This is a genomic window from Mesorhizobium sp. P2_E7 (genome assembly GCF_056403855.1).
The window spans coordinates 279,030-335,639 of record NZ_JBFUER010000002.1 but is presented as its reverse complement, the minus strand read 5'-3'; the positions used below and the strand labels follow the sequence as shown (position 1 = coordinate 335,639).

The window sequence follows — 56,610 nt, the reverse complement described above, 5'->3', positions numbered from 1 at the left end:
GACGATACGATGCCGAGGCCTGTGACGACGACCCTTCTCATTCGCAACTCCTTCCAGCGGATGATCCCGAAACCGTAGCCGGTTTTGGCCGGCGATCATACGCAAAATCAAAATGCTGCAGCGTCATTGCGCGTTCCGGGAAACGCCCTGCCGCAGTGGCGCCGGTCAGGCGGCCGATTGCTTGGACAGCCCCACCTTGAGGTCTGTCGCCGCGTATATGGGTTCGCCGTCGGCCTTAAGCCAGCCATCGGCGATGCCGAGCACCAGGCGCCCGCGCATGACGCGCTTGAAATCGATGCCGTATTCAACCTTCTTGACCGATGGCGTCACCATGCCCTTGAACTTCACTTCGCCGGTCGACAGCGCCATGCCCTTGCCCGGTTCGCCGAGCCAGCCGAGGTAGAACCCCGTCAATTGCCACATGGCGTCGAGGCCGAGGCACCCCGGCATGATCGGATTTCCGATGAAATGGCAGGCGAAGAACCACAGGTCCGGCTTGATGTCGAATTCGGCGCGGATGAAGCCCTTGTCGTGGGCGCCGCCGGTCTCGCTGATCTCGGTGATGCGGTCGAACATCAGCATCGGCGGGTAGGGCAGCTGGGCATTGCCGGGCCCGAACAACTCGCCGCGGGCACAGGCCAGCAATTCCTCATAATCGTAGCTGGATTTCGAACCCGCCATCAATCTCGTCCCCATGATAGTCCCGGGCGGTGGGCGCCCTTGTCGTTGGTTTCCTAACACAATCCATTTCGAGCCGGAAACCGGCGTTTGCGCTTAACCCGCCCGTCTGCCCGGGTCAATGCGCGCTATTGATCGCATTCGGCCAACAGAATATATGTCGAGGGGTGTCCAGTTTCGGTCGATGACGTTTTTTCGCCACTCTGGGGGTGTCTTGAGGCGGAACTGTGGGCTTGGACGAATAGATGGATCTGGGCTGCCGGAAGGAAAATGTCGCTGTGGACAAGCGGGTTCGCGAAGCCGGCCTAAGGCCGACGCGCCAGCGCATTGCGCTGGCCGATCTGCTTTTTGCCAAGGGCGACCGCCACCTTTCGGCCGAGGAATTGCATGAGGAGGCGATCGCCGCCGGCGTGCCGGTCTCGCTTGCCACCGTCTACAACGCCCTTCACCAGTTCACCCAGGCCGGCCTGCTGCGCATCCTCGCGGTCGAAGGGTCGAAGACCTATTTCGACACCAACACCTCCGATCACCACCATTTCTACATCGAAGGCGAAAACCGGATTTTCGACATCGAAAGCGGTCCGGTCACCGTCTCCAACCTGCCGGAGCCACCCGCGGGCATGGAGATCGCCAATGTCGACATCGTAGTGCGGCTGCGCCCCAAACGCAGCGTTTAAGCTGCACACCATGAGACCTGTCGATCTTGCAATCCGGCTCGAATGGGCCACTGTCGCCGTGGTGGGAATCGTCCTTTACGCGCTGTCGGGTACTTCCTGGTGGCTGTTTGCCCTGCTCATCCTGGCGCCGGACCTGTCGATGCTGGGCTATCTCGCCGGGCCGCGCGTCGGCGCCATCGCCTACAACACCTTGCACATCCTTGTCGTCCCGCTGCTGCTGGCACTCGCTGGATATGTGCTTGTCAATTCGATGGCGACTGCGATCGGCCTGATCTGGATCATCCACATCGCAGTCGACCGCGCGCTCGGCTACGGCCTCAAGCTGTCGACCGGCTTTCAGGACACCCATCTCGGCCGCATCGGCCGCTAGGCGACCTTTCCAGCAATCTCAGTTCTTGACGTGCTCGCCGGGATAGGCGCCCCAAACCTGCGACTGGGCGATCCAACCGGTGTGCCCGTCGAAGGTCATCTCGCACCACTGGCCATCGCAGGTTTTGATCGTGCCCGTCACGCCCGGCTCGATGATGGCGATGACGCTGGCGTCCTTGTCCGCATCGTCGAGGAGATTGATTCGGCCACCCTTGCTGCGCTGCCACGGCGCCACGATCGCGGTGCGGCGGCCCGACAGCAGCGACTGGTTGATCCAGCCTTCCGATCCATCGGCGTCGCGCACGCGCCGCCATGTGTCGAATTCCTGGATGATCTCCATCGGCAGGCCGGCCTTGGTGTACATCCAGTCGACGGAATAGTTGGCGCCGGGGCCGACGCGCGAGTTGACGCGGGCCGATTTCAGGCTGACGAAGCGCGGCAGCGGCAGGCCGCTCGGACCGAGCGTGACCGTCTGCACTGGTGCGGCAGCACCTTGCGCCGCGGCGTGCGGGGAATGCAGGAGAGCGCCGAGAAGCGCTGCGCTGAGGACCAGGCGAAGCGACGCGAAACCAGACACTTTCGTTCCTTTCGGCGCGTGCCCTTTGGCCATCGCGCCCCTTTTTCTTTGTCTTCGGCGGCACCGCTTGTTACAGGAGTGGCAGGCACCGCGACCGGTATTCAGTTTCGCCTGTCTTGGTTAAAGAGGTCTCAACGAGATCGGGTTCGAGGAAACAATGGCAGGCAAAAAACGGCCTCTCGTCGTCATCACGCGCAAGCTCCCGGATCCGGTCGAGACCCGCATGCGCGAACTCTTCGACGCCAGGCTGAATGTCGAGGACAGGCCGATGACTCAGCCGGAGCTGGTCGCGGCGGTCAAGGAAGCCGATGTGCTGGTGCCGACCATCACCGACCAGATCGACGCGGCGCTGATTGCCCAGGCCGGCGACAATCTCAAGCTGATCGCCAATTTCGGCAATGGCGTCGACAAGATCGACGTGGAGGCGGCAGCCAAGAAAGGCATCACCGTCACCAACACGCCCAACGTGCTGACCGAAGACACCGCCGACATGACCATGGCGCTGATGCTGGCGGTGCCGCGCCGGCTGGCGGAAGGCGCCAATGTGCTGACCGGCGACAAGAAATGGGCCGGCTGGTCGCCGACCTGGATGCTCGGGCGTCGCATCTGGGGCAAGCGGCTCGGCATTGTCGGCATGGGCCGCATCGGCACCGCGGTCGCCAGGCGCGCCAAGGCGTTCGGCCTGTCGATCCACTACCATAACCGCCATCGCGTGCTGCCGGCGGTCGAGGAAGGGCTGGAGGCGACCTATTGGGAAAGCCTCGACCAGATGCTTGCCCGCATGGACATCATCTCGGTCAATTGCCCGTCGACGCCGGCCACCTTCCATCTTCTGTCGGCGCGGCGCCTGGCGCTGATGCAACCCACCGCTTACATCGTAAACACCGCCCGCGGCGATATCATCGACGAGGAGTCTCTGGTCAAGCTGATCCAGGACGGCAAGATCGCCGGCGCTGGCCTCGACGTCTACGAGCACGAACCGGCGCTGAACAACAAGCTCTTGAAACTCGCCGCCAAGAACAAGGTGGTGCTGTTGCCGCATATGGGTTCGGCGACACTCGAAGGCCGCATCGACATGGGCGAGAAGGTGATCATCAACATCCGCGCCTTCTTCGACGGCCACCGTCCGCCGGACCGCGTACTGCCACTGCGGACCTGAACCGAGAGCAATTCCAGGAAAAGTGTGAAGCGGTTTTCTGTCCGGAATTGCGTGAAAGCAAAAACAGCGGCTCTCAGGCAGCGATGGCGCCGTCCGCTGTGACGCTCACATTCTTGCCGCGATAGGCCTCGAACGCATTGCGCCCGAGTTGCAGTGCCACCGGGGTCTCCCAGCCCATCTCTCGCGCGACGATCAAGCCGAGCAGCAGGATCGCGTCCGGCTCGTGCAGCACGAGGGCGGCCGGCGCATGGCCATTGTGGACGAGCTCCATCAGCACGGCTGAGGCCGAGGACGAGCCGATCGTGCCAGGCAGGAACAGCACACGTCCGGCTATGCTCTCGCCATGCTGTGGGTGACGGACGTCGGCGATGCGGCCGCTCTTCGGATCGACGCCGCCCCAGAAGCTGATGGGCGCGGTCAGCACCAGGGCTGCGCCTTCACCGCCGCTGCCGCTCACCAGGATTTCCGCGACGGTGCTCATGCGGCGATATCCGTAAAGCGCGGCTTACCGGTGACGGCGCTTTCGACGCAGTCGGCCAGCGAGCCGTAGAGAACGGCGTAGCCTGTATTGCCCGGCGCATATTGCGCGAATTTTCCCGAATTGGTCATCAGAACGCCGTTGCCGAGCTCCGGCAGGATCGGCGTCACCACAACACAGGTGTCGGCGACGATGACCACGCCGCTCGCCTCGAGTGTTTTGCGCTGGCCATTCCGTTCGAGCGTCGTGAGCACATGGCGCCCGGTGCAAGCGTAAATCGGCACGTGAAGCCGCCGGCCGCCGATCAACCGCTCCAGCACGTCGAATTCGGCCGAAGACAGATGCGGGCTGCCGATCGCCACCGCATCGATGGCGTCCAGCGTGGCTGCCGTGGATAGGCTGGAACGGGCCTTCGCGGCCATCTCCGGCGTGACGCGGATCACCGTTTCCGGCCTGCCGCCGGCCAGGATGGTTTCGGCGTCGGGCGCCTCCGGTGTCACGCCGGCAATGTGGAAGAGGCCGACAGCGCCTGACGATGCCGCCGCCGCGCCGAAGGCTTTCAACGCATCCTCGCCGGGATGGTGGGACACGCCGGCAACCACGCCGACCGCATTGCCCACCTCGCGGCCATAGAGGCTGCCCAGCACCGGCCAGGCGATCTCCGAACCAAGGAAGGAGGCGGAGAGGCCGGACACATCGAACACCAGCCGCGCCTGCCGGTTCTCGACGCGGTGCAGGCCGTAGTCCGGCGCCCGGCCCGATATGGCGCAGGCGATATCGAGGAAATCGCCATAGCGGTTGGTGCGGGCGCCCAGCACCGAATTGCAAAACACCACGGCATTGGATTCGCCCCAGGCGACGTCGCTGCCAAGCGCCGGCCTGTGTCCGGCCTGATAGGGCGCGCAGGTCCAGCTCTGCTCGCAGCCCAGCTTGCGGTAGGCCTCCATCATCCGCCGCGCCATGCCGCGCGCCGGCTCTTCGAGGCGCACACGCGAGCAGCCCATCAAATCGAGCGCGCCGACATTGAGCGTCGAGCGCACGGCGACGCGCGCGCCGCCTTCGACCAGCCTTTCGGCAAACAGCGTGCCGGAATCGCCGTGATAGAGCGCGCCGTCTATATGCGCCGAGGCGATCGGGATCAGCCGCGGCGCACCCAGCAACGCAGCACTTTCAGCAACGATGCGCATGGCCATAGCCGCGCCGTCACGGCCCGAGGCGATTGCCTGCTCCTGCGCGCTGAGGGCGAGGCTCACTTGAGCTCCTTGCGCATGGTGATCGAGGTTGGCCGATCATAGCCCTGATGCGCGGTGCGCGCTGTTTCGCGAAAGCCGAGACGGGCAAAGGTCGCGTGATTTGCCGTGAGTTCGATCCGTGTCTGCAGTTCGATGGCGGGCTTGTTGCGGCTGCGGGCAAAATCCTCGACAGCCTGCATCAATTGCCGGCCGATGCCTCGTCCCTGAAATTCAGGATCGACGGCGAGCTTGCCGACATAGAAATGGGCAGTTCTCTCAAGCGCGAAGATACAGCCGTCGATCCGGCCGTCCTGCAGCGCCAGGAACACCGTTTCCCGGCCGGCCTTGTCTCGCAGGCTTTCGACGCTCAGCAGATGCGCCGAGGATGGTGGGTCGATGACCCCGTCCATCGGCGCAAAGGCCCGCATGATCAGGCCAAGCAGCTCGTCCCAGCGATCGAATCCGGGAGCAAGCTGCGTGATGAAGACGCCGGTAGGTCGGTCCATGCGCTCAGCTTCTCTTGTAGCGGATCGTATCGAAGCGCGCCGACAGCGCATCGTAGAGCAGCAGCCTGCCGACCAGCGGTTCGCCGATGCCGGTGATCAGCTTGATCGCCTCCATCGCCTGCAGCGTGCCGATGACGCCGGTCAGCGCGCCGACGACGCCGGCCACCGCGCAGGACGGCACCAGCCCTTCCGGCGGCGCCTCGGGGAAGAGGTCGCGATAGCTAGGGTTCGGTTTGCCGTCGGCACCGGTCTCGAACGGTGTCAGCACCGTCACCGTGCCGTCGAAGCGGCCGACAGCGGCATGTACCAGCGGCCGCTTCTCCGCGGCGCAGGCATCGGCCACGACATAGCGCGTGTCGAAATTGTCGGAGCCGTCGACAACGATGTCATAGCGAGCAATGAGGGCAGCGGCGTTCTCGGCCGTCAGCCTGAACTCGTGCAGTTCCACCGCGACATGGGGATTGATCCGGGCGATCGCCGCTTTGGCGCTTTCGGTCTTTGCCGCGCCGACCGTGTCGGTGGCGTGGATCACTTGCCGTTGCAGATTGGACAGCGAGACGATGTCGTCGTCGACGATGCCGAGCGTGCCGACGCCAGCGGCAGCAAGATATTCCAGCACCGGCGCGCCGAGCCCGCCCGCGCCGATGACCAGCACCCGCGCCCGCTTCAGCCTCTGCTGGCCGGCGCCGCCGATTTCCGGCAGCACGATGTGGCGGGCGTAACGCTCAAGCTCTTCGTCGGTGAGGGCGGCATGGGTCATTGCGGGACCTTACAGCGGGCAAAAAACCTTGTCAGGTGTCTTCGGTTGGCCCAACCGTGCCGTGGTCGACGGTGAGGAACTGCGCGCGTCCCCTCAGGCTGGAAAACAGCGCGGCGTCGGTTCCGGTCATGAAGGCCTGGCAGTTCAGCTCTTCCAGGATCGAGAACAGCGCGGCGCGCCGGCCGGCGTCGAGATGCGCGGCGATCTCGTCGAGCAGCAGGATGGGCGTCATCCCCGACATTTCGCCGGTCAGCCTTGCATGCGACAAAACGATGCCGACCAGCAGCGCCTTCTGCTCGCCGGTCGAGCAGAGTTCGGCCGGCATCGCCTTGGGGCGGTGGCGCACGAGGAGATCCGAACGATGCGGGCCGTCCAGCGTGCGCCCAGCGGCGCGGTCGCGTTCGCGGCCATCGGCGAGGGCGGCGCGATAGCGTTCCTCGACATCGACTGCTGGCGAAGTGGCCACATCGCTTTCCAGGTCGCCGAACAGGCTGATGTCGGCCTGCGGAAACGGTCCGCTGGAAGGCAACCGATCGATCATCGCGGCTAGCAGGCGCACAAGTTCGGCGCGCGCGGCGGCGATCGCCACGCCGGTCTCGGCCATTTGCATCTCGATGGCGTCGAACCAGGCGCCGTCACGCGAACCTTCCGTAAGTAAACGGTTACGCCCGCGCATCGCCTTCTCATAATCGATCGCGCGCTGGCCATGGCCGGGATCGATCGCCAGCACAAGCCGGTCGAGAAAACGCCGGCGGTCGGCGGCCGGACCGGGGAACAGGCCGTCCATGGCCGGCGTCAGCCAGACGACGCGAAGCCACTCCAGCATGGCGTCGGCCGAGCGCGCCGGCGCACCGTTGATGCGCACCTTGCGGCCGCCCTCGCCGGCGGCCTCGCCACCGGTGATGCCGGTGCCGATCTCGACCTGACCCTCTGGCCCGTCTAGCCTTGCATGCAGCGCAAAGCCGCCATCGCCACCTTCGCGCGCCACGTCGGCGTAGGGCGCGCGGCGCAGGCCGCGGCCCGGCGTCAGCAGGGAGATGGCTTCCAGGAGATTGGTCTTGCCGGCGCCGTTGTCGCCGGAAAACACCACGGCGCCCGGAGAAAGGTCGATCGACAGCGCCGCATAGTTGCGGAAATTCGTAAGTGTAAGCTTACTTATATGGCTTTGCTGGGGCAACCGCTATCCGCCTGTAGAAGTCGCCGCAATCGTCACGCCGAAAGGTTTGCCGCAGCGCGGCTACACCCGCATCGGCATCAGCACGTAGAGCGCGGTCTCGTCGGCCATGTCGTGGATCAGCGTCGGCGAACCGGCATCGGCCAGCATGAATTTCGCTTCCGTGCCCGTCAGTTGCGCGGCGACGTCGAGCAGATATTTGGCGTTGAAGCCGATCTCGATCGGGTCGGACGAATAATCGGCCGCCAGTTCCTCGGTGGCGCTGCCCGAATCCGGATTGTTCACCGCAAGCGTCACCTGTCCTTCGGTGATCGAAAGCTTTACCGCGCGGCCGCGCTCCGAGGAGATGGTCGAGACGCGGTCGACGGCTGCGGCGAAACTTTGCCGGTCGATGATCAGCTTCTTGTCGTTGCCGGTCGGAATGACGCGCTGATAGTCCGGGAAAGTGCCGTCGATCAGCTTCGAGGTCAAAACCACGCTGCCGATGGTGAAGCGGATCTTGGTGTCGGACAATTCGGTGGTCACCGCGACATCCGGGTCGTCGACCAGCTTCTGCAATTCGCTGACGGTCTTGCGCGGAATGATGATGCCCGGCATGCCTTCGGAACCCGCCGGCGCGTCGATCTCGGCGCGCGCCAGGCGATGGCCGTCGGTCGCCACCGAACGCAGCTTCAGCTTGCCGCCGGTCTCATGCGTGTGCAGGTAGATGCCGTTCAGGTAATAGCGCGTCTCCTCGGTGGAGATGGCGAACTGGGTCTTCTCGATCAGGCCTCTCAAGGCGACGGAATCGAGCCGGAAGATATGCGAGAAGGATCCGGCCGAAAGCTCGGGGAAATCGGACTGCGGCAGGCACTGCAGGCGAAAGCTCGAGCGGCCCGACGTCACCGTCATGGCGTTGCCGTCCTCGTCGGTTTTCAGCATCACTTCGGCGCCGTCGGCGAGCTTGCGCACGATGTCGTAGAGCAGGTGCGCCGGAACCGTCGTCGCCCCGCCGCGCTCGACTTTGGCGGGTGTCGCTTCGGTCACTTCGAGGTCGAGATCGGTGGCTTTCATTTCAAGGCTGGCGCCCTCGGCGCTGAGCAGCACGTTCGACAGGATCGGTATGGTGTTGCGCCGTTCGACCACGCGATGAACGTGGTTGAGCGACTTCAGGAGATTTGACCGTTCCAGGATAACACGCATGACGAAACAGGCTCGCTTGAATGAATGAACGGGTCACCAGTGGGCGGCGCCCCCGCGAAAGGTCTGAACAGGCTCAGAATCTATGCAAACTGACAGGAAAAAGCCAATAAACGCAAGCCCGCGCCACGGGTTCGCGCCGGTTACGCGGGCTTTCTGGGGATAAAGCGGGCGAAGCCCGCAAACCGATGCATGTCGCCCAAAAGTGCACAACGGTTTTGGGACAACGACATGCATCAAAAAGGACTATGTCGCCCAAGTGCGCAGCGGTTTTGGGGCCACGACTTGCATCAAAACAACAATTTTGAGCGCGCCGACCGAATGCTCTAAAATCCGGCGCGCTCCGTTTCCCGAGCCGCTCAGGCCTGGTCGTTGATCAGCCGCCTGAGCAGTTCCAGCTCCTGCGCCAGCGTGTTGTCGACGCCGGAAAGGTCCTCGATCTTGCGCACAGCATGCAGCACCGTGGTGTGATCGCGGCCGCCGAAACGCCTGCCGATCTCCGGCAGCGAACGTGGCGTCATCACCTTCGACAGGTACATGGCGACCTGCCGGGGCTTGACGATGGTGCGCGTGCGCCGGTTGGACAGAAGCTCTGTCTTCGACACATTGTAGTGGCGCGCCACGATGCGCTGGATGTCCTCGATGCGCACTCGCTTCGGCTCGCCCGAGCGATAGATATGGCCGAGGATTTCGTCGATGCGGTCGATGGTGATCGCCGGCTCGAATGATTGACGGAACAGAAGCTGGTTGAACGCGCCCTCCAGTTCACGCCCACTGCCGGTCACCGTGCGGGCGACATGGTTGAGGATCTCCTCCGAAATGTTGAGTGACGCATCGTCGACCTTGGCTGTAGCAAGCCGCAGCTTGAGCATGCCGATGCGCATGGCGAAGTCCGGCGCCGACATTTCTAGCGCGACGCCGCCATTGAGGCGCGAGCGCACGCGCGGCTCCAGCGATTCCAGTTCCGACGGCGGCCGGTCGGCGGCAACCACCACCTGCTTGGCGCTGTCGAGCAACATGTTGATGAGATGGCAGAATTCATGCTGGATCGACTTGCCCTGCAGGAACTGCATGTCGTCGATGATCAACAGGTCGATGTCGCGCAGCTGCTCCTTCAGCGTCAGCGCATTGTTGTCGCGGATCGCGGTGGCGAAGCGCCACATGAAATATTCGGCCGTCAGGTAGACGACGCGCGATTTCGGGTTCTGTTTGAGCGACTCGGCCGCGATCGCCTGCAAAAGGTGCGTCTTGCCGAGCCCGACGGTGGCGTGGAGGAACAGCGGATTGAAGCGCACCGCGCTCGACTGCGATTCCGCCACCGCTTTTGCGGCGGCGAAAGCCACCCGGTTCGACGGGCCTTCGATGAAGGAGCCGAACGTGTAGCGCGGGTCGAGCGGCGACCCCAGCACATTGTGCCGGAACTCGGCCTCGATCGGCGTGCCGGGGCGAGGGGCGGGCGCCCGCTCCACCCGGCCTGGACCCGCCGTGCCGGCCGCCAGTGCGGTCTGCGTCTGCTTGGTCATCTTGCGCGCAGGCACGGCTTCGGGCTCGACGCCATTGCGGGCCGGACGGGTCGCGGTGCGCACGACGATCTCGATCTTCAGGACCTCCGGATCCTCGTGCTTCCACAGATCGGCGATGAGATCGAGGTAGTGACCATTGATCCACGAGCGCAGGAAGGCCGTGGGCACCGAGATGCGTACAATGCCCCGGGAAGCCTCCGCCACCTTCATCCGTCCGAACCAGCTCGAATAGACCTCGGTTCCCAGACGCGCCTTCAACTGGGCCTTGACCCGGTCGAACTTCTGTTCCGCGTCGCTGGAAGCCGCCACGTCGTGCGCTCCGACCAATGTTCCAGGAAATGGCAGGTCGCCCGTAAGCTCCCGCTCGATGCCGCTCTGCATGATTGTGCGTCCCTTGTTCTTCTGTACCTTTTTTCCGCCGGGAGTGCGCCTCCTGCACCCATGTTTCCGACGACCGTATCTTTGCTACAACACCGCCGCCGCCGCCGGCGGATGACGTTGCCTCGTCAGCAAGGGATCGGTCCCGGCTGCTTAAAGCCAGTCCGTCTGACATGTTTGGGCAAAGCAACGCCACCCGGCGAAAACGCCGGTGCGCCATCGACCTGCCATGTACAAATTACGCCAGTCCCCTACCGCATCGAAAAGACAAACCATACCCGTTCGCGGAATTGATCCGCGTCATGAATTCTGCCACTGTGAGCTGGCCGATTCAGGCTGGGTTATGGGCTAATGGCCCGTCCCTTTCGATAGATCGACATTAGCGAAATCGCTGTGGATAGGGCAAGGCCACCTCTAACGGATTTTTAAGGAATCTGGTTACTGATGAAGGGTTCGGGACCCGTCCTGGAACCGCAGATTTTGACAAAGCCATTGTGATTCAAACCCTTTTGCCGCGAATGTGAAAATGGCTGTGCGGTTTGAAATTTTCTGAAATAATTCGCTTGACACCAACTTGTCGCCTGTCGCCCACAGGCTATGTGAACAAGCTGTGGATCACTTCCAGCAAGTCATTGAAAAATATCAGTAATTTGTGCCAGCCAAATTTATTGGCATGGGCCATTTTGGCGGATTGGAATATCACGGGGAGCGTATGTGCCGGCAAACCATTCCGAACTCTGGAATGCAGGCTGAGTGTGCTTTGCGGGCGTTCTTTTTAAGTGCTTGCCGGCAAACGAAAAAACCCGGCGCGATTGGCCGGGTTTCAAAGAACGACAGTTTAGGAACAGTCGATCAGGCCGACAGTACCTTGAGGCGGTGAGCCAGACGCGACACCTTGCGCGATGCCGTATTCTTGTGGATCACGCCCTTGGTCGCGGCGCGCATCAATTCCGGCTCTGCCGCCTTGAAGGCTTCCAGCGCGGCTGCCTTGTCGCCGGCAGCCAGTGCCTCTTCGACCTGGCGGACATAGGTGCGCACGCGCGAGCGGCGGTTCTTGTTGATCGCTGCGCGGCGGGCGATCTTGCGCGTTGCCTTTTTGGCCGAGGAGGTATTGGCCATGGTGCCTCTCTTCTGATCTGGTGGGCGCATGCGGGATGCCGCAGGGCGCAAAAAACAAACGGGCAGCCAACGGCCGCCTCGGTTGGAGCGGCTTATAGTTCAGCTTTCCCGGCACGTCAACGCCGCTTTGGCTTCTTTTTGGCCCTCGTTGCCGCAGTCCTAGCGGTTGGTGAAATTCGGCTTCCGCTTCTCGGCAAAGGCCGCCATGCCTTCCTTCTGGTCGTCGAGCGCAAACAGCGAGTGAAACAGCCGGCGTTCGAAGCGCAAACCCTCAGCCAGCGTCGTCTCATAGGCGCGGTTGACGGCCTCCTTGGCCATCATCACCGAGGGCAGCGAAAACTCCGATATTTTGGCCGCGGCCTTAAGCGCTTCTTCGATGAGGTCGGCAGCGGGTACGACACGCGACGCCAGGCCGGAACGCTCAGCCTCCGCGGCATCCATCATCCGCCCGGTCAGGCACATGTCCATGGCCTTCGCCTTGCCGACAAAGCGGGTGAGCCGTTGCGAACCGCCCATGCCGGGAATGACGCCGAGCGTGATTTCGGGTTGGCCGAACTTGGCCGTATCGGCGGCAATGATGAAATCGCACATCATCGCCAGCTCGCAGCCGCCGCCCAGCGCATAGCCGGCGACCGCCGCGATCATGGGCTTGCGCGTGCGTGCAAATTCCTCCCAGCCGACGAAAAGATCCTGCACATAGGCGTCGGCGTAGGCGATGGCCTGCATTTCCTTGATGTCGGCGCCCGCCGCAAAGGCTTTCTCGGAACCGGTGATGACCATGGCGCCGATGTCCGGATCGGCGTCGAACCCCTTGGCCGCCGTCAATATGTCCGCCAGCACCTGGGCATTCAGCGCATTGAGCGCCTTGGGCCGGTTCAGCGTGATCAGGCCGACCTTGCCACGCGTCTCCACGATGATGGTTTCATAGCTCATGGGCTGGCCTCCTCGTTCCGGCATTGAAGAGACCGGTCTAGCTCACCGCTGACAGGTCCGGCAATAGAAGGTCGAACGGCCGCTTTGCACGATGCGCTCGATGTGGCCGCGGCAGCCAGGCGTCAGGCAGGGCTCGCCCTCGCGATCGTAGACCGCGAAGGAATGCTGGAAATAGCCCAGCGACCCGTCAGTGTGCACATAGTCGCGCAGCGACGAGCCGCCGGCGGCGATCGCATCGGCAATGACCGAACGGATCGCTTCCGCCAGACGCTCGCTCTGCTCCTTGGCCTTCTTGCCGGTCCCGGCAATGGTGCCTGCTTCGCGCAGTGGCGACAGGTGGGCGCGCCACAGCGCTTCCGACACATAGATATTGCCAAGCCCGGCAATCAGCTTCTGGTCGAGCAGTGCCGCCTTCAGGGGTGTTTTGCGATCCTTCAGCAGCGACGCCAGCAGGGCGCCGTCCAGCGCGTTGCCGGTCGGCTCGATGCCCAGGCCCGCCAGCATTGGATGTGCGTCGGCCAGCCCTTCGGCAAACAGCATGAAGCCGAAGCGGCGCGGGTCGTTGAAGATCACACGAGATCGGGCGCCGGCTTGCGAGGAGACGTGGAACACGACATGGTCGTGCTTGGCATCCTTCGAGCGCTCGTTATGGAACGCACCCGGCGTCTGGCTGTCGTCGGCCGTTTCGATGCGGAACGAGCCGGACATGCCGAGATGGCAGATCAGCACCGGACCGCCATCCATATGGATGGTGAGATATTTGGCGCGGCGGCCAAGCGCGGTGATGGTCTTGCCGGTCAGCCGCTGCGCAAATTTGGCTGGAAACGGAAATCTGAGATCGGGCCGGCGTGCCTCGACGCGCACCATGCGCGCGCCTTCCAGAACCGGCTGCAGGCCACGCCGGACCGTTTCGACCTCAGGCAGCTCAGGCATGGCCGCCTATCGTCGCATGGAAGGAGGTGCCGTGACGGCCGGGCGCCAGCGCGAGATGCTCGGCCACGGTCTCGCCTAGATCGGCAAAGGTGGTCCTGAGCCCGATGTCGCCGCCGGTGAGGCCCGGTGCGATGCCGATCACCGGGATGCGTTCGCGCGTGTGGTCGGTCCCGCGCCATGTAGGGTCGTTGCCATGGTCGGCGGTGAGGATCAGAAGATCGCCCGGCTTCAGTTTCGCCAGCGCCTCCGGCAGCCTCCGGTCGAAGGCCTCGAGGGCCGCCGCATAGCCGGCAACGTCGCGGCGGTGGCCGAACTCGGTGTCGAAGTCGACGAAATTGGCGAACACCAGGTCGCCGTCGCCGGCATCGTCCATCGCGCCCAGCGCCTTGTCGAACATCGCCATGTTGCCGGGCGCCTTGCGCACTTCCGAAATGCCGCGATGGGCGAAGATGTCGCCGATCTTGCCGATCGCGATGACCCGGTTGCCGCGCCCGGTCAGCCGGTCGAGCAGCGTCGGCTCGGGCGGTGGCACGGCGTAGTCATGACGGTTGTAGGTGCGCTCGAAAGTGGCCGGTGTTTCGCCAAGGAAAGGCCGTGCGATCACCCGTCCGATTTTCAGCGGGTCGACCAGCCGGCGCACCGTCTTGCAGAACTCGTAGAGCCGTTCGAGGCCGAAATGAACCTCGTGCGCCGCGATCTGCAGGACGGAATCGACCGAGGTGTAGCAGATCGGTTTGCCGGTGCGGATATGCTCCTCGCCGAAGCGCTCGATGATCTCCGTGCCCGGCGCATGGCAATTGCCGAGAATGCCCGGCACCTTGCCCTCGCGGATCATCGCTTCGGTCAGTTCGGCAGGGAATGCGGGCACCGTATCGGGGAAATAGCCCCAGTCGAAGCGCACCGGCAGGCCGGCTATTTCCCAGTGACCCGACGGCGTATCCTTGCCGCTCGAAATCTCCTGCGCGGCGCCGTGGAAAGCGGAGGCTGAAACAGCGTCGGCCTTGCTGGCGAACCGGAAGCCGGTTGCGGTTTCAGCAGCGCGACCGAGCCCCAGTGAAACCATGTTGGGCACCAGAAGCGGCCCCTTGCGCAGGCCTTCGCGATCGGCGCGGCCTTCCGCGCAGGCCTTTGCGATATGTCCGAATGTATTCGAGCCGGCGTCGCCATAGCGTTCGGCATCGGCGGCGCCGCCAATGCCGAAAGAATCGAGAACGAAGAGGAAAGCGCGCGCCATCGGTGCCGTCATTGCCAGTCTGGGTGACCAGACATAAGGTCCTGTCGCGGCATTGGCAAATCGGAAACCAGGCGGCAATGGCCAGGCGCCATGGTCGCGACTGCGGGCAGGCGCGCTGTACGCATCCTTGCGGGATGCGACGCGCTTCGAGGAACGGCGGTACGAGGCATGAAACGATGACACGGGCGGATCTCGCCATAGGGCCGGGTTGGAGGGCATTGGCGACCAGCGTGGCGTTGCTGGCCTTGCCGCACGCCGCGCACGCCGACTGGCGCGACCAGATCGGGACGTTTCGGATCGGTATCGTTGCCGAGCCGGGCGCCGGCAACGCGGTTCCGGGTCTCGCCCTGCTGACAGACGCCTACGGCAAGGCGCTCGGCATGAAGGTGGAATTCGTCGTCGCGCATGACTATGCAGCGCTGATCGAGGCACAGGCCACTGCCCGCATTCAGTACGCGATCTATTCGGCGACCGCCTACGCGACCGCCTCGGAGCGCTGCGGCTGTGTCGAACCTCTGGTGGCGCCGGTCGATGCCGACGGCGCCACCGGCATCCGCTCCGTGCTGTTGACGCGCGACGCCAAGCTTCCCGATCTCGCAGGGATGCAAACGCACCGCATCGCCATGGCGCCTTCCGATAATGTCGGCGGTTCTCTTCTGCCGCTCGCCGGGCTGGCCGCAGATGGCCTCAAGATCAGCCAGGATGCGCCATTCCTCACTCATGCCAGCTCGGCCGCCGCTGCCGAAGCGATGCTGGTCGATGGCCAGGCCGATGCGTTGTTCGGCTGGGAGCGGGCCGCTGCGGAAAACCGGACGGCGATTGCCGGCGATCAGCCGGCTGATCCGGACGGCACGGCGGCGCGGCTGGAGGCGGCGGGAATTCCAAAGGCCGCGCTCCAGATCATCTGGACCTCCGGTCTGCTGCGCTACGGTCCCCACGCCGTCCGCAGCGATCTCGACCCCGAAGCCAAACGCCGGCTGACCGTCTTCCTCACCAATCTCAAATCGCAGTCGCCGGAAGTCTACGATTTCGTGGAATCGAAACATTCCGGCGGCTTCATATCAGCCGCCGCTGGCGACTATGCGATGGCAACAGCCATCGTGCGCCTGCTGTCGGACAGCAGCGGTCAATAAACCTTGGCGCTTCAGCAGTCGCTGCAGGGGATCGTCGTGCTCCGGCGCGGCCTGAGGTAATAGGTCTCGCCCATCGTTATCGAGTCGAAGGCCGAGGTCAGACCAAGCCGCTTTTCGCTGTCGGCAGACCAGGTGATGATCGGCTTGTAGCCGAGCTTGCTTTCGACGCGGATAAGGAATGTGTCAGCGATCTTGAGCGTGGCGGGAACTGTCGTGATGGTGTCCTTGGCAGCGTCGACGGTATAGGTGCCCTCGATCAGCTTGCGTGACCACACGACCTTTACTTTCCGCGGCGTCTCGTTCGTGATCTGTATCGCCGTGATGATGATCGTCGGCGTTGAGCGGTTGTAGGGCTGCAGGGTCGAGGTGCCGATCTTCATGATCGCATCGATGTCGGCGGACATGATTGTCTGCTGCTGTGTGACCAGATCCGCAACCATGGAGCCGATGCGGCTGACCTTCTTGCTGGTCTCGATGGCTTGCGAGGCCTCCATGGTCACGAAATACATGATCAGCAGCACAGGCACGATGAAGGCGAACTCGATGGCCGCGACACCGCGGCGATCCGAGCAGAATCGCATCGCTCTTGCCCAGATACTCGAAAATCCCTGATGCGCCCCCGCACGATACATGCTTGCTTCCCTTTTAAGCCAAAGTAACGCTGAGTTCTCAGTCGTCGAACGGTTCGTTCTGCCAGGTCACCGATGCGAAATGCAGTGTGTTGCCGTCTTTCAGATTGGCCATCGATTTGGCCATGAAATCGGTCATGACCGGCCATTTGTAGAAGACCCGCAGCATGTTCTTCGATTCAGCCAGGCCCGGCGTCACGGCGAAGCTCATCGAATTCGTGCCTTGCGTCAGTACGATCTCGCCATTGACGATCTTGAAGCCAGCCGTGGCGGCATCGGCAAAGGTCGGATATTCGCGCAGATCCACCAGAAGTCCGGGGCAGGTCTTGGCGACCATGATTTCCAGCCTGTTGCAAATCATGTCCCTGAGCTTGGTTCCGGTCAGGTCGGCCGGCTTCAACTGGCCGGTGCGCACCTGGCGGGCGACGTCGTCGGTGATGTTGGCCATCACCTCCTGTCCGGCAAATGAAATGCAGCTCTCGAGGATGGCGAAGACCAGAAGCGCAAACGGGATCGCCAGCATGGCGAATTCGATCGCGGTGCTGCCGCGACGATCGCCAAGGAAGCGGCGGGCAAACGTCACGCGTCCAGCCTTGGCCTGCGTGATCTCGCGTCCTGAATCCTCGTCCAAACGCCCGTACAAAACGTCGCCCATGTCCCATCCCTGCCGGTCCTGATGCGGTACCGTCGGCAACATTAGCGAAAACCCATTGAGGTCCGGTTTGGATGACCGCTAAATTCGGCGGGAAGGCATTAACCCGCTGCTAACCGAAGCGACGTTTTTGGGGAAACGGAAACTGAGAGCCGCCTAGGCGCTTACTGGCCGGCGCTCATTTCGGCTTCGGAGGCCTTCTCCGACTCGCTCTTGAACGAGCTTTCGCAATAGGGCGTGCAGGACATGGTCTGTACCGAAGCGCGCCTGTAGATACGCACCGACGATGCGTCCTGGCGCACCACCGTCACCTGCTCGTCGACGATCGGGCTGCCCTCCTGGTCGAGAACAACCAGATTGGTGACGCCGAACCCTTTGCCCGTCAGAACGATTGTCGATGCATCCTGGACGGAGGCATCGGCAATCGCCGGATTGCCGATGACAATGGTGTCGGCTGGGCGTGTCAATTTGACGATCTTGGCCTGGTTCATCGTCACTTCGATGCCGGCTCCGGCCTTGGCCGGGAGCACAAAAGCCGGGACGGCGAGAAGCGCGGCAAGCAGGAATGACGATTTCATGGCGGTCATCGAGGCGCTCCACGGCGGCAGACTTGTTCAACGGAACATGAACGAGATTGGTGAACCAACGGTTAAGCCGGTGGCCGGGCCCAGGATATTCGCGCGCATTTCGCTGTCAGCTAATATAAAGAGTGTCCCTGTCGACAGCCGTGAAGTCTCAGCTTTCACGGCCTTTTCATGGGGCCGGCGAGCCGCTTTCCGGCGTTTAGTTTGCGGTTAACCACGCAAGCTGTTCGACGCGCGAAAGGAATCGGTAAGGCTGTTTATTAAGCCGATTGAAAGAGCTTCTCCCTAGATTGGCAGCATCCGATCAACCACCACAGAAGTTGACGGAAGTGCTGTAACACGTGGAGTAGGAGCTCTCGAATGTCTAATCTCATCGCACGCTTCGTGAAGGACGAGTCCGGCGCGACCGCTATCGAATACGGTCTGATCGCCGCTCTCATCGCGCTTGCCATCATGGTCGGTGCTGGTTCGCTCGGCAACGCCCTGGGCGTCAAGTTCAACGCCATCGCCAAAGCCGTCTCGACTGGCAACGCTCCGTAATACATTACGGATCAGCGACTGTTTTGGGAACAAGGGCCGCTCTTTGCGGCCCTTGTTTCATTTGTGCGATGCGCAGGATCTGAATCCGCAATTCGCAGGCGACACCAGTAAATTTGAGACCGCTGCCTCATCAATCGTTAATCGAACCTGTCTAGGCTGAAGCCCTGTACAAGTGACCAAGGCGCCGCGCCGATGCTTGAAGCCCTGATCTTCGTCGTCTTTCCCTTTTGCATGCTCTTTGCCGCGATCTCCGACATGCTGTCGATGACGATCGCCAACCGCGTGCCGGTGCTTTTGCTGGCGGTGTTTGCCGTGGTTGCGCCGCTGACGGGCATGGACTGGGCAACCTATGGCTGGCATTTCGCGGCCGGTGCCCTGGTGCTGGCAGTGACCTTCGGTCTGTTTGCGCTTGGCGGCATGGGCGGCGGCGACGCCAAGCTGCTCGCCGGCACCGCCGTCTGGATGGGATTCACCCCTCACCTTGTCGAATATCTCGTGATCTCGACGTTCATCGGTGGCCTGCTGACACTCGCCATCCTTCTCTATCGGAAATCGCCGCTGGCGATTTATACCAGCCACAATCCGTTTCTGCGCCATTTCGCCGACGATACGACTGGCATTCCCTACGGCATCGCACTCGGCATTGGCGGGCTGCTGACCTATCCGGATTCACCCTTGATGGTATGGGCGCTGGCAAGGCTGGCGACCTGAGACAGCGAACCTCTTTGCCGCTCCGGCATCGATCTGAAATGAAGGCGGCTTGGCCGCCTTTTTGTGTCGGGAGCAAGGGTCCGTCTAATTTATGTAAACCTTAAATTAATCACGATCGTAAGCATTACATTAACCTTGTTTTGACGATTGCCGCTGCAAAGTCCGGCCTGGCTAGGTGGTTTGCCTAAAGGCGAGGGTTCGGACAGATGCCAGCATCCCGACTAATCATTCTGGGCGTGGCGGTGGCTGCGGCGGGTGGTGCAGGTTACGTTGCCAAGAATATGGTGGCGGCACCGCCGCCTCAGCAGGTCGTCGTCGACGCCCCTCAGGCGCCGGCCATCGCCTTGCAGGACGTGCTCGTACTTTCCGGCGACGTCGCCATGGGCAGTCCGCTTGAGAACAACATCAGCTGGGAGTCCTGGCCGGCCGAAGGGATCAACGCGAACTTCATCACCCGTGCTGTCGAACCCGACGCGCTGGAGAAGTTGAAAGGTTCTGTCGCCCGCGTTGCGATGTACACCGGTGAGCCGTTGCGGCGCTCCAAGCTGATCGGCGAGGGGCAGAGCTTCATGTCGTCGATCCTGCCCACCGGCATGCGGGCCGTCGCCACCGCGATCTCGGCCGATACGTCGGCAGGCGGCTTTATCCTGCCCAACGATTTTGTCGACGTCATCATGACCCGCAGATCCGACACCGGCAACGCCGGCAGCGGATTCACCACCGAAACCATCCTCAAGAACATCCGCGTCCTGGCGATCGACCAGACCATTCAGGAGGACGAGGAAGGCAAGAAGACCAGGGTCGGACAGACGGCGACGCTGGAGCTGACGCCGCAGCAGGCCGAGATCATCACCGTCGCCCAGCAGATGGCCGATCGCCTGACGCTTGCACTCCGCTCGATCACCGACAATCAGGAAAAACACACGGATGAGGCCGACTATCTCGTTTCCGGCAATGGGCGCCGCGGAACGGTGCGGTTGATCAAATCGGGCGAAGTTTCCGAAGTAGGGGCAAGGAAATGAGGTTAATCGCTAAACTGCCGGTCACCATGGCTGCGGCAATCGGCCTGCTTTTCCTCGGAGCCCATGCAAGTGGCCTCCTCGAGGCCAAGGCCGCCGGCAAGACCGCCGGGGTTACGGCTTCGACGGCCACGCAACGCGTCAAGCTCGGCCTCAACAAATCAGTGGTCATCGACCTGCCGAGCGACGCCTACGACATCCTTGTCGCCAATCCGGCGGTCGCCGATGCGGTGACCCGCACGGCAAGGCGCATTTATCTGTTCGGCAAGGCAGTGGGTGAAACCAACATCTTCGTCTTCGGTCCCAATGGCGAGCAGATCGTCAGCCTGGATCTGGCCGTCGAACGCGACGTCGCCGGATTGGAGGACTACCTCAAGCGCTTCCTTCCGAACGCCGAGATCAAGGTCGAATTGCTGAACGATAACGTCGTTCTGACCGGCACGGTGGATACGCCGCTCGATGCCAAGCGCGCCGTCGATCTGGCAACCATCTTCGTGTCCGGCGGTGAGGCGACGACCGGCCAGTACTCGCAGACCGCGGCGGGTGGCAATGCCAATGGCGGCGTCGACATCAACAACCCTGACACCGAGCGCCGGGTCTCCAAGATCGTCAACCTGCTGCAGATCATCGGCGACGACCAGGTGACGCTGAAGGTAACCGTGGCCGAAGTCAGCCGCTCGGTAATGAAGCAGCTCGGCGTCAATATGGTCGGCAACGGCAGCATTGACGGCATTTCCTACGGTGCGCTGAGTTCGCCCAGCTACGGGCTGGGCAAACCGCTTTCGCAGAATTCGGGGCTGAATCTGCTGGGTGACGGGAAAGGCAATGGCCTTCAAGCCTACATCAACGCCATGGAGCAAAGCGGCGTTATGAAGACGCTTGCTGAGCCGACCCTCACGGCGGTTTCGGGCGAGAAGGCAACATTCAGGGCCGGCGGCGAATTCAATCTCATCACGGCACGTACGAACAACGTTTCGACCGACAACCAGACCGGCCAGGTAACCTACACCAACGAAAAGCTCGAATACGGCATTGGCCTCGAGTTCCAGCCCGTTGTGCTGTCGGCGGGCCGGATCAGCCTCAAGGTCAGGACGTCCGTGTCTGAGCCGACCATGGAGGGTGCGACCACCCTGGAAGGCGCCGCCAGTTTGCCCGGCACAACGCTCCTGTCGATCCGCAAGCGGCTTGCCGACACCACCGTCGAATTGCCGTCAGGCGGCTCGATGATGATCGCCGGCCTGGTTCGCGACGACGTCCGCCAGGCGGTATCGGGTCTGCCCGGCTTGGCCAAGATCCCGGTGCTCGGCACGCTCTTCCGCAGCCGCGATTTCGTCCGCAACGAAAGCGAGCTGGTGATCATCATCACGCCCTATCTGGCGCGGCCGGTGGCGCGCAACGACCTGGCCAAGCCGGACGACAATTTCAATGCCGCCGGCGATGGCCCGGCCATGTTCCTTGGCCGCGTCAACCGCGTCTACGGCACCATGCAGACCGACAAGCCCAACGGCCGGTATCACGGCGTTGTCGGCTTCATCTACAAGTAAGCGGGGAGCGGACATGTCTCAGTCAGCATCGAAGGCAATGGCGGTCGCCGCAACAGTGCGGTCCGGTGGTGCCCGGATCCGCCGCTCGGCAATACCGATCCTGGCGATCGCGATCGCGGCCTCGCTCGCCGGTTGCGCCAAGCGCGACAGCATCACGGTTGGGGCAATCCCCGATGATTATCGCACCACCCATCCGATCGTGATTGCCGAGAAGAACCAGAAGATCGACCTTCCGGTCGGCGCCGGCGACCGCGGCATGACCGGCTCGCAGCGCGACACGCTTCTGGGCTTCCTCGACGGCTACGACAGGAGCGCTGCCCCGGCGCTGACGATCGCAACCCCGATCGGCTCGGCGAACGAGGTGGCAGCGACTGCCGCGGCGCGCGATTTCGCCAGGCTGGCGATTGCCAGCGGCATCAAGCGGGACCGGATCGTCGTGACCTCCTATCAGTCGGTTTCCCCGGAAGCCTCGGCGCCTATCCGCGTCTCCTATATTTCGGTGAGAGCCCAGACCGACAAATGCGGTCGCTGGCCCGCAGACATTCTGGAGACCTCGGAAAACAAGCACTACGCCGATTACGGCTGCTCGTCTCAGAACAACCTTGCCGCGCAGCTCGCCAATCCGGCCGATCTGCTCGGGCCAAGAAAGCCGACCGATATCGACGCCGAAAACCGCGGCGCGGTGATCGACGTCTATCGCGGCAGAGGTATTTCGGACGAGTTCCTCGGCAATTCGGAAGTGACGTACTAGGAGCGCCAGCCCCGCGCAGAGACTGGAAAGAGAAGTCACGGAAAGAGCATGACGATGAGCAATCTTGCCTACGAAACGCCCGTAGACGGCGGCGACAGCTCGCAATCGGATATTGCCGCGATGCAGGCGCTGCGGCCGGTCCCGCGTATCTCGATCCAGGCATTTTGCGAGACGGAAGGCGTCGCGCATCCGGTGGAGCGGGCCGGCGAGGACCGCCGCATGGCGAAGGCCCATCTGAAAGTGCATATGGGCGGCATCGCCACGGCGATCGAATTCTACCAGTCTGCGCCGACGCCGAACCTGATCCTGCTGGAATCGCGCAGCGAACCGAAGCAGCTGCTGGAACAGCTTGCCCAGCTCTCCGAATATTGCGATCCCTCCTCGAAAGTCGTGGTGATCGGCCACTACAACGATGTCGGGCTTTACCGCGAACTCATCCGCTTCGGTATTTCCGAATACGTCATCGCGCCGGTGTCGATGGCCGATGTCGTCTCCGTGGTGTCGTCGATCTTCGTCGATCCGGAAGCCGAGCCGATCGGCCGCTCGATCGCCTTCATCGGCGCCAAGGGTGGCGTCGGCTCCTCGACCATCGCCCACAATGTGGCGTGGGCGATGTCATCGCTGTTCAAGTCGGAAGTGGTCGTTGCCGATCTCGACCTGGCTTTCGGGACGGCCAACATCAATTTCGACCAGGACCCGGCGCAAGGCATCGCCGAGGCCGTGTTTTCACCCGAACGCATCGACGAGGTCTATCTCGACCGGCTTCTTGCCCAGTGCGCCGAGCATCTGTCGTTGCTTGCCGCGCCCTCCACTCTCGAACGGGTCTACGACTTCGATCCCGAGGCCTTCACGCAACTCATCGACACCGCGCAGCGCAGTGTGCCGCTGCTGGTGCTCGACGTCCCGCATGTCTGGACCGGCTGGACCAAGAGCACACTGATGAAGGCCGACGAGATCGTCATCACGGCGACACCGGAACTGGCCAATCTGCGCAACACCAAGAACCTGGTCGATATGCTGAACCGGCTTCGCCCGAACGATCCGCCGCCGAAGCTCATCATCAACCAGGCCGGGGTGCCGAAACGCCCCGAGATCTCCGCTTCCGACTTCGCCGAGCCGCTCGGCATCACGCCGATGTCGGTGATCGCCTTCGACCCGTTGCTGTTTGGAAACGCCTCCAACAACGGTCGCATGCTGGGCGAGATGGATGCCAAGAGCCCGGTCGTCGGCATGATCAATGAAATCGCCCATGTGCTGACCGGTCGCAGCGAAATCAAGGCCAAGAAGAAGGCAGGCCTTGGCGGCCTGCTCGGCAAGTTCTCGCGTAACAAGAAATGACGCTTCTCAAGCGGAATTGGTAGTCGATCATGTTTGGTAAAAGAGGCTCCGACGACGGCGGCCGATCCATCCCGGAATTCCGCCAGCCAGCACCGCCGCCCGCGGCGCCGGCGGCTGCAACGCCTGCGGACACGGCCGTTCTTGCTCGGCCGGCAGCGCCGCCTGCTGCGCCGGCAATGCCACCCGCTCGCCGTGCCGTTGAGGCGCCGCCGATGGCGCCTGAGCCGGCAAGAAAGGTCCAGCGCGAACGCAGCGAGACCTACTACGACACCAAGAGCCAGGTCTTCTCCGCGCTCATCGACACCATCGACCTGTCGCAGCTCGCCAAGCTCGATCCCGAGAGCGCGCGCGAGGAAATCCGCGATATCGTCAACGACATCATCGCCATCAAAAACTTCGCAATGTCGATTGCCGAGCAGGAAGAGCTGCTCGAAGACATCTGCAACGATGTGCTTGGCTACGGCCCGCTGGAGCCGTTGCTTGCCCGCGACGATATCGCCGACATCATGGTCAACGGCTCCAAGAACGTTTACATCGAAGTCAACGGCAAGGTCGAACAGACCGGCATTCGCTTCCGCGACAATCAGCAACTGCTCAACATCTGCCAGCGCATCGTCAGCCAGGTTGGCCGCCGCGTCGACGAATCGAGCCCGATCTGCGACGCCCGCCTGCCCGACGGCTCCCGCGTCAACGTCATCGCCCCGCCGCTGTCCATCGACGGCACCGCGCTCACCATCCGCAAGTTCAAGAAGGACAAGCTGACGCTCGATCAGCTGGTCAAGTTCGGCGCCATCTCGCCGCAGGGCGCAGAGATACTCAAGATCATCGGCCGCGTCCGCTGCAACATCGTCATTTCCGGCGGTACCGGCTCCGGCAAGACGACGCTGCTCAACTGCCTGACCAATTATATCGACCGCGAGGAACGCGTCATCACCTGCGAGGACTCGGCCGAGCTGCAACTGCAGCAGCCGCATGTGGTGCGTCTCGAAACCCGCCCGCCCAATCTCGAGGGCGAAGGCGAGGTGACCATGCGCGACCTGGTCAAGAACTGCCTGCGCATGCGGCCCGAACGCATCATCGTCGGCGAAGTGCGCGGACCGGAGGTTTTCGACCTGCTGCAGGCGATGAACACCGGCCATGACGGTTCGATGGGAACGATCCACTCCAACAGCCCGCGCGAATGCCTGAACCGTATCGAATCGATGATCGCCATGGGTGGCTATTCGCTGCCGCAGAAGACTGTGCGCGAAATCGTCGTCGGCTCCATCGATGTCATCATCCAGGCAGCACGCCTTCGCGACGGGTCGCGCCGCATCACCCACATCACCGAGGTGATCGGCATGGAAGGCGACGTCATCATCACGCAGGATATCGTGCTCTACAACATCAAGGGCGAGGACGCGAACGGAAGGCTGCTTGGCGAGCATGTGTCGACCGGCATCGGCCGTCCGCATTTCTGGGATCGCGCCCGCTACTATGGCGAGGAACAGCGCCTCGCCAACGCGCTGGAATCGATGGAGAAACGCGCTGACTGACGCATCTGGAGGTTGGAAGCAATTCCAGGAAAAGTGTGAAGCGGTTTTCCCGGGAAAAGCGCGTAGCGCTTTCCCTTGGGAATTGCGTCAAAACAAAGAGATAGGGCGGTTCGCCGTTTCTTTGAAACGGCGAAATGCACCAGGGACCGAGGTTGATGTTCGGAATTGACACCACCGTACTCGCGTTCATCGTGCTCGCCGGCTTCAGCGCCGGCGCGATCGCCTATGCCTTCCTGTTCACCCGGATGAACAACGAGAAGCAGGCCGGCAAGCGGCTCGAGACGATCAAGGCCGCCGAGACCGATCGTTCGGTCGTCAAGGCTTCGCGCGACCGTGTCGCGGAGGCGGCCAAGCGGCGCAAATCCGTTCAGGATTCGCTGAAACAACTGGATGAAAAGCAGAAGACCACCGAACGCGTTGTCAAGAAGCCGCCGCTGAAGGCCCAGATCCGTCAGGCCGGCATGCAGGTCTCGATAGAGCGTTTCTATATCTACTCCGTCATGTGCGGCATCGCGCTGACGGCGCTTGCCTATTTCGCCGGCGCGCCGCTGCTGGTCCTGCCAGGCGCGCTGCTGGCCGGCGCGCTCGGCCTGCCGCGCTGGTTCGTCTCGTTTCGTCGCACGCGCCGGGTCAAGGCGTTCCTCAACGAATTTCCCAACGCCCTCGACATCATCGTGCGCGCCGTCAAATCCGGCCTGCCGCTCAACGACGCCATTCGCCTGATCGCCAATGAATCGCCGGAGCCGGTCAAGACCGAGTTCCGCCGCATCGTCGATTCACAGCAGGTCGGCATGTCCATCCCCGATGCCACCTTGCGCATGGCCGAAACCATGCCGTGCAGCGAGGCAAGCTTCTTCGGCATCGTCATCCAGATCCAGTCGCAGGCCGGCGGCAACCTCTCCGAGGCGCTGGGCAACCTTTCGCGCGTGCTTCGCGATCGCAAGAAGATGAAGGCCAAGGTCCAGGCGCTGTCCATGGAAGCAAAGGCGTCGGCCGTCATCATCGGCGCGCTGCCCTTTGTCGTCGCCCTTCTCGTCTACCTGTCGAGCCCGAATTACATCATGCCGTTGTTCACCACCAGCACCGGCAATCTGATCCTCGGCTGTTCCGGTGTCTGGATGTCGATCGGCATTCTGGTGATGCGCAAGATGATGAACTTTGAGGTCTAGGCCCGACTTCGGAAAGCTCGAACGAAAAGACTGAACGAATGACAGACCACGTCGTCAAATCGCTGACCGATCCTGCCTTCCTGATCGCGTTGCTGGTCGGCATCGCGGTGTTCGCAACCGTCTTCACGCTGCTGCCGGCCCTGGGCGGCAACCAGCTCAAGGCACGCATGAAATCGGTGGCGCTGGAGCGGGACGAACTGCGCGCCAAGCAGCGCGCGCGGCTGGCCACCGAAGCCGATCGCCGCCGCAAGGGTCTGCGCGAGGAACAGTCGATCGGCATGCGCAACATCGTCGACAGGCTGGACCTGCGGCGTGCGCTGGCCGATGAAGGCACACTGCAGAAGCTCAAAGTGGCGGGCTTTCGCGGCCAGAATCCGCTGACGCGATTCCTGTTTTTCCGCCTGATCCTGCCTTTTGTCGGTTTCGCGCTGGCGGCGATCTATCTGTTCGTGCTCGGCGGGTTGCCGGACCGGCCGGCTTTCGTGAAACTGTTCGTCTGCATCCTTGTCGCCTATGCCGGTTTCTACGCGCCGATCCTTTACGTCAACAACCGTGCCGCCAAGCGCAAGCAATCGATCCAGCAGGCGTGGCCGGATGCGCTCGATCTGATGCTGATCTGCGTCGAGTCGGGCATGTCGGTTGAGGCTGCCTTGCGCAAGGTGGCCGAGGAGATCGGTTCGCAGTCGGTGGCGCTGGCGGAGGAATTCGTGCTGACCAATGCCGAGCTCTCCTATCTCCAGGAGCGCAAGCAGGCTTATGAAAACCTGGCGGCTCGTACCGGCCTGGAATCGGTGAAGTCGGTGTCCCAGGCGCTGGTCCAGGCCGAACGCTACGGCACGCCCGTGGCGCACGCATTGCGCGTGCTGGCCTCGGAAAGTCGCGACATGCGCATGAATGCCGCCGAGAAGAAGGCGGCCGCCCTGCCGCCGAAGCTGACCGTGCCGATGATCCTGTTCTTCCTGCCGGTGTTGTTCGCCATCATTCTCGGACCAGCCGGCATGCAGGTCAGCCAGCGCGGCATCTTCGGCGATCAGCACAATTCCTCAAGCCAGTAGCCGCTCCGGAAAATTCAAGAGCCGCGCGACCAGGATCGCGCGGCTTTTTATTTTCGCAGCGATAGAGCAGCCTAAGGTGTGTTGAGATTCAGGTCAGGCCGAGTCGAAAATGGTTGATAGCGAGAACCGGAGCGGAGCGTACTTTATGTACGTGAGCACCGGAAGCGCAGGTATCGGCAATTTGCAGGCCGGCCGCACCTGAATATCGACACACCTCAGTTGGTCGCCGGCTTTACCTTGTCCTGATCCTTGAGCTGGCTCCAGGCGTTCTGCTGTGCAAGCATCTGGCGAAGGTAGGCCACATTGGCCTGCGCCTGCTCGGGCGAAAGCTCCTGCGAGGCGATCTTCTCGGCCTCGTCGAAACGGCCCTGAAGACCCACGACCAGCGCCAGGTTCTGGCGCACCCGGCTGTCGGCATTCGGCTGCTGGGCGGCTGAGCGCATATAGGTCTCGGCGGTGCGCAGGTCGCCTTCCAGCACATACGACATGCCGAGATTGGAAAGGATCGAGGGTTCGTTCGGCTTGAGATCGAGCGCCTTGCGATAATCTTGGCGCGCTTCATCCTTCTGGCCGATCTGGTCGAGGATGGCGGCCTCGGCCGACATCAGCCGCCAGTCCGGATATTCGGGCGTCTGCGCGCGGCGCACCGCGTCGAGCGCGGACTCGAACTGGCCGTTGGCGGCGAGTGCCTTGCCATAGGCGGCGAGCACGTCGCGATCCTTGGGGTAGGCGATCGCCAGCTTGCGCATCACGGCAAGCGACTGGTCGGCATCGCCGTCCATCTGCAAAGCCGCCGCATAATTCATCGCCAGCCGCTTTTCGTTGGGATTCTTTGCGTAGGATTCGCCGAGCCGCGTGGTTGCGCCGTGCAACTCGCTGGCCGACATGGTTTCCAGCGGTTTGCCCCCGCTGCGCCCGATAGAGCCAGTGGTGAGCTTGCTGGTCCCGCACCCGGCAACACCGGCGGCGAGCGCCATCAGCAATGCCGTGGTGACCAACCGTTTGCCCGTGACGTTCATCCTGCGGTTGGTCGGCATCGGCACGGGGCTCTCCATTCCTGCGCGCGGCCATTGCGTGGCCGTCTTCATTCCCCCAGAAATATTCTGTTAACCCTAACGGAGTGTTAAAAAGCGGCCCGTTGCGATCGGTACGCTGCTCGCCGGAAGCCATTGGCTTGGCATTTTCCTATGCCTGGCCTCTGTGCATAGATGTTGAAATCATTCGACGTCCCTGTCAGGTGACTGGGGACGACTTGCAAGCCTGCGCCGGAGATTATCGAATGCCCGTCGAACTCGTCGAGACACTGAACACTGCCTTGCCGGTCCATCTGGTCGCGAGGGATGGCCTGGACGCCCTGGGGCTTTTGCCCTCTACGATCGCCTGGGCGGCCGCCAATGGCTTTTCCGGCGAAGCCGGCAGGACGCTCGTTCTGCCCGGCGAAAACGGTGCGCTTGCCGGCGCCTTGTTCGGCATCGGTGACGGCGAGGGCGCGCTGGCCCTCGGCGCGCTGGCGAGAGCCCTGCCGGAAGGCGACTGGCACCTTGCCTCGGCGCATGCCGAGCCGGAGCTCGCGGCCATCGCCTTGGTTCTCGGCGGCTATGTCTTCACCCGTTACGGCAAGAAACCAGGCAAGGCATTGCGCTTTGCGCTGCCGTCCGGCGTGGACCCAGCACGTATCCGCCGTATCGCCGACGGCGTCTTGCTGACACGCGATCTGGTCAACACACCGACCAGCGACATGGGGCCGGACGAGCTGGAGAAGGCGGCGCGGACCCTGGCGGCCGCACACAACGCCGCAGTATCGGTGATCAAGGGCGATGATCTGTTGAAGCAGAACTTCCCGATGATCCATGCGGTCGGCCGCGCCTCGGTCGGCGCGCCACGCCTGATCGACATGATTTGGGGACCGGAAGGCGCACCGAAGGTGACGCTGGTCGGCAAGGGCGTCTGCTTCGACACGGGCGGCCTCGACATCAAGCCCTCATCAGGCATGCTGCTGATGAAGAAGGATATGGGCGGCGCCGCCAATGTGCTGGGTCTTGCCTCGATGATCATGGCCGCCGGGCTGAAGGTCCGGCTGCGCGTCCTGATCCCGGCGGTCGAGAATTCGATTGCCGGCAATGCTTTCCGGCCCGGCGATGTGCTGGTGAGCCGCAAGGGCATCACCGTCGAGATCGGCAACACCGACGCCGAAGGGCGGCTGGTGCTCGCCGATGCGCTGGCGCTGGCCGATGATGAAGAACCTGAACTGCTGATCGACATGGCGACGCTGACCGGTGCCGCGCGTGTCGCACTCGGGCCGGACCTGCCGCCTTTCTACACCGGCGACGAAGCGTTGGCGTCCGAACTGGCGGCGGCCTCTGCTGCCGTCGAGGATCCGCTGTGGCGCATGCCGCTATGGCGGCCCTACGACGCGAAGCTCTCTTCGAAGATCGCCGACATCAACAACGTCACCACCGACGGTTTCGCCGGTTCGGTCACTGCGGCGCTGTTCCTCAAGCGCTTCGTCGAGAAGACGGCGGGCTGGGCGCATCTCGACATCTTCGCCTGGAACCCGTCCGATCGCCCCTACGGGCCTGCCGGCGGTGAGGCGCAAGGCATCCGTGCGCTGGAGCGGGTCATTTCGAGCCGCTTCGGCTAGCTGTCCGGGCACAACGCTCGGCTTCCAAACTGAAACGGAACCGAAACAATTTGCCGTCATGCTCGGGCGATGTCGATTTCGATGCGTCCGAGCCAGGCGATGCGATTGTGGCAGCAGGTGATGCTGTCGCAGGTGCGCGACGACGCGCCCGATCTGACCATGCGCCAGACGGCGATCCTGTTCACCATCTATCTCGACCCGCCGCCGCACACGGTACGCGGGCTGGCAGCCCGTCTCAATGTCACCAAGCCAGTCATCACCCGCGCGCTCGATACGATGGGCGCGCTGAAGCTGGTGTCGCGCCATCGCGACGAGCTCGACAAGCGCAACGTGCTGATCAGGCGCACCGTCGAAGGCGCGCTCTTTGTCGAGCGCTTCGGCGATGGTATCGTTGCCCGGGCGCACGAACTGCCCATTTGACCGATTACCCATTAGCTGGATTACCGATTTGACTGCCAGGGATGCCCGCCTTCACGCTTTCCGTTCCGACCTCGCCGATGCCAGGCTGAAAGGCGAGGTTTCGGCTGATCGCTTCGTCACCGGCCGTCCGGCGCGCATCACGGCCTCCGTGGCCGACGTGCGCAAGGCGCCGCGCCCGGACGCCGGCGTCAACACGCAGGTGCTGTTTGGCGACGACGTGCTGGTCTTCGACGAAGCCGAAGGCTGGGCCTGGGTCCAGGTCGAACGCGACGGCTATGTCGGCTATGTCGGCGCCACCATGCTGGGCGCGCGCGAGCATGCGCCAACCCACATCGTCTCGGCGCCGCGCACCTTCCTCTATCCGGGCGCCGATCTTCGCTTCCCGATCTCCGGCCAATTGTCGATGGGATCGACGCTCACCGTCACGGGCGCCGCCGAAACGCGCGGCACCCACTATGCGCTGTTGCCCTCCGGCGAAGCGCTGATCGCCAGCCATCTGCGCCCGCTCGGCGATGTCGCCGCCGACTATGTCGCGGTGGCCGAGCAGTTTCTAGGCACGCCCTATCTCTGGGGTGGCACGTCGGGCTTCGGCATCGACTGTTCGGGCCTTGTGCAGCTGGCCATGCGCATGGCCGGACAAAATGTCCTGCGCGATTCCGACATGCAGGCAGCAGGCCTCGGCGAACCGCTCGATCCCGGCCCGGATTATGCCGGGCTGACGCGCGGCGACCTGGTGTTCTGGAAGGGGCACGTCGCCGTGATGACCGACACGGAAACGATGATCCACGCCAACGGCCACACCATGCTGGTGTCACGCGAAGGGCTGAAAGAGGCGATCGACCGCATTGGGTATCTTTACGGCGGACCGACGGGGTTCAGGAGGCCGTAACGCTGGTCTTCCCTTCTCCCCTTGTGGGAGAAGGTGTCGCCGAAGGCGACGGATGAGGGGTGTTCCAGAAGGCACCAACGCCTCACTCCGCTGGAACACCCCTCATCCGTCTCGACGCTACGCGCCGATCCACCTTCTCCCACAGGGGGAGAAGGTAAGAGTCGCTCCGATCACCTTTTGTTCCGATTTTCCTTGGCGATTGCGCGCGCTCGCGCTACCTCTTTCGCGTGACCGAGCAGCCGCGCCTTGCCGAACACAATGCCACCGTCGCCTTGCCCGAACCATTCATCAAATGGTTCGGCGAGAAAGGCTGGTCGCCGCGCGCCCATCAGATCGAGCTTTTGGCGCGAGCCCAGGCCGGGCAATCGGTGCTGCTGATCGCGCCGACCGGGGCCGGCAAGACGCTGGCCGGCTTCCTGCCGTCGCTGACCGAACTGGCCAACCGTCCGAGGCGCAAACCCGGACAAGCGCATCGCGGTATCCACACGCTTTACATCTCGCCGCTCAAGGCGCTGGCCGTCGACATCGAGCGCAATCTCGGCAAGCCGGTGGAAGAGATCGGCCTTCCCGTCACCATCGAGACACGCACCGGCGACACGCCCTCGCACAAGCGCCAGCGTCAGAAGCTGGCGCCTCCCGATATCCTGCTGACCACGCCCGAGCAGCTGGCGCTGCTGATCGCGGCCCCTGACGCCAGGCGCTTCTTCGAGGACCTGCGCTATGTCGTGCTCGACGAATTGCATTCGCTGGTGATTTCGAAACGCGGCCACCTTCTGGCGCTCGGCCTTGCGCGGCTGCGCACTTACGTACCCGAACTGCAGACGATCGGGCTGTCGGCAACGGTGGCTGAGCCCGATGAGTTGCGGCGATGGCTGGTCGGGCAGAATCCACCCGGCGAAATGGCTGGGCTGATCACCGTCTCCGGCGGGGCCAAGCCCGACATCTCCATCCTCGACTCGCGCGAGCGTGTGCCATGGTCGGGCCATTCGGCGCGCTATGCCATCCCCGAGATCTACGAGGCGATCCAGAAACATCGCATGACGCTGCTGTTCGTCAACACCCGCAGCCAGGCCGAGATGCTGTTCCAGGAACTGTGGCGGGCGAATGAGGATTCGCTGCCGATCGCGCTGCATCACGGCTCGCTCGATGTCGGCCAGCGCCGGCGGGTCGAGAAGGCGATGGCCGACAATGCGCTGCGCGCCATCGTCGCCACATCGACGCTCGACCTCGGCATCGACTGGGGCGATGTCGATCTGGTCGTGCATGTCGGTGCGCCCAAGGGCGCCAGCCGGCTGGCGCAGCGCATCGGCCGCGCCAACCACCGCATGGACGAGCCGTCGAAGGCGATCCTCATTCCGGCCAACCGCTTCGAGGTGCTGGAATGCCGCGCGGCCCTCGACGCCAACTATCTCGGCGCGCAGGACACGCCGCCCTTGATCAATGGCGCGCTCGACGTGCTGTCGCAGCATGTTCTGGGCGTCGCCTGTGGCGCGCCTTTCGACGCCGATCTTCTGTTCGAGGAGGTGCGCAGCGCGGCCCCCTATGCCGGGCTGGCGCGCGAGACTTTCGACCGTGTCGTCGATTTCGTCGCCACCGGCGGCTACGCGCTGAAGAACTATGAGCGCTACGCCCGCATCCGTAAAACCAAAGACGGGCTGTGGCGCGTCTCCAATCCGCGCATCGCGCAACAATACCGGCTGAATGTCGGCACCATCGTCGAAATGCCGGAGCTCAACGTCCGCTATGTCCGGCAGGGCCGCGGCATGGTTGGGCGCGGCGGGCCGGTGCTGGGCAAGATCGAGGAGTATTTCGCCGAGACGCTGCGGCCCGGCGACAACTTCCTGTTCGCCGGCAAGGTGCTGAATTTCGAAGGCATTCGCGAGAACGAATGCGTCGTCTCCAACGGCGCCGGCGCCAACATCATCGTGCCGTCCTATGCCGGCGGCAAGTTTCCGCTGTCGACCTATCTCGCCGAGCAGGTGCGCGGCATGCTGGCCGACAGCGACCGCTGGCAGGCGCTGCCCGAGCAGGTTGCCGACTGGCTCAGGCTGCAGAAGGAAAAGTCGGTGTTGCCCAAGCGCGGCGATCTCCTGGTCGAGACCTTTCCGCGCGGCAACCGGCATTACATGGTCGCCTATCCGTTCGAGGGCAGGCTGGCGCACCAGACGCTAGGCATGCTTTTGACGCGCCGGCTGGAGCGGGCCAATGCCAGGCCGCTGGGTTTCGTCGCCACCGACTATTCGCTGGCCGTCTGGGCGCTCGACGACATGGCGGCCCTGTTCAAGGCGAAGAAACCCTCGCTCGGCCAACTCTTCGACGAGGACATGCTGGGCGACGATCTCGAAGCCTGGCTGAACGACAGCTGGATGCTGAAGCGCACCTTCCGCACCTGTGCCGTCATTGCCGGGCTGATCGAGAAGCGTTTCCCGGGGCAGGAAAAGAGCGGTCGCCAGGTGACGGTCTCGGCCGACCTGATCTACGACGTGCTGCGCAGCCACGAGCCCGACCATATATTGCTGCAGGCGACGCGCACCGATGCGTCGTCCGGCCTGCTCGATGTCAGCAGACTTGGCGAGATGCTCTCGCGTGTGCGTGGTCGAATCATGCATAAGCATCTCGACCAGATTTCGCCGCTGGCTCTGCCGGTCATGCTGGAGATCGGCAGGGAATCGGTCAATGGCGGCGCCAACGAGTCCCTGCTCATGGAAGCCGCCGATCTGGTCGAAGAGGCCATGGGGCCAAGGGCCGGGCCAACTGGGTTTGACGTGACATGAATTTTTCGCTGGCGCGCGCAACACTGATCGCCGAGGCCGACATGGTCGGCATCGCCGGCGAGCGTGCGGTCTGCGATCCCCGCGGCGTGCTCTATTTTCCCGATCTCAGGCTGCTCGCCGTCTCCGACCTGCATCTCGAAAAAGGCTCGTCCTTCGCGCGGCGCGGCGCGCTGATCCCGCCTTACGACACCGGCGCCACCTTGCTCAGGCTGCAGGCGGTGATCGCCGACTACCAGCCTGCGATCGTCATCAGCCTGGGCGATTCCTTCCATGATGGCGGCGGCGCCGAGCGCATGCATCAATCCTTCCGCGAGCGCCTGGAAGCGCTGATGGCCGGCCGCGACTGGTTCTGGGTCGCCGGCAACCATGACCCGGAAGCGCCGGCCGACCTGCCGGGCGAGACGGTGCGCGAACTCGCCATCGGCTCGCTGCTCTTCCGCCATGAGCCGTCCAAGGTGCGGACCGAGGGCGAAGTCGCAGGCCATCTGCATCCTTGCGCCCGCATCGTCCAGCGCGGCCGCTCGGTGCGGCGGCGCTGCTTTGCCGGCGATGGCGGCCGCATGATCATGCCGGCCTTCGGCGCCTATACCGGTTCGCTCAACGTGCTCGACCGCGCCTATGCCGGCTTGTTCCGGCGCGAGACGCTGATGGCCTACATGCTCGGGGCCGACCGCATCTTCGCCATCTCCCACGCCATGCTGCGGCCGGGCTGAGCCTACGGCAACAACACCGTTGCGCCGGTCGTCTGCCTTGCCTCGAGCCGGCGATGCGCCTCGGCCACCTCGGCGAGCGGCATGCGTGTGTGCACCGGGATTTTCACCGCACCTTTGAGCACGACGTCAAAGAGCTCCTCGCTCATGGCGACAACGTCTTCGCGTTTGGCGAGATGATGGAACAGCAGCTGCCAGGTGGCGAACAGCGATCCCTTCTGCATCAAGAGCATGATGTCGAAGGGCGGGATCGATCCCGACGCCGTGCCGAAGCTGACGAAGGTGCCGAAGGGCCGCAGGCAGTCGAGCGAGGCCGGGAAGGTCGTCTTGCCGACGCTGTCATAGACGACGTGACAGCCTTCGCCGTGGGTGATCTCTTTCACCCGCGCGGCAAAATCCTCCCTGCTGTAGTCGATGACATGGTCGCAGCCATTGGCCAGAGCGAGTTCGGCCTTTTCGGGCGAACCGACTGTGCCGATGACGGTGGCGCCGAGATACTTGGCCCATTGCGTCAGGATGAGGCCGACACCGCCTGCCGCGGCATGTACGAGGATGGTGTGGCCGGCCTCGACACGAAACGTGCGGCGCAGGAGATACTGCGCCGTCAGCCCTTTCAACATCATCGCCGCACCGGTCTCGAAATCGATGGCGTCGGGCAGATGCACGACGAAATGCGCCGGCACGATGCGTTCCTCGGCATAGGCGCCGAGCGTCTCGACATAGGCGATGCGATCGCCGGGGGCGAAGCCGCTGACGCCTTCGCAGACGGCGACAATCTCGCCGGCGCCTTCATTGCCTGGGATGAACGGCAAAGTCGGTGGCGCGTACTCGCCGGTGCGGAAATAGATGTCGACGAAGTTGAGGCCGACCGCCCGGTTGCGCACGCGCACCTCGCCCGGTCCGGGCTGGCCGATGTCGACATCCTCGAAGGTGAGCACGTCTGGCCCGCCATGCTGGTGAACGCGGATCGCTTTCATGGTTTTCTTCCTTGCGCTGTTCTGTTGAGGGGAGATAGCGCGGGGCGCGATATCATTGTAGGCTGATATCGATGACAACAGAGTTCAAATAATATGATATCTGAGCAGATCGGCCTCGACCTTCTTCGCACCTATGTCGCGGTCTGCCGGCAAGGCAGCCTGAGCAGGGTCGCCGCACAGACCGGCAGAACCCAATCGTCGCTGAGCATGCAGATGCGCCGGCTCGAGGGCCTGCTCCAGCGGCATCTGTTCCAGCGCACCGGCCGCGGCGTCGTGCCAACCGCGGAGGGAGAGCTCTTTCTGGGCTATGCGACCCGCATCCTGGCCCTCGGCGATGAAGCGGTGGCGCGGCTGCAGCAGGCCGGCATTGGCGGTGGCGTGCGCATCGGCCTCGCCGAGGAAGTCACCACCGCAGCGCTCTCGGCCGCGCTGGGACGGCTGCACCGCACCTATCCCGACATCAGCCTCGACGCGGCCGTGGAGCACAGCGTCGCGCTGGGACGGCTGTGGAGTGAGGATGCACTGGATGTCATGATTGCCCCGACATCCGTCGTAGCAGCCGATGCCCTGACGACGTGGAACGTCGAGCTGCAATGGGTCTGCGCCCAGGACTATGTGCTGGATCAGGAACGGCCGCTCGATCTCGTCGCCTTCGGTGCAACCTGCCCTTGGCGCAGGCGCATGATTGAGGCGCTGGTTGCCGCCGGCCAGGAGCACAGGATCGTTCTGTCGTGCCAGAGCGTCACCGGCCTGCAGGCGGCGATCGAGAACGGACTGGGCGTCGGACTGCTTCCACCGGAATCGGTGCGCACTGGCTCAATGCGCGTGCTGAAGACATCGGTGCCCGAGCCGCTCATCGTGCAATACGGACTCTATGCGCACGACCGACGGACAGCGGTGGTCGATGCCGCTATCGAAATCCTGCTGAAGGACTTGCCGGCGGCGCCGGAAGCGCGGGCCGCCTGACGGCGCGCTACCGCCCGTAATAGAGGGTAACGGTGTGCTTGGCCTCGGCAAAAAACAGCCAGCGCTCGACCAGCATGCCGACGAACTGGACAATGGCCGCAAGCACCGACGGCACCGCCGCGAGCGGCCAGGGCAAAGCGAATAGAACAGCAAGCAGAAACAGAGCCGGCAAGGCAAAAGCCAGCGCTTGCGTGATCCCTCGCAGCTTGGTGGCGTGCTTGCGGGCGATGCGAAAGCCCATTTCCTTGAGCAGGTAATTCTCTTCGGTGTGCGGCCATTCCAGCGAGCGCACCATGCCTCCGGCAAGCCCTGTTGCGGTATTGGCGGTGGTCGCGATCTCCAGCCTGTCATTGTAGCGCCACGTCGCCAGCTTCCAGCCCCAGCCGAGCAAGGTCAGCAGCAAGGCGGTGGCGGCAAGGGTGGTCGAGCCGCTGGCGAAAGCCTGCAGCAGCGCGTTGAAGAGCACGCTGCCGGTCATCGCCGAGAAGATGAGGTAACCGGGCAGCGTATAGTTGCTGTGCCACTGCGCGATCGGCTTCAGCGACGCATAGATCATGCCGGTGGTACAGACGGTGACGACCGCGCCGATGGCCGCCAGCAGCCCGGCGACAGCCACCCAGCCACCGGTGCGGCCGAAGAATACCCAGCCTATGCCGAACAGACCGGCCGGGATGAAGGTCGCGACCGAGGACACGCCCTCGCGCGACAGCCAGGAACTGCGCCATTGCGAGAAGGCGCGCCAGGCGCGTTCTGGACGGCCGAGATGGCCGGTCGACGACAGAAGGCCGGCGGCGATCAGGCCGAGCGCCAGCCCCATGCCGATGAGGCCCAGCCAGAAATCGGCCGGGATGAAGCCTAGTCCGCCAAGCACACCAAGCAGCGTCAGCAAGCCGTAACCGGCGCCGGTGGCGGTGGTGAAGAAAACGACGGAAAAGGCTGGATGCATTGGTCAGTTCGAAAGCATGCGGTCGACCCAACCGAGGAAACCGCCTTCGGCCTTGACCGGCTCGAGCCTTGGCGCCGGCACCGATGCGGCACGCTCGGTGTGGGCGCGCGGCGGCAGGTACTTGTTGGTCGGCTTGTAGCCCATCTCCGGCATCAGGTCGACGCCGCCGCGCTCCGCCACCAGTTGCGACACCGCCGAGGCGGGATCGCCGAGATCGCCAAAATGCCTGGCGCTGGTCGGGCAGGCGGCGACGCAGGCCGGCACGCGGTCTTCCTCGGCCAGATTGTCATTGTAGATGCGGTCAACGCACAGCGTACATTTCTTCATCACGCCGACATCGGCATCGAATTCGCGCGCGCCATAAGGACAGGCCCAACTGCACAATTTGCAGCCGATGCATTTGCTTTCGTCGATCAGCACGATGCCGTCCGACGCCCGCTTGTAGGACGCGCCAGTCGGGCAGACGGTGACGCAGGCCGGCGTCTCGCAATGCAGGCAGGAGCGCGGGAAGTTGACCGTGCGGCCGCCTGCCTCGGTCGTGTGTTCGTAGCTGTGCACGCGGTTGAACCAGACGCCGTCGACATCGCCGCCATAGGGGTCGATGTCGGTCAGCGGCGCCATATGGCCGCCGGTGTTCCATTCCTTGCAGGCAGTGACGCAGGCCTGGCACCCGACGCAGGTGTCGAGATCGATGACGAGGCCGAGCTTCTTGTCGGTTTGAGCGGGAAGGCAGGTCATTCGGCCGGCTCCCTGCTGGCGCGGAATTCGGCGCCGTAGCGAAGGATGTCGGGCGAAGGCTCGAAACGCGGCGGTTGGCTGAAACGTTCGAATTGCGGCTCGGTGAAACCGGCTTCCTCGTCGGCGCATTTGACGATGCGCACCCTGAGGTCGAACCACGCCGCCTGTCCTGTCACCGGATCGGAATTCGAATAGCGTTTGCCGTTGGCGTCGGCCGAGGTCTGATCGCCGATAATGTGGTTGAGCAGGAAGCCGCGATTGCTCTCGGCGGCGTCATCCTTCAGCCCCCAGCTGCCACGCCTTTTGCCGATGGCGTTCCAGGTCCACACCGTATCCGCATTGACCCCGTCGACCAGCTTGGTCTGCCCCTTCACGCGGCCATTGATGCTTTCGATCCACACCCAGTCGTCATCCACGAGGCCAAGGCCGGCTGCAGTCTTGTGGTGCACGAACAGACGGTTCTGGCTGGTGATTTGCCGCAGCCACGCATTCTGCGACCCCCAGGAATGATACATGTGCATCGGCCGCTGCGTCAGCGCATGCAGCGGATATTTCTGCGGATCGACAGCGGCTTCTTCGAAAGGCGTAAACCAGAAGGGCAACGGGTCCATATAGGTCTCGATGCGGCGGCGTTCGCTCTCGGGCGGCTGGACGCGACCATGGCCGCGCGCGGCGAGGCGAAAGCGCTGCATCGGTTCGGAATAGAGCTGGAAGACGATGGGCTCGGCCTTGGGGATGAGCCCCATCTGCTCCGCAAAGTCGAGATAGGAGCGGTTGGCCATCTTGTAGTAGCGCTGGTCGGCGGCAAAATCCTGGTGCCAGAAACCGCCATTGTCGATGTAACGCTGCAACTGGTTTGGGTTGACCTCGCCCTTGCCGACAGACGTGCCGTCCTTGCCGCGCCATCCGGCAAGTGGGCCGATGCCCGGCGTGCGCTCGTGATTGACGATGTAGTCAGCATAGTCGCTGTATTTCGCCGAACCATCTTCGTTGACGAAACAGGGCAGGCCGAGCCGTGCGCCGAGTTCGATCAGCACCGACTGGAACGGCCGCACGTCACGGTCGGGCTCGACGACGGGATGACGGATGGCGTCGCCCGGGCCGTCAGCATGGCTGATTGGCCGGTCGAGCAGGCTGATACAGTCATGGCGTTCGAGATAGGTGGTGTCTGGCAGCACCAGGTCGGCGAACGGCACCGTCTCGGAATAATAGGCGTCGGAATAGATGATGAAAGGGATCTTGTAGTTGCCCGCCTCGTCATGGTCGGTGAGCATGGCAATGGTCTCGACGGTGTTCATCGAGGAGTTCCACGCCATGTTCGACATGTACATCATCAGCGTGTCGATAGGGTACGGGTCGCCGGCCCAGGCATTGCGGATGACCGTATGCATCAGCCCGTGCGCGGCCAGCGGCGCATCCCAGGAATAAGCCTTGTCGATGCGAAGCGGCGTGCCGGCCTCGTCGACCAGCAAATCGTCCGGGCCGCAGACGAAACCGAGCGGCGTCCCGTCCAGCGGCGTCATCGGCCTTACATTCTTGCCGCACGGCTTCGGTCCCGGCGGCGCCGAGCGCGGGTAGGGCGGCTTGAAACGGAAGCCGCCGGGTACGTCGATCGTGCCCAGCAGCACCTGCAGCAGGTGGATGGCGCGGCAGGAGTGAAAACCGTTGGAGTGAGCCGAGATGCCGCGCATGGCATGCATCGACACCGGCCGTCCCTTGATCGTCTCGTGTCGACGCCCGGCCCAATCGGTCCATGCCACCGGCAGTTCGATCGTCTGTTCGAAGGCGACATGGGCGAGTTCGGCGGCGATCCGGCGGATGGTGTCGGCCGGGATACCGCACTGCGCCGCGACTGCGTCGGGCCGGTAGCTCTCGCCCATATAGCGATCCGCGATGAGCTGGAACACCGGCACGCAGCGGCGGCCGCGAACCACGTAGCTGCCGGTCAGTGCCGGCTTTGCATCTGGATCGGCAGCGTTGATGGACGTTTTTGCCACCCGGTCCCAGGCCAGCGGATTGCCGTCGCCGTCGCGCAGGAAAAGCCCGTCATCGGCAGCGCCCGGTTCCTGGACAACCAGCACATGCGCATTGGTGTAGCGGATGAGGTAATCGAGGTCGACGCGGCCGGCCTTCAGCAATTCATGGATCAGCGCGAAGACGAACAGCCCGTCGGTGCCAGGCCGGATGCCAATCCAGTCATCGGCAATCGCATTGTAGCCAGTACGGCAGGGGTTAATCGACACCACCTTGGCGCCGCGCGCTTTGAGCTTGCCAAGCCCGATCTTGATCGGGTTGGAATCATGGTCCTCGGCGACGCCGAACAGCATGAAGTATCTGGTGTTGTCCCAGTCGGGCTCGCCGAACTCCCAGAACGAGCCGCCGATCGTATAGAGGCCGCCGGCCGCCATGTTGACCGAGCAGAGCCCGCCATGGGCGGCGAAGTTCGGCGTGCCGAACTGGCTCGCCCACCAGCCGGTCAGCGACTGCGACTGGTCGCGCCCGGTGAAGAAGGCGAGCTTTTTGGGATCGGTCCGGCGGATGTTCGACAGACGCTCGGTCGCGATCGAAAACGCTTCTTCCCATTCGATCTCGCGAAACTCGCCGGAGCCGCGCGGGCCGCTGCGCAGCAGCGGCTTCTTCAGCCGCGCCGGGCTGTAGTGCTGCATGATGCCGGAACTGCCCTTGCCGCAGATCACGCCACGATTGACCGGATGGTCCTTGTTGCCGTTGATGTAGCGAACCTTGCCGTCTTTGATGTGCACGTCGATGCCGCAACGGCAGGCGCACATATAGCAGGTGGTCTTGGCGATGCTGTCGGAGACATCGGGCGATGTGTCGACGCCGTCGCCTTCATCCGGCGCGCGCGTATCGGCAAGCGGCCGTTGCGACGGTGCGGAATTGGCCCCGCGCGACGCTCCGTGGTTCATGGTGCGGGAGTGCTTTTGCTACCTGAGAATTTGGCCCGCGTCTTCGGTCCGGGGCCGCGCATATAGTGTTCTTCAGGATGGTAACGGTCGCCGGCCAGCCGCCGCCTGAGGCCACGGGTCCAATGCGCAAGCAGGGATCTGAACCGCCCGATCATTTTGTTAGCCGCGATCTGTTGGCGAATTTTTTCTAACTTCGGCAGAAAAAGTAGAATAAAGCTATCGATCCGTCTAATCAGTTGTTCTTGTAAATTCGATCGGAATTGGTTCTTAATGCGCGCATGACTCTCGACCAGTTGCGCATCTTCGTCGCCGTCGCCGAACGCGGCCACATGACCAAGGCGGCAGAGCTCCTGGGCATCTCCCAGTCGGCTGCGTCGGCCGCCATCCGCGCGCTGGAAGAGCAGCACGGCGTTCATTTGTTCAACCGGGTCGGCCGCAACATCGAGCTTGCCCAGACCGGTCATCGCTTCCTGCCGGAGGCCAAGGCGGTGCTGGAGCGCGCTGCCGCTGCCCGCAATGTGCTGGAACATGTCTCGCAGACTGTTGCCGGCAGTCTGTCGATCGCCGCCAGCTTGACCATCGCCAGCTACTGGCTGCCGCGCCGGCTGGCGTCCTTCCATGAGGCCTATCCGGCGGTGCGGCTCAGCGTCAGCATCGGCAACACCAGGCAGGTGGAGGCCAATGTGCTGGATGGCACCGCCGATCTCGGCCTGGTCGAAGGGCGCACCGAGTCCGACATCCTGCGCCGCACCAAGGTCGACGTCGATAGGCTGATGCTGGTCGTCGCCGCCTCGCATCCCGAGATCGCCGAAATCGCGCCGGGCCGCCCCGAGATCAGGGGGCTGCGCTGGATAATTCGCGAGGGCGGTTCGGGCACGCGCGAGGTGCTGGAGGATCTGGCCCGCCGCGAAGGGATTTCGCTCGCCGATCTGCAGATATTTTTGGTGCTGCCAAGCAACGAGGCGGTTCGCCAGGCGGTCGAGGCCGGCGCTGGCGCCACCATCATTTCCGATCTCGTCGTCGGGCGCGCCGTGGCCGAGGGCAGCCTCCGGTCGGTGCCGCTCGAACTGCCGAAGCGCGACTTCGCCATGATCACCCATCGCGATCGCCAGGCGAGCCTGGCGCAGATGGCGCTCAAAGCGCATCTGACGGGCAAGGCGGATGCATCGCCGACGGGCTAGAGCAACTCCAGGAAAACCACTGCGCGCCATTCTGATTTTCCTGGCATCGCGGCATTTGCTGCGCGCGGCAGTGGATCCTTCTAAGAGTTACTCCTAGCCAAACGCTTCCTGGCAAGGTCTGCCACGGCTTGGATCACCTCTTCGCAATCTTGCTGCGGAAAACTCTTCGATAGAACAGAAGTGAGGATGACACCCATCAAGATTATGATGTCCGCAGTGCCGCCTCCAGCATCCCTAACGCGCTCAACGAACTTCGTCGAAAATGGTTCGCATTCGGTCTCCAAAAATTGTCGCATCATGGTGTAGGTGACGCGTTTGCGGAGCAATTTGTCGAGGCGAGGCACACCCCCTTTGACGACAGAGAAATTACGCGCATCGGCGAGTTCTTCGATGGGAATGGGTGGATCCTCTTTCAACAATCCGAGCTTTGCAAGCTCACTCCAGAATGCGTGATTGCGACTACCGGCCCATGTTGACATTGAAGCGCGGTGCGCCACCGCGCCAACAAGAACAGAGAAGTCTCCATCGCTCAACTGCATCATCATATCGATCAAACTATCGGGCGGCCATTGCTCATCCTGCATTCGAAAGGTTCCATCGGTTACTGTGCCGGGCTAGTGTTATCTCACTGCGCTCGAAAAGACATGCTACGACATCGCTGGATTGTGAGCAGAATAATATAAGACTTGATTGCGGGATTGGGCCTAATTTGTGCGAGATCTGCGGTTTGCGTTTTGGACAAGTCCGCTACGGGCTCATCGCGATATCCACGGTCTGACGTAACCATGCCGGGAAGGGGCTTGGCGCTGATATCCTTTCAGACACCCTGCGCCGCATCGCCGCCGCCTCGCAAGCATCAGCACTGCGGCGGTTCTCGTCCATGCCAAGGGGTCAAGTGATTCTACTTGGCCAGCACGGAATTCATTGGTATCCGGCCGATCGCCGCCTAACCCTGCTTCTTCCCATCGAACCGTGGGCGCGGTCTTCAGCTAGACTAGCGGATCAGCGATCCCTGTGAAAAGCTGAACGCTCTTGGAAGGCTTCAGCCGAACTTTCTTTGAGCATCCAGCGCCAGGCCAAGGCCGACCGAGCCGAACATGTCACCCTCGATGACGGCGGCCTGCGGCACCAGCGACAGGATTTCCCGCCGCGCCAGCGGGATGGCGGTCGAACCGCCGGTGAGGAACACGGCGGTAATCTCGGACGCTTTCACGCCGGCATCGGCGATCGTCTGCCGCACTGTCGCGGACACACGCTCGATGTCGGCGGTAATCGTCTCCTCCAGACCGGTTCGCGTGATCTCGGCGGTAAAATGCACATCGGGCAATGCCACCGTCACATCGGCCGAAGCCTGGTCCGTCAGTGCGATCTTGGCTCGTTCGACCAGTCCGGCCAACGCATGGCCGTAGCGATGTTCGACAATGTGGATGAAGCGCTCGACCAGGTCGGCGCGCTTGGCTTCGAAGCGGATCTGCCTGAGGTCCGTCATCGCCTTGGCGGTGTAGACCAGGTTGATGCGCTGCCACGTCGCCAGGTCGATGAAATAGCTGGCCGGCAGATTGCGCTTGCCGTCCTTGGTCGGTGTCAGATAGCCGAGCTTGGGCATGACATGGGCGGTGCTGAGCAGCCGGTCGAAGTCCGTGCCGCCAATATGGATGCCGCGATTGGCCAAAATGTCGTCCTTGCGATCGCTTGAGCGGGCGCGTTGTGGCGAAACCCGCACGATCGAAAAGTCGGACGTGCCGCCGCCCATATCGACGATCAGCGCCAGTTCCTCGCGCGCCACGCCCTGTTCGTAATCGAGTGCGGCCGCGATCGGTTCGAACTGGAAGGCGATGTGCTTGAAGCCTTGCGCGCGCGCTGCCTTTTCAAGCTCGCCCTGCGCCTTGGCATCGGCGTCCGCATCGTCGTCGACGAACTGCACGGGACGGCCGAGCACAACGCTCTCCACCGGCGCGCCGGCGTCGTCCTCGAGCCGCTTCTTCAAATGGCCGACGAACATGCCGACAATGTCGATGAAGCCTATCTGGCGCGCCTTGATGCGCGTCTTCTCATGCGCAAGCGAACTACCGAGCACGCTCTTCAGCGACCGCATCAGCCTGCCTTCGATGGCGTCTGTATAGTCGGTGATCGCGCGGCGGCCGAAATAGGTGTGGCCGTCCTCGAAGTTGAAGAACACAGCACTTGGCAATGTCGGCTGTTCCCCTTCCAGCGCCACCAATCGTGCCTGGCCGTCGCGGATCACGCCCACTGTGGAATTGGACGTGCCGAAATCGATGCCGCCAAATGCCTGATGCATTGCAGCCTCCTGTCATTGGGTCGCGGCGGCCAGCGCCGAAATGCACTGTCATCCGGATGTCCGGACCGCTTGCCGAATTGATTGTGCGTATTTGCCCGAGGGTTGGGAGGCGGCGATCTATCGCATAAACCGCGAAAGGGGAACCCTGTTTCTACGGGAAAATGGGCTTCCATTTCCCCGGGGGCGTCAATCCTTGCGGAAGATCAGCCTGCCGAGCCAGCCGGTGATCATGGCCAGCGACACGGCAAAGATGCCATAGAGGAAGGAATAATCGTGCGCGACGCGGAAGATCGACTGTTCGAAACCCGATTTGCGGATTTCGAGCTGGGCCGAGCTTTCCTTGAGGAACAACCCGCTCTTGAACAGGAACGCGCGGGCTTTATGCGTTCCGACCGGAACGTTGGGCGCCAGCCGGACCGTGGCGCGGAACAGGTTCTGCGACAGGAACTGCACGCCGCCGACATTCTCGCTGTAGAGGCCGGTCGCCGCCTTGCGCTCGCGCAGCGCCACGGTGAATTCCTCGATCGTCGCCGGGCTGTCGGTGGCGTCGGCCGGCTGCATGTAAAGGTTGGATGCCCCGAGCGACAGCTGCTTGTAGCTGTTGGGTTCGGTAATGTCCTGCAGCGGCCGCGTCGTGGCGACGGAATAGGACACCGGCACGTTCTCGAAGGTCTCGGATTCCAGATTGACCCAGACGCCGAGCACCCGGTCCTTGCGGCGCACCACCACGGGCCGCGGCGGCCCTTCGAGCACGACGATGACGTCATAGCGCCCCTGCCGCGCGACCAGCGGGTCGGGGTTTTCCAACGAACCGAAAATGGTGAGATCCGCGCCGGAAAAACCGGCGGTGATCGAGACCTTGTCGGTGGAGAGACCGATCTGGATGCCTTCCGGCAGCGGGTTCGACGTTTGTGCTGCCGCCGGCAGGGCGAGAGCGAAAAGCAAAGCGGCGGTCGAAAAAATTCTCCACCGCCGCATCAGTTCAGGCCTGCCGCGGTGAGCGAATAGAGGTTTGGCGGCGTGACGAAGAGATCGATGGCCAGCCGGATCGCCACCGCCAGCACCAGCAGCGCCAGCAGTGCCCTGAGCTGTTCGCCGCGCAGTTTCTGGCCGGCCTTGGCGCCGTATTGCGCGCCGGCGACTCCGCCCGCCATCAACAAGAAGGCAAGCATGACGTCGACCGTCTGGTTGGTGGTGGCGTGCACCAGCGTGGTGTAGGCCGAGGTGAAGATGATCTGGAACAGCGAGGTGCCGATAACGACGTTGGTCGGCACTTTCAGCAGGTAGATCAGTGCCGGCACCATGATGAAGCCGCCGCCGACACCCATGATAGACGACAGGAAGCCGATGCCGGCGCCGAGACCCAGGACCGGAATGACGCTGACGAACAGTTTCGAGGCCCGGAAGCGCATCTTCAGCGGCAGCCGGTGGATCCAGTTGTGCTGGCCGGACTTCTTCAGGACCGGGGCGGCGCCGCTGCGCGTGGCGCGTAGCGCATTGACGCTCTCGACCAGCATCAGCCCGCCGACGGTGCCGAGCAGCACGACGTAGAGCAGCGAAATGAACAGATCGAGCTGGCCGAGCCGGCGCAGCAAGGCAAAGACGAATATACCGCCGGTCGAGCCGACAATGCCGCCGGCCAGCAACACCCCGCCGAGCTTGAAGTCGAGCGTGCCGCGCTTCATGTGCGACAGCGCGCCGGAGAAAGAGGAAGCGATGACCTGGTTGGCGCCGGTGGCAACGGCGATCGCCGGCGGGATGTTGTAAAAGATCAAGAGCGGTGTGATCAGAAAGCCACCGCCGACCCCGAACATGCCCGACAGAAAGCCCACCGCCGCGCCCATCGCCAGCAGGACGAAGACGTTGACGGAAATTTCCGCGATCGGGAGATAGATGCCCACCCGTCAGTCTCGATCAGTTTGCCTGTCGGCGATTGCAGCCATTCGCGGGCATTGTTGCACCGAAAAGCCAATTTTTCCTTGCGCCGACGGGGCGGTCGGGTCAAACCCCGCCGCCCTGCCGAAACAAAAAACATCTCAATCAGTTAACAGGCAAATGTGTGGCAAGGGCGTCGCGTTAGCGACGCATCTGCCGTTATTTATGCGCCAGCAGCGCCTTCACCAGCTTTTCATCGATTTCGCCGGTCGCCTGCATCTTGTTGTCGGTCTGGAAAGCCATGATCGCGGTCTTGGTCTTGCCGCCCATCACGCCATCGGCGCCGCCGGCATCGTAGCCGTTTTTGTTGAGGATAAGCTGGATGTTCTTGACCGCCTTTTTCATATCGACGCTGGCGGTCGTCTGCGGCGTGCCTTCCTGCCAGGATTCAGGAATGTCGGCCGAGTTGGACGCCGGGTCGAGCGGCTTCGGCTTCCACAGTTCGGCGGCGGCGCGCGCCCGCTCGAGCTGTTCGGGCCGCAACGCACTGGCGACTTCGTCGCGCTTGGCCTCCGCATCCTTGTCGCCGGTCTTGGCGACGAGCGCGAACCACTTGTAGGATTCTTCCAGGCTCTGCTTCATGCCGACGCCCTTGGCCGCCAGGATGCCGAGATTGAACTGGCTGTCCTTGACGCCGACATCGGCTGCTGCCTGGAACCAGTGCGCGGCCGATTCATTGTCGGTCACGCCGTCCGCGGCCATGGCGAAGAGCACGGCGAGGTTGTGCATGGCGCTGGCGTTACCTTGCGCGGCCGCGAGCTGGTAGAAGGTCTTTGCCTTCTTGATGTCGCGCGCCACACCGATGCCCTTCTCATAGAAATTGCCGATGCGGTATTCGGCCGGCGCGAAGCCGAGTTCGGCCGATTTTTCGTACCATTTGGCGGCTGCCGCCATGTCTTCTTTCACGCCGCGCGATTCGGCGTAGCGCGAACCGAGCTCGAACAGCGCCTTGGCGTCGCCGCCGGCGGCCGCGTCGCGCAGCGCCTGCGGACCGGCATCCGCCGGGATCTCGATCTTGGCGACGACAGGCGTCGCCGCGGCGTCAGCCGGCGGAACGGCGCCGGTGGTTTCCGAGGGCGCCATGACGGCAGGTGTGGCTGCCGGCTGCGCTTCCGCCGCCGGTTCCGCAATGGCGGTCGTCGGCAGCATTGCGTTTGGCGCCGGGGACGGATCGGCCAAAGCCATCGGCGCTGGCGCCGGTTCGGCTGCTGGCACATCAGGGCCAACAGAACTTGTCGAAGCAGCCACGATCGGTGCGTCATCCTTGGCGGCTGGCTGCGACTGTTCCGCCTGCCTGACGATCCGGGCCGGCGCGTCCTGCACGGCCGGCTGCGTGTCTGCCTTGGGTTGGCTGGCAGCGCTGACGGAAGCGGTCTCGACCGGCTGCGAGGCGACAATCGGCGACGTATCGTTGCTGGCGACCTCGACCGGGTCAGCGAAGAAGGCCTTGCCCAACTGCAGGCCGGCAAGTGCCAACATGATCGCGATCGCGCCCATCAGGATCGGCTTGCGCCGCGCCTTGAGCAGGTCGCCGATCCGCAGCGCTTTCACCGGGCCCTTCATCGTGGACTGGCGCTTCAGCGCGTCGGCCTCGGCGGCCGCTGCCTGCGCCGCGCGCCGGGCGGCTGCGATGAAGTCGGACTTCGACGCATCGCCGCTGCTTTGACGCGCCGGCGGGCCACGCTCATCGCGCACGCGCTTCATGATGGCGTTGAGGTCAGGCGCGCCGGAGCCTGGCTCCAGCGGCCGGTTGGCGAGCTTCGGGTCGAGTGGCTCATCGAGATCGACGCTCGGCATATCGACATCGGGCGTCGAACCGGCAAGCGGCGGCATGTCCGCCTGCTTCTTGCCCCTGAAGGCGCGCGCCAATCCGCCGAACAGCGATTTCTTGGCCGTGCCTTCGCTCTTCTCGGCAATCGCATCGGAACCGAGTGCTGCCTGGGCAGCGGCCGCGGCAGCCTCGGCCGGCGAGCGCCGCACAGGCTCGCTGCGCATGACCGGGTCGCTGCGCGTACCCGGGTCGCTACGCGCACCCGGGTCGGCGCGCATATCGGGTTCGTTGCGCATGATGGCGGCGGCGCGACCGTCGAGGTCGGCCATGTCCCCGGTCAGCGGCAGCGGCTGGTCGATGTCCATCGACGGCGCGTCCTGCACCGCGATCTTGGAGGCGCGAGCCGCGCGGGCCCGCCGTGCCGGCTCGGCCGGCGTATCCAGAAGTTCGCTCACCGCCTCGACCGGTTCGCTGGTCTCCAGCGAGCCCAGGCGGTCGACGATCTTGAGCAGCGTGTCGTGAATGGCCTCGAATGTCCGTGAATTGCGCTCGTCCGAACGGCGCGTCAGCGCTTCCAGCGTCTTCAGATCCTGGGCAAGGCCGGTGACGGCCGCGGTGTTGGCGTTGGAATCGGCCAGCGAGCGCACGGCGCTCTCGGCTGCTTCGCGTGCCGCGCCCATGATCGACTCGCGGGTGCCGGCCAGCGACTTTTCGATTTCGTTGAGGCGCGGGCTGATGTCCTCGAATTCCGGCAGCGGCGTTCCGGGTTTCGACAGATGTGCCGACAGGCCGGAGACCTGAGCCTCAAGGCTGCGGATCAGCGCCGGATCGATGCCGGCGACCTGGGCGGCCGACGATTCCAGCCGGCTTGAAATGTCTTCGAGTCGGCTTTCCAGGCCGCGGATCGCCGCCTCGTTGGCAGGATCGGGAACACGCGTCTCCATGCGCTTGGCGAGCGCGGTGAAGCGGGCGTCGATGGCGTCCATGATTTCGGCGTTGTCGGCTTGCGGCTGGCGCTGGTCCAGCCGGTCGGCGACCTCGTCCAGTCGCCGCTCGAGATCGCGAAACAGCATGTTGCCCTGTTCGATGGCGTCGCCTTGCCGGCGTTCCATCATGCCGGACAGCACGTCGAAGCGCTGTTCAAGGCCCTGGAAGATATAGTCGACGTCGGGCATGGCCGGGGCGCGGTCGATCTTGTCGGCAATCATCGCGATCTGCTTGCCCAGGCGCTCCATTGCCTGTTCCGGCAGATTGGCGCGGCCCGCGAGATCGTCGACCCGGTTCGACAATGTGCCCAGCCGATCCATGACGGCGTTGCCGGGGCGATCCTGCGCCACTTCCTCGATTTGCCGGGCCAGCGAATCGATCCGCTTCTCGATGCGGTCGAAGGCCTCATGGTCGATGGAATTGGCCTGCGCGGCAACGGTCGAGGCGACGATGGCGCGCGAAATCTCGTCAAGCCGTTCGTCGATCAGGCCGAACGTGTCGCTGCCGCGGTTGTTCTGCTGGCTGACGAAATGATCGACAGCGCCGGCCAGCGTGCGGACCTTTTCTTCCATCGAGCGAAGCGACAGCGATTCCGGCAGATTGTGAACGGCATTGCTGATCTGTTCGAGCCGGTCGGTCAGCACCGACAGGCCCGGGCCGTCGGCGCGGCTGCGGTGGTCAGCGTCGACGCGGTCCTCGAATGCGCTCCAGCGCCGGTCGAAATCGTCCCAGCGGCTGTCGACCTTCTGCACGCTCTCCTCGCGCGCCAAAGTGTCGAGCGCGGTCTTCACCTGCTCGAGCTCGAGGCGCAGCATGTTGACGCTTCTGTCGTCGCTCTTTTCGGCCAGCGTCTGGATGGCGCCGGACAGGCGCTCGAATTCGAGGCCGAGTTCGGCGCTGCCCTTGCCGGTTTGGCCACCAGCCTGGCTGTTCGCCTGGAATGCCCGCTCGATATCCTTGCGCAGGGCGCCGAATTCGCGCTGCAGGCCGACCGTCATCTGGTGGCGCAATTCCTCGCGCAGGCCGCGCAATTCGCCCGCGATCTTGCCGACCACGGCGACGCTGTCTTCCTGGCCGCGCACGCGGTCGATGTCGCGGGCGATCGCCTGATAGTTCTGGTCGAAGCCGGCCGGCGCCGGGCTTTTCGGCCGCGGCGCGGGCTGCGGGTCCTCATACCAGCGCGGCTGGCCGTAGGGCTGGGCGCTGGCGTAGCGCGGCTCGACCGGTGGCCGGCGCGGGTCGATGCGCTCTCCGACGTCCTCGCGCTTGCGCTCCAGCCGCTGTTCCAGTGTTTCCAGCGAACGGTTCAATTCATCAAGCGTGGTGTTCGGCCTACGCAGCCTGCCGGCATTGAGTGTATCGAGATAGGACCGCTTGCTGTTCATCGATGCGTCCGTTTTCAGAATGGCCGGCTTGCTGCCAGTTTTCCCCAAAGTCCCTGTCGGGAACGAAGGCGGCCGCGCGACTGCTACGGCGAAAGACGAGCTTTCCGGGCCAGGCCCGCGCTCCGAAAAACCGTGAAAAATTCGCTACAGGATAAACACGGGTGACCGACATGCGCACATTTCACCCATCGTGGTAAACAAGGCGTTAACCAACCTTAAGAAGTTGCCGCATTGCTGAAATACAGGCAGCGCCCGATCGGACCCGGAACCGGGGGTGCGGCATAAGGTTTCGCAATCCCAGAACGCCCTTGCGTCATGAGGCGGCTATCGATATAGAATTGACGTAAACGTAAGAGGGGCGCTGTCCGTGCCTTTTGCGATGAATTCGTTGAAACCACGACTGGAAGCATGCCCCCGCTTCCACTCAGGCGTTGCAAGGTCCGGGACCGCAACGCCACTACAGGGGAAAGCCAGTGACCATGAAACTTGTTTCGCCCGGCGAAGCCGCGGCCAATACCAACAATATGTCTGTCGAAGCCGGCGAGGAACTCGTGCGCATCGGCGAAATGGCGAAGAAATACGGCGTGACCCTGCGCACGCTGCGTTTCTATGAAGACAAGGGCCTGCTCAATCCGAAGCGTGACGGGGCAACGCGCCTCTACACGCGTCGTGACAAGGCGCGGCTGAAGCTGATCCTGCTCGGCCGCAAGGTCGGGTTCTCGCTGCGCGACGTCAAGCAGATGATGGATCTCTACGATCCGACCGGATCCAACACCAAGCAGCTGCGGCTGGCCCTCGACAAGTCCGAGAAGCAGCTTGCCCGCCTGCAGAAGCAGCGCGCACTGATCGACGACGCCATCAACGAGCTGAGTGGCTCGATGTCGGCCGTGCGCCAGATGCTGTCCGAGCGTACCGCACCGGCCAGCGCCGCCAGCTGATTTCACGTCGCCGTCTTTCGGCACGAGCTTTGATCAAAGGGAGCCGCGCGGTCCGTCCGCGCGGCTCCTTTGTTTTGCCATCCGCCAGGGTGGAACTCCCATGCATCGCTGGCGTCCGCCACGTCGCGCCGATAGGCTGGCACAAGGAAATTTTGTCGCGGCGATAAAATTGACGTTTACGCAAACGTCAATTTTTGCTATCCCGCTTTCAACATTGGTCCGCATGCTGCCCCGACCCATGGTTGGGGCCCGATCTCGCGGCCGAAGACCCGCATGGTGGAGGAAACACATGCCGATCTACAGGGCTCCGGTCCAGGACACACTGTTCGTGCTCAATGAGGTGCTGGGCTACCAGCGCTATTCCAACCTTCCTGGATTTGCCGACGCGACGCCCGATGTGGTCGAGGCAATCCTCGCCGAAGGCGCCAAGCTCGCCGAAAACGTCATGCATCCGCTGAACCGCGTTGGCGACATGGAAGGCTGCGTGCGTCATGACGACGGCTCGGTGACGACGCCGAAAGGCTTCAAGGAGGCCTACGACCAGTATCGTGAGGGCGGCTGGATGGGGCTTGCCGCACCGGTGGAATTCGGTGGCCAGGGCCTGCCCTATGCCGTGCACACCGCGGTTGCCGAATACATGGTCTCGGCCAACATGGCGCTGATGATGTATCCCGGCCTGACGCAGGGCGCGATCGCGGCCATCATCACCCACGGCACCGACGAGCAGAAGGCGACGTGGTTGCCGAAGCTGGTCGAGGGGTCCTGGACCGGCACGATGAACCTGACCGAGCCGCATTGCGGCACCGATCTCGGCCTGCTGCGCAGCAAGGCGGTGCCGAACGGCAATGGCACCTACAAGATTTCCGGGCAGAAGATCTTCATCTCGGCCGGCGAGCACGACATGTCGGACAACATCGTCCATCTGGTGCTGGCCCGTATCGAGGGCGCGCCGGCAGGCGTGAAGGGCATCTCGCTGTTCATCGTGCCGAAGCTCAAGCTCGATGCCTCGGGTAATCCGGCCGAGAAGAACACGCTCTCTTGCGGATCGATCGAGGAGAAGATGGGCATCCACGGCAATTCGACCTGCGTCATGAACTATGACGAGGCCGAGGGCACGCTGCTCGGCGAGGAGAATGGCGGCCTGAAGGCGATGTTCACGATGATGAACGAAGCCCGCCTCGGCGTCGGCCTGCAGGGGCTGTCGCTGTCGGAAATCGCCTACCAGAACGCGGTCTCCTACGCCAAGGACCGGCTGCAGGGCCGTTCGCTGTCGGGCGCCAAGGCGCCGGACAAGAAGGCCGACCCGATCATCGTCCATCCCGACATCCGCCGCTCGCTGATGACCATGAAGGCCTTCAACGAGGCCGGCCGCGCGCTGGCGCTGTGGACGGCGATCAAGTCCGACATCGCCCACCGTTCCGCCGACGACAAGGATCGCCAGGCCGCCGACGACTATACCGGCCTGTTGACGCCGGTGATCAAGGGCGTGCTGACCGACAAGGGTTTTGATCACGCCGTCATGGCGCAGCAGGTGTTCGGCGGCCACGGCTATATCGAAGAGCACGGCATGAGCCAGTTCGTGCGCGATGCCCGCATCGCCATGATCTATGAAGGCGCAAACGGCATCCAGGCGCTCGACCTCGTCGGCCGCAAGCTCGGTCTGAACGGCGGCCGCGCCATTCAGGCGTTCTTCAAGGACGTCGGCGAATTCTGCGAGGAAAACCGTTCCGACGAGAAGCTGGCACCGTTCACCAAGGCGCTGAAGAAGGGCCTCAACGATCTGCAGGCAGCGACCATGTGGCTGCTGCAGAACGGCATGGCCAAGCCCGACAATGCCGGTGCCGCCTCGACCGACTACATGCATCTCTTCGGCCTGGTGGCGCTGGGCTATATGTGGGCGCAGATGGCCAAGGCAGCGCAGGCCAAGACCGGCGCCAACGGCACCCAATCCTTCTACGACAACAAGGTGGTGACGGCGCGCTTCTTCATGGAGCGGATCATGCCCGAGACGTCGGCACATCTCGCCCGCATTTCCAGTGGTGCGGACACGCTAATGGCGCTGCCTGCAGAAGCGTTCTAGAAATGGCCGGCGTCCCCACCTTGAGGGGAGGGTGACCCGAAGGACCGGGAGGGTCCTGCGTGAAGCGCGCCGGCCTCCCATGGAGCGCTGGCAGGGAGGAAGTTCGCAAATGCATTCGGCACGAGTGTTGAAGGATAAAGTCGAGCACGTCATCGGCGACCCCACCCGACCGCTTCGCGGCCACCCTCCCCTCGAGGGGGAGGGGGAGGGGGACGTTGGCGCGGGAGAAACGGCATGACAAATCCAGCCGAAGTGCTCTCTTTGCCGAAGCCTGCCTGGGCGGCGGACGAGGTCGGCATGCTTTACGACATGGCGCATCGCTTCATGTCGGAGGAGATCGCGCCGCGCTACGACGAGTTCGAGAAGAACGAAATGGTCGACCGCGAGAGCTGGCGCAAGGCCGGTGCGGCCGGCCTGCTTTGCGCTTCGATGCCCGAGGAATATGGCGGCTCCGGCGGCACCTTCGCACATGAGAGCGCCATCATCGAGGCGATCGGCCATGTCGGCGTCGATGGTTTCGGCATCGGCCTGCACAATGCGATCGTTGCTCCTTACATCCTTCACTACGGCTCGGAAGAGCAGAAGAAGAAGTGGCTGCCGAAGCTGGCGACCGGCGAGCTGATCGGCGCCATCGCCATGACCGAGCCGGGCGCCGGCTCCGATCTGCAAGGTGTCAAGACGCGGGCCGAGAAGGACGGCAACCAATACAAGATCAACGGCTCCAAGACCTTCATCACCAATGGCCAGCTGGCCAATTTCATCATCGTCGTCACCAAGACCGATCCGGCCAAGGGCGCCAAGGGCACCTCGCTGATCGTCGTCGAGACCGACGAGGTCGAAGGGTTTCAGCGCGGCCGCAACCTCGACAAGATCGGCTTGAAGGCCAACGACACCTCGGAATTGTTCTTCAACGATATGCGCGTGCCGACCTCCAACCTGCTCGGCCACGAAGAGGGGCAGGGCTTCATCCAGCTGATGCAGCAATTGCCGCAGGAGCGCCTGCAGATCGGCACCGGCGCCATTGCCATGATCGAACGCGCGCTGGCGCTGACCATCGACTACGTCAAGGAACGCAAGGCCTTCGGCAAGGCGATCATCGAGTTCCAGAACACCCAGTTCAAGCTCGCCGAACTCAAGACCGAGGCCACCATCGGCCGCGTCTTCTACAATGATTGCGTCACCCGCCACATCAATGACGGCCTCGATCCGGTGACGGCGTCGATGGCCAAGTACTGGCTCTCGGATCTGCAGGGAAAAGTCGTCGACGAATGCCTTCAATTGCATGGCGGCTATGGCTACATGAATGAATATCCGATCGCCCGCATGTTCCGCGACGCCCGCGTCCAGCGCATCTACGGCGGCACCAACGAGATCATGAAATTGCTGATCGGCCGCTCTCTCTGAGAGCCACGACCGGTAAACCAAGGAGCAAGAAAATGGCCGAAGCTTATGTCTATGACGCCGTGCGCACGCCGCGCGGCAAGGGCAAGAAGGATGGCTCGTTGCACGAAGTGCCGGCAGTGCGGCTCGCTGCAAAGACGCTTGAAGCGCTGCGCGACCGCAACGGGCTCGACACGGCAAACGTCGACGACATCATCTTCGGCTGCGTCGATCCGGTCGGCGAGGCCGGCTCGGTCATTCCGCGTGCCGCCGCCTTCGAGGCTGGCTACGACAACAAGGCGCCGGGCATGCAGATTTCGCGCTTCTGCGCTTCGGGCCTCGACGCCATCAATTTCGGCGCCGCCAAGATCGCGCAAGGGGCCGACGAGATCGTCATTGCCGGCGGTGTCGAATCGATGTCGCGCGTCGGCATGGGCGCATCCGGCGGCGCCTGGTTCATGGACCCGTCCGTCGGCCTGCCAGGCTGGTTCGTGCCGCAAGGCATCTCGGCCGATTTGATCGCCACCAAATACGGCTTCTCGCGCGACGACGTCGACGCCTATGCGGTCGAGAGCCAGAAGCGCGCCGGCAAGGCCTGGGCCGACGGGCGTTTCAAGAATTCCGTCATCCCGATCAAGGACCAGAACGGCCTGATCATTCTTGACCATGACGAGCATATGCGGCCGACGACCGACATGCAGTCGCTGGCCTCGCTCAACCCGTCCTTCGTCATGCCCGGCGAAATGGGCGGCTTCGACGCCGTTGCCGTTCAGAAGCATCCCGAAGTCGAAGAGGTCAACCACGTCCACCATGCCGGCAACTCGTCGGGCATCGTCGATGGCGCTGCCGCCGTGCTGCTCGGCTCGAAGAAGGCCGGCAAGACAATGGGGCTGAAGCCGCGCGCGCGCATCCGCGCCTTCGCCAATATCGGCTCCGAGCCGGTGCTGATGCTGACTGGTCCGGTCGACGTCACCGAGAAGCTTCTGAAGCGCGCCAAGATGAAGCTGTCGGATATCGACCTGTTCGAGCTCAACGAGGCCTTCGCCTCGGTGGTGCTGCGCTACATGCAGGCCTTCGACATTCCGCACGACAAGATC

At 63.4% G+C, this 56,610-nt stretch carries 51 protein-coding genes (2 of these 51 running past the window's edge); 24 read left to right on the top strand and 27 right to left on the bottom strand.

Annotated features, from left to right (window positions below):
• Positions 1 to 41, bottom strand: the beginning of a protein-coding gene (fabB, locus tag AC1DYC_RS18660) for a beta-ketoacyl-ACP synthase I (RefSeq protein WP_477279417.1). The gene continues 1,180 nt to the left of window position 1, outside the view; only the first 41 of its 1,221 coding nucleotides appear in the window; its start codon is at positions 39 to 41; its stop codon lies beyond the left edge, outside the window.
• Positions 42 to 165: 124 nt separating this feature from the next.
• A complete protein-coding gene (gene fabA, locus AC1DYC_RS18655) occupies positions 166 to 681 on the bottom strand; it encodes a 3-hydroxyacyl-[acyl-carrier-protein] dehydratase FabA (protein ID WP_477279419.1) in 516 nt (171 codons plus the stop codon).
• Positions 682 to 923: 242 nt separating this feature from the next.
• Here fabA and irrA point away from each other — a divergent pair, with 242 nt between their 5' ends.
• Positions 924 to 1,355: an iron response transcriptional regulator IrrA gene (irrA, locus tag AC1DYC_RS18650; RefSeq protein WP_023692578.1), complete on the top strand. Its 432-nt coding sequence runs from the start codon at positions 924 to 926 to the stop codon at positions 1,353 to 1,355.
• A 10-nt stretch (positions 1,356 to 1,365) separates the two neighbouring features.
• Entirely contained in the window at positions 1,366 to 1,725 is a 360-nt protein-coding gene (locus AC1DYC_RS18645) for a DUF4260 domain-containing protein (RefSeq protein ID WP_477408819.1), read from the top strand.
• Between the two features lie 18 nt (positions 1,726 to 1,743).
• On the opposite strand, the gene AC1DYC_RS18640 is transcribed toward AC1DYC_RS18645, so the two are convergent.
• Positions 1,744 to 2,301, bottom strand: a complete 558-nt coding sequence (locus AC1DYC_RS18640) for an SH3 domain-containing protein (protein WP_477279423.1) — start codon at positions 2,299 to 2,301, stop codon at positions 1,744 to 1,746.
• 157 nt (positions 2,302 to 2,458) lie between these two features.
• Here AC1DYC_RS18640 and AC1DYC_RS18635 point away from each other — a divergent pair, with 157 nt between their 5' ends.
• A complete protein-coding gene (locus tag AC1DYC_RS18635) occupies positions 2,459 to 3,460 on the top strand; it encodes a 2-hydroxyacid dehydrogenase (protein WP_477408817.1) in 1,002 nt (333 codons plus the stop codon).
• A gap of 73 nt (positions 3,461 to 3,533) precedes the next feature.
• Here AC1DYC_RS18635 and AC1DYC_RS18630 read toward each other — a convergent pair whose 3' ends face one another.
• From AC1DYC_RS18630 to AC1DYC_RS18580, 11 genes are all read right to left on the bottom strand, one after another.
• Positions 3,534 to 3,941 (bottom strand): aconitase X swivel domain-containing protein, encoded by a 408-nt coding sequence (locus AC1DYC_RS18630; protein ID WP_477408815.1) that lies wholly within the window; start codon positions 3,939 to 3,941, stop codon positions 3,534 to 3,536.
• The gene (locus tag AC1DYC_RS18625) at positions 3,938 to 5,191 is read right to left on the bottom strand and encodes an aconitase X (protein ID WP_477408813.1); all 1,254 of its coding nucleotides are present in this window, start codon (positions 5,189 to 5,191) and stop codon (positions 3,938 to 3,940) included. Before AC1DYC_RS18625 ends, AC1DYC_RS18630 begins: the two co-directional genes overlap by 4 nt.
• A complete protein-coding gene (locus AC1DYC_RS18620; protein WP_477408811.1) occupies positions 5,188 to 5,676 on the bottom strand; it encodes a GNAT family N-acetyltransferase in 489 nt (162 codons plus the stop codon). Before AC1DYC_RS18620 ends, AC1DYC_RS18625 begins: the two co-directional genes overlap by 4 nt.
• 4 nt (positions 5,677 to 5,680) lie before the next feature.
• Positions 5,681 to 6,436 carry a molybdopterin-synthase adenylyltransferase MoeB gene (locus AC1DYC_RS18615; RefSeq protein ID WP_477408809.1) on the bottom strand — a complete coding sequence of 252 codons (756 nt, stop codon included), beginning with the start codon at positions 6,434 to 6,436 and terminating at the stop codon, positions 5,681 to 5,683.
• Positions 6,437 to 6,467: 31 nt separating this feature from the next.
• Positions 6,468 to 7,613 (bottom strand): DNA replication/repair protein RecF, encoded by a 1,146-nt coding sequence (gene recF / locus AC1DYC_RS18610; protein ID WP_477300585.1) that lies wholly within the window; start codon positions 7,611 to 7,613, stop codon positions 6,468 to 6,470.
• 60 nt (positions 7,614 to 7,673) lie between these two features.
• Entirely contained in the window at positions 7,674 to 8,792 is a 1,119-nt protein-coding gene (gene dnaN, locus AC1DYC_RS18605) for a DNA polymerase III subunit beta (protein ID WP_023669575.1), read from the bottom strand.
• A 356-nt stretch (positions 8,793 to 9,148) separates the two neighbouring features.
• The gene (gene dnaA, locus AC1DYC_RS18600; protein ID WP_477408807.1) at positions 9,149 to 10,693 is read right to left on the bottom strand and encodes a chromosomal replication initiator protein DnaA; all 1,545 of its coding nucleotides are present in this window, start codon (positions 10,691 to 10,693) and stop codon (positions 9,149 to 9,151) included.
• Between the two features lie 849 nt (positions 10,694 to 11,542).
• Entirely contained in the window at positions 11,543 to 11,809 is a 267-nt protein-coding gene (gene rpsT, locus AC1DYC_RS18595; protein WP_142868388.1) for a 30S ribosomal protein S20, read from the bottom strand.
• Positions 11,810 to 11,968: 159 nt separating this feature from the next.
• On the bottom strand, positions 11,969 to 12,742 hold the full coding sequence (locus tag AC1DYC_RS18590; RefSeq protein WP_477408805.1) for an enoyl-CoA hydratase: 774 nt from the start codon (positions 12,740 to 12,742) through the stop codon (positions 11,969 to 11,971).
• A 42-nt stretch (positions 12,743 to 12,784) separates the two neighbouring features.
• A complete protein-coding gene (gene mutM, locus AC1DYC_RS18585) occupies positions 12,785 to 13,675 on the bottom strand; it encodes a bifunctional DNA-formamidopyrimidine glycosylase/DNA-(apurinic or apyrimidinic site) lyase (RefSeq protein WP_477408803.1) in 891 nt (296 codons plus the stop codon).
• Positions 13,668 to 14,909, bottom strand: a complete 1,242-nt coding sequence (locus AC1DYC_RS18580) for a phosphopentomutase (RefSeq protein WP_477408801.1) — start codon at positions 14,907 to 14,909, stop codon at positions 13,668 to 13,670. The genes mutM and AC1DYC_RS18580 overlap by 8 nt, the downstream gene beginning before the upstream one ends.
• Positions 14,910 to 15,085: 176 nt before the next feature.
• Here AC1DYC_RS18580 and AC1DYC_RS18575 point away from each other — a divergent pair, with 176 nt between their 5' ends.
• Positions 15,086 to 16,042, top strand: a complete 957-nt coding sequence (locus AC1DYC_RS18575; RefSeq protein WP_477408799.1) for a phosphate/phosphite/phosphonate ABC transporter substrate-binding protein — start codon at positions 15,086 to 15,088, stop codon at positions 16,040 to 16,042.
• 11 nt (positions 16,043 to 16,053) lie between these two features.
• On the opposite strand, the gene AC1DYC_RS18570 is transcribed toward AC1DYC_RS18575, so the two are convergent.
• From AC1DYC_RS18570 to AC1DYC_RS18560, 3 genes are all read right to left on the bottom strand, one after another.
• Positions 16,054 to 16,674, bottom strand: a complete 621-nt coding sequence (locus tag AC1DYC_RS18570; protein ID WP_477408797.1) for a TadE/TadG family type IV pilus assembly protein — start codon at positions 16,672 to 16,674, stop codon at positions 16,054 to 16,056.
• A gap of 37 nt (positions 16,675 to 16,711) precedes the next feature.
• A complete protein-coding gene (locus AC1DYC_RS18565; protein ID WP_477408795.1) occupies positions 16,712 to 17,326 on the bottom strand; it encodes a TadE/TadG family type IV pilus assembly protein in 615 nt (204 codons plus the stop codon).
• A 161-nt stretch (positions 17,327 to 17,487) separates the two neighbouring features.
• Positions 17,488 to 17,910 (bottom strand): pilus assembly protein N-terminal domain-containing protein, encoded by a 423-nt coding sequence (locus AC1DYC_RS18560; RefSeq protein WP_477279450.1) that lies wholly within the window; start codon positions 17,908 to 17,910, stop codon positions 17,488 to 17,490.
• Between the two features lie 357 nt (positions 17,911 to 18,267).
• Here AC1DYC_RS18560 and AC1DYC_RS18555 point away from each other — a divergent pair, with 357 nt between their 5' ends.
• The 9 genes from AC1DYC_RS18555 (at position 18,268) to AC1DYC_RS18515 (ending at position 27,569) form a co-directional block, all read left to right on the top strand.
• The gene (locus AC1DYC_RS18555; RefSeq protein WP_477279454.1) at positions 18,268 to 18,447 is read left to right on the top strand and encodes a Flp family type IVb pilin; all 180 of its coding nucleotides are present in this window, start codon (positions 18,268 to 18,270) and stop codon (positions 18,445 to 18,447) included.
• 192 nt (positions 18,448 to 18,639) lie between these two features.
• Entirely contained in the window at positions 18,640 to 19,158 is a 519-nt protein-coding gene (locus tag AC1DYC_RS18550; RefSeq protein ID WP_477408793.1) for an A24 family peptidase, read from the top strand.
• A 206-nt stretch (positions 19,159 to 19,364) separates the two neighbouring features.
• Positions 19,365 to 20,180, top strand: coding sequence for a Flp pilus assembly protein CpaB (gene cpaB / locus AC1DYC_RS18545; RefSeq protein WP_477300601.1), 816 nt, complete (start codon positions 19,365 to 19,367; stop codon positions 20,178 to 20,180).
• On the top strand, positions 20,177 to 21,721 hold the full coding sequence (locus tag AC1DYC_RS18540; protein WP_477300603.1) for a type II and III secretion system protein family protein: 1,545 nt from the start codon (positions 20,177 to 20,179) through the stop codon (positions 21,719 to 21,721). The genes cpaB and AC1DYC_RS18540 overlap by 4 nt, the downstream gene beginning before the upstream one ends.
• Before the next feature lie 13 nt (positions 21,722 to 21,734).
• Positions 21,735 to 22,472: a CpaD family pilus assembly protein gene (locus AC1DYC_RS18535; RefSeq protein ID WP_477300605.1), complete on the top strand. Its 738-nt coding sequence runs from the start codon at positions 21,735 to 21,737 to the stop codon at positions 22,470 to 22,472.
• A 54-nt stretch (positions 22,473 to 22,526) separates the two neighbouring features.
• On the top strand, positions 22,527 to 23,810 hold the full coding sequence (locus AC1DYC_RS18530) for a CpaE/TadZ family protein (protein ID WP_477408791.1): 1,284 nt from the start codon (positions 22,527 to 22,529) through the stop codon (positions 23,808 to 23,810).
• A gap of 29 nt (positions 23,811 to 23,839) precedes the next feature.
• Positions 23,840 to 25,345, top strand: coding sequence for a CpaF family protein (locus AC1DYC_RS18525; RefSeq protein ID WP_477300609.1), 1,506 nt, complete (start codon positions 23,840 to 23,842; stop codon positions 25,343 to 25,345).
• Positions 25,346 to 25,500: 155 nt separating this feature from the next.
• A complete protein-coding gene (locus tag AC1DYC_RS18520) occupies positions 25,501 to 26,514 on the top strand; it encodes a type II secretion system F family protein (protein WP_477279466.1) in 1,014 nt (337 codons plus the stop codon).
• A 38-nt stretch (positions 26,515 to 26,552) separates the two neighbouring features.
• Complete coding sequence (locus AC1DYC_RS18515) at positions 26,553 to 27,569, top strand: type II secretion system F family protein (RefSeq protein ID WP_477400274.1); 1,017 nt, start codon at positions 26,553 to 26,555, stop codon at positions 27,567 to 27,569.
• 215 nt (positions 27,570 to 27,784) lie between these two features.
• On the opposite strand, the gene AC1DYC_RS18510 is transcribed toward AC1DYC_RS18515, so the two are convergent.
• Complete coding sequence (locus AC1DYC_RS18510; RefSeq protein ID WP_477409013.1) at positions 27,785 to 28,606, bottom strand: tetratricopeptide repeat protein; 822 nt, start codon at positions 28,604 to 28,606, stop codon at positions 27,785 to 27,787.
• A 242-nt stretch (positions 28,607 to 28,848) separates the two neighbouring features.
• On the opposite strand from AC1DYC_RS18510, the gene AC1DYC_RS18505 reads away from it, so the two are divergent.
• From AC1DYC_RS18505 to pdeM, 5 genes are all read left to right on the top strand, one after another.
• Entirely contained in the window at positions 28,849 to 30,210 is a 1,362-nt protein-coding gene (locus tag AC1DYC_RS18505) for a leucyl aminopeptidase family protein (RefSeq protein WP_477408789.1), read from the top strand.
• A 69-nt stretch (positions 30,211 to 30,279) separates the two neighbouring features.
• Positions 30,280 to 30,630, top strand: a complete 351-nt coding sequence (locus tag AC1DYC_RS18500) for a MarR family winged helix-turn-helix transcriptional regulator (RefSeq protein WP_112393125.1) — start codon at positions 30,280 to 30,282, stop codon at positions 30,628 to 30,630.
• 28 nt (positions 30,631 to 30,658) lie between these two features.
• Complete coding sequence (locus AC1DYC_RS18495; protein WP_477408787.1) at positions 30,659 to 31,519, top strand: C40 family peptidase; 861 nt, start codon at positions 30,659 to 30,661, stop codon at positions 31,517 to 31,519.
• Positions 31,520 to 31,746: 227 nt separating this feature from the next.
• Positions 31,747 to 34,293: a ligase-associated DNA damage response DEXH box helicase gene (locus AC1DYC_RS18490; RefSeq protein ID WP_477408785.1), complete on the top strand. Its 2,547-nt coding sequence runs from the start codon at positions 31,747 to 31,749 to the stop codon at positions 34,291 to 34,293.
• On the top strand, positions 34,290 to 35,006 hold the full coding sequence (pdeM, locus tag AC1DYC_RS18485) for a ligase-associated DNA damage response endonuclease PdeM (RefSeq protein WP_477408783.1): 717 nt from the start codon (positions 34,290 to 34,292) through the stop codon (positions 35,004 to 35,006). Before AC1DYC_RS18490 ends, pdeM begins: the two co-directional genes overlap by 4 nt.
• Positions 35,007 to 35,008: 2 nt before the next feature.
• Here pdeM and AC1DYC_RS18480 read toward each other — a convergent pair whose 3' ends face one another.
• Positions 35,009 to 35,980 (bottom strand): quinone oxidoreductase family protein, encoded by a 972-nt coding sequence (locus tag AC1DYC_RS18480; protein WP_477408781.1) that lies wholly within the window; start codon positions 35,978 to 35,980, stop codon positions 35,009 to 35,011.
• 93 nt (positions 35,981 to 36,073) lie between these two features.
• On the opposite strand from AC1DYC_RS18480, the gene AC1DYC_RS18475 reads away from it, so the two are divergent.
• Entirely contained in the window at positions 36,074 to 36,946 is an 873-nt protein-coding gene (locus AC1DYC_RS18475; RefSeq protein WP_477408779.1) for a LysR substrate-binding domain-containing protein, read from the top strand.
• A 7-nt stretch (positions 36,947 to 36,953) separates the two neighbouring features.
• Here AC1DYC_RS18475 and AC1DYC_RS18470 read toward each other — a convergent pair whose 3' ends face one another.
• Genes AC1DYC_RS18470 through AC1DYC_RS18460 form a run of 3 tightly spaced genes read right to left on the bottom strand, consistent with a single transcriptional unit; the run spans position 36,954 to position 41,557 of the window.
• The gene (locus tag AC1DYC_RS18470; RefSeq protein WP_477408777.1) at positions 36,954 to 37,892 is read right to left on the bottom strand and encodes a dimethyl sulfoxide reductase anchor subunit family protein; all 939 of its coding nucleotides are present in this window, start codon (positions 37,890 to 37,892) and stop codon (positions 36,954 to 36,956) included.
• Positions 37,893 to 37,895: 3 nt separating this feature from the next.
• The gene (locus tag AC1DYC_RS18465) at positions 37,896 to 38,630 is read right to left on the bottom strand and encodes a 4Fe-4S dicluster domain-containing protein (RefSeq protein WP_477408775.1); all 735 of its coding nucleotides are present in this window, start codon (positions 38,628 to 38,630) and stop codon (positions 37,896 to 37,898) included.
• Positions 38,627 to 41,557, bottom strand: a complete 2,931-nt coding sequence (locus AC1DYC_RS18460) for a molybdopterin oxidoreductase family protein (protein ID WP_477408773.1) — start codon at positions 41,555 to 41,557, stop codon at positions 38,627 to 38,629. Before AC1DYC_RS18460 ends, AC1DYC_RS18465 begins: the two co-directional genes overlap by 4 nt.
• Positions 41,558 to 41,835: 278 nt before the next feature.
• On the opposite strand from AC1DYC_RS18460, the gene AC1DYC_RS18455 reads away from it, so the two are divergent.
• Entirely contained in the window at positions 41,836 to 42,738 is a 903-nt protein-coding gene (locus AC1DYC_RS18455) for a LysR substrate-binding domain-containing protein (RefSeq protein WP_477408771.1), read from the top strand.
• A gap of 80 nt (positions 42,739 to 42,818) precedes the next feature.
• Here the strand turns inward: AC1DYC_RS18455 and AC1DYC_RS18450 are convergent, their stop codons facing one another.
• The 5 genes from AC1DYC_RS18450 to AC1DYC_RS18430 form a co-directional block, all read right to left on the bottom strand.
• Complete coding sequence (locus AC1DYC_RS18450) at positions 42,819 to 43,322, bottom strand: hypothetical protein (protein WP_477408769.1); 504 nt, start codon at positions 43,320 to 43,322, stop codon at positions 42,819 to 42,821.
• Positions 43,323 to 43,780: 458 nt separating this feature from the next.
• The gene (locus AC1DYC_RS18445; protein WP_477408767.1) at positions 43,781 to 45,037 is read right to left on the bottom strand and encodes an Hsp70 family protein; all 1,257 of its coding nucleotides are present in this window, start codon (positions 45,035 to 45,037) and stop codon (positions 43,781 to 43,783) included.
• Positions 45,038 to 45,223: 186 nt separating this feature from the next.
• Positions 45,224 to 46,015: a TIGR02186 family protein gene (locus tag AC1DYC_RS18440; protein ID WP_477408765.1), complete on the bottom strand. Its 792-nt coding sequence runs from the start codon at positions 46,013 to 46,015 to the stop codon at positions 45,224 to 45,226.
• Positions 46,015 to 46,938 (bottom strand): sulfite exporter TauE/SafE family protein, encoded by a 924-nt coding sequence (locus AC1DYC_RS18435; protein ID WP_477300638.1) that lies wholly within the window; start codon positions 46,936 to 46,938, stop codon positions 46,015 to 46,017. Before AC1DYC_RS18435 ends, AC1DYC_RS18440 begins: the two co-directional genes overlap by 1 nt.
• A gap of 193 nt (positions 46,939 to 47,131) precedes the next feature.
• Complete coding sequence (locus AC1DYC_RS18430) at positions 47,132 to 51,115, bottom strand: peptidoglycan-binding protein (RefSeq protein ID WP_477408763.1); 3,984 nt, start codon at positions 51,113 to 51,115, stop codon at positions 47,132 to 47,134.
• A gap of 479 nt (positions 51,116 to 51,594) precedes the next feature.
• Between AC1DYC_RS18430 and AC1DYC_RS18425 the strand changes: the two genes are divergently transcribed.
• From AC1DYC_RS18425 to AC1DYC_RS18410, 4 genes are all read left to right on the top strand, one after another.
• On the top strand, positions 51,595 to 52,053 hold the full coding sequence (locus tag AC1DYC_RS18425) for a MerR family transcriptional regulator (RefSeq protein WP_477300697.1): 459 nt from the start codon (positions 51,595 to 51,597) through the stop codon (positions 52,051 to 52,053).
• 289 nt (positions 52,054 to 52,342) lie between these two features.
• On the top strand, positions 52,343 to 54,133 hold the full coding sequence (locus AC1DYC_RS18420; RefSeq protein ID WP_477408761.1) for an acyl-CoA dehydrogenase: 1,791 nt from the start codon (positions 52,343 to 52,345) through the stop codon (positions 54,131 to 54,133).
• A gap of 234 nt (positions 54,134 to 54,367) precedes the next feature.
• The gene (locus AC1DYC_RS18415; protein WP_477408759.1) at positions 54,368 to 55,537 is read left to right on the top strand and encodes an acyl-CoA dehydrogenase family protein; all 1,170 of its coding nucleotides are present in this window, start codon (positions 54,368 to 54,370) and stop codon (positions 55,535 to 55,537) included.
• Positions 55,538 to 55,569: 32 nt separating this feature from the next.
• Positions 55,570 to 56,610, top strand: partial view of an acetyl-CoA C-acetyltransferase gene (locus tag AC1DYC_RS18410; RefSeq protein WP_477279501.1) — the 5' portion only. It continues 168 nt past the right edge of the window; 1,041 of the gene's 1,209 nt are visible here — the first part of the coding sequence; it begins with the start codon at positions 55,570 to 55,572; the stop codon falls past the right edge of the window.

What these genes read in the sequence shown, in the direction of transcription:
- fabA (WP_477279419.1), bottom strand. Translation starts at nt 681, where the DNA reads ATGGCGGGTTCGAAATCCAGCTACGATTATGAGGAATTGCTGGCCTGT.
- irrA (WP_023692578.1), top strand. Translation starts at nt 924, where the DNA reads ATGGATCTGGGCTGCCGGAAGGAAAATGTCGCTGTGGACAAGCGGGTT.
- AC1DYC_RS18645 (WP_477408819.1), top strand. Translation starts at nt 1,366, where the DNA reads ATGAGACCTGTCGATCTTGCAATCCGGCTCGAATGGGCCACTGTCGCC.
- AC1DYC_RS18635 (WP_477408817.1), top strand. Translation starts at nt 2,459, where the DNA reads ATGGCAGGCAAAAAACGGCCTCTCGTCGTCATCACGCGCAAGCTCCCG.
- AC1DYC_RS18630 (WP_477408815.1), bottom strand. Translation starts at nt 3,941, where the DNA reads ATGAGCACCGTCGCGGAAATCCTGGTGAGCGGCAGCGGCGGTGAAGGC.
- AC1DYC_RS18620 (WP_477408811.1), bottom strand. Translation starts at nt 5,676, where the DNA reads ATGGACCGACCTACCGGCGTCTTCATCACGCAGCTTGCTCCCGGATTC.
- AC1DYC_RS18615 (WP_477408809.1), bottom strand. Translation starts at nt 6,436, where the DNA reads ATGACCCATGCCGCCCTCACCGACGAAGAGCTTGAGCGTTACGCCCGC.
- dnaN (WP_023669575.1), bottom strand. Translation starts at nt 8,792, where the DNA reads ATGCGTGTTATCCTGGAACGGTCAAATCTCCTGAAGTCGCTCAACCAC.
- dnaA (WP_477408807.1), bottom strand. Translation starts at nt 10,693, where the DNA reads ATGCAGAGCGGCATCGAGCGGGAGCTTACGGGCGACCTGCCATTTCCT.
- rpsT (WP_142868388.1), bottom strand. Translation starts at nt 11,809, where the DNA reads ATGGCCAATACCTCCTCGGCCAAAAAGGCAACGCGCAAGATCGCCCGC.
- AC1DYC_RS18590 (WP_477408805.1), bottom strand. Translation starts at nt 12,742, where the DNA reads ATGAGCTATGAAACCATCATCGTGGAGACGCGTGGCAAGGTCGGCCTG.
- mutM (WP_477408803.1), bottom strand. Translation starts at nt 13,675, where the DNA reads ATGCCTGAGCTGCCTGAGGTCGAAACGGTCCGGCGTGGCCTGCAGCCG.
- AC1DYC_RS18580 (WP_477408801.1), bottom strand. Translation starts at nt 14,909, where the DNA reads ATGGCGCGCGCTTTCCTCTTCGTTCTCGATTCTTTCGGCATTGGCGGC.
- AC1DYC_RS18575 (WP_477408799.1), top strand. Translation starts at nt 15,086, where the DNA reads ATGACACGGGCGGATCTCGCCATAGGGCCGGGTTGGAGGGCATTGGCG.
- AC1DYC_RS18570 (WP_477408797.1), bottom strand. Translation starts at nt 16,674, where the DNA reads ATGTATCGTGCGGGGGCGCATCAGGGATTTTCGAGTATCTGGGCAAGA.
- AC1DYC_RS18565 (WP_477408795.1), bottom strand. Translation starts at nt 17,326, where the DNA reads ATGGGCGACGTTTTGTACGGGCGTTTGGACGAGGATTCAGGACGCGAG.
- AC1DYC_RS18560 (WP_477279450.1), bottom strand. Translation starts at nt 17,910, where the DNA reads ATGACCGCCATGAAATCGTCATTCCTGCTTGCCGCGCTTCTCGCCGTC.
- AC1DYC_RS18555 (WP_477279454.1), top strand. Translation starts at nt 18,268, where the DNA reads ATGTCTAATCTCATCGCACGCTTCGTGAAGGACGAGTCCGGCGCGACC.
- AC1DYC_RS18550 (WP_477408793.1), top strand. Translation starts at nt 18,640, where the DNA reads ATGCTTGAAGCCCTGATCTTCGTCGTCTTTCCCTTTTGCATGCTCTTT.
- cpaB (WP_477300601.1), top strand. Translation starts at nt 19,365, where the DNA reads ATGCCAGCATCCCGACTAATCATTCTGGGCGTGGCGGTGGCTGCGGCG.
- AC1DYC_RS18540 (WP_477300603.1), top strand. Translation starts at nt 20,177, where the DNA reads ATGAGGTTAATCGCTAAACTGCCGGTCACCATGGCTGCGGCAATCGGC.
- AC1DYC_RS18535 (WP_477300605.1), top strand. Translation starts at nt 21,735, where the DNA reads ATGTCTCAGTCAGCATCGAAGGCAATGGCGGTCGCCGCAACAGTGCGG.
- AC1DYC_RS18530 (WP_477408791.1), top strand. Translation starts at nt 22,527, where the DNA reads ATGAGCAATCTTGCCTACGAAACGCCCGTAGACGGCGGCGACAGCTCG.
- AC1DYC_RS18525 (WP_477300609.1), top strand. Translation starts at nt 23,840, where the DNA reads ATGTTTGGTAAAAGAGGCTCCGACGACGGCGGCCGATCCATCCCGGAA.
- AC1DYC_RS18520 (WP_477279466.1), top strand. Translation starts at nt 25,501, where the DNA reads ATGTTCGGAATTGACACCACCGTACTCGCGTTCATCGTGCTCGCCGGC.
- AC1DYC_RS18515 (WP_477400274.1), top strand. Translation starts at nt 26,553, where the DNA reads ATGACAGACCACGTCGTCAAATCGCTGACCGATCCTGCCTTCCTGATC.
- AC1DYC_RS18510 (WP_477409013.1), bottom strand. Translation starts at nt 28,606, where the DNA reads ATGCCGACCAACCGCAGGATGAACGTCACGGGCAAACGGTTGGTCACC.
- AC1DYC_RS18505 (WP_477408789.1), top strand. Translation starts at nt 28,849, where the DNA reads ATGCCCGTCGAACTCGTCGAGACACTGAACACTGCCTTGCCGGTCCAT.
- AC1DYC_RS18500 (WP_112393125.1), top strand. Translation starts at nt 30,280, where the DNA reads ATGTCGATTTCGATGCGTCCGAGCCAGGCGATGCGATTGTGGCAGCAG.
- pdeM (WP_477408783.1), top strand. Translation starts at nt 34,290, where the DNA reads ATGAATTTTTCGCTGGCGCGCGCAACACTGATCGCCGAGGCCGACATG.
- AC1DYC_RS18480 (WP_477408781.1), bottom strand. Translation starts at nt 35,980, where the DNA reads ATGAAAGCGATCCGCGTTCACCAGCATGGCGGGCCAGACGTGCTCACC.
- AC1DYC_RS18475 (WP_477408779.1), top strand. Translation starts at nt 36,074, where the DNA reads ATGATATCTGAGCAGATCGGCCTCGACCTTCTTCGCACCTATGTCGCG.
- AC1DYC_RS18470 (WP_477408777.1), bottom strand. Translation starts at nt 37,892, where the DNA reads ATGCATCCAGCCTTTTCCGTCGTTTTCTTCACCACCGCCACCGGCGCC.
- AC1DYC_RS18465 (WP_477408775.1), bottom strand. Translation starts at nt 38,630, where the DNA reads ATGACCTGCCTTCCCGCTCAAACCGACAAGAAGCTCGGCCTCGTCATC.
- AC1DYC_RS18460 (WP_477408773.1), bottom strand. Translation starts at nt 41,557, where the DNA reads ATGAACCACGGAGCGTCGCGCGGGGCCAATTCCGCACCGTCGCAACGG.
- AC1DYC_RS18455 (WP_477408771.1), top strand. Translation starts at nt 41,836, where the DNA reads ATGACTCTCGACCAGTTGCGCATCTTCGTCGCCGTCGCCGAACGCGGC.
- AC1DYC_RS18450 (WP_477408769.1), bottom strand. Translation starts at nt 43,322, where the DNA reads ATGCAGGATGAGCAATGGCCGCCCGATAGTTTGATCGATATGATGATG.
- AC1DYC_RS18445 (WP_477408767.1), bottom strand. Translation starts at nt 45,037, where the DNA reads ATGCATCAGGCATTTGGCGGCATCGATTTCGGCACGTCCAATTCCACA.
- AC1DYC_RS18440 (WP_477408765.1), bottom strand. Translation starts at nt 46,015, where the DNA reads ATGCGGCGGTGGAGAATTTTTTCGACCGCCGCTTTGCTTTTCGCTCTC.
- AC1DYC_RS18430 (WP_477408763.1), bottom strand. Translation starts at nt 51,115, where the DNA reads ATGAACAGCAAGCGGTCCTATCTCGATACACTCAATGCCGGCAGGCTG.
- AC1DYC_RS18425 (WP_477300697.1), top strand. Translation starts at nt 51,595, where the DNA reads ATGAAACTTGTTTCGCCCGGCGAAGCCGCGGCCAATACCAACAATATG.
- AC1DYC_RS18420 (WP_477408761.1), top strand. Translation starts at nt 52,343, where the DNA reads ATGCCGATCTACAGGGCTCCGGTCCAGGACACACTGTTCGTGCTCAAT.
- AC1DYC_RS18415 (WP_477408759.1), top strand. Translation starts at nt 54,368, where the DNA reads ATGACAAATCCAGCCGAAGTGCTCTCTTTGCCGAAGCCTGCCTGGGCG.